This is a genomic window from Aliiglaciecola sp. CAU 1673 (assembly GCF_029223185.1).
Classification (GTDB): Bacteria; Pseudomonadota; Gammaproteobacteria; order Enterobacterales; family Alteromonadaceae; genus Bowmanella.
Genome location: NZ_JARHUG010000021.1, coordinates 1 through 57,671 on the forward strand (window position 1 = coordinate 1; position 57,671 = coordinate 57,671).

Sequence of the window (57,671 nt, forward strand, 5' to 3'; positions counted from 1 at the left end):
AGTACATTGAAGTTGATTACAACCGGCAAAGAAGGCACAGTGCTCTGGGCTACCTGAGCCCGGAAAACTATGAGAAAAAACTAGCAGCTTAACCGGTGTCCACTTTTACTGGTGCAGATCATTGCTGCTGATTGCAGCGTTATAGCGCGCAGGGTTAAGCAGCATCATTATTTTTCAGTGTTAGGTGACTGCCAGTTCGTTGCTTGGCCTGTGGCAACGGCGGCGGTCGGAATTTGAAGATTTTGCGTGTTGTCGGAAGCAATCCGTCCTCGCTTTGAAGTTGTCCTGGATTTCGGCATTCGCGAGCAACTCGGCTTCTGGTTCTCTGCAAGTTCCAAGCTTCCGAATCTGCCTTGGCACTAAATTTACCGGCGGTGCAGTACTGCCTGCCAAGCCAGCTAACTTGTTGATCCCCAAAAAGAAGCTCAATAAAGACGCAAAAAACTCGACAGACAAGTGTCAAAAAATTGACTAAATTGTTTGAAAATTGTTTCAAATTGTATCAGTGTGAATGCACTTAGCAGGGGTGTACGTTGTCCTGATAATGTTCCGCCGATGGCATCCCTCTTTGATAACAATGCAGGACTGACAAGGTATCGTTATTAGAATAAAAGGGATCGGACCGACTCTGATTGGCTTTTAATCGCGCTGTTAATAACGTTTTGTTACCCGCAACAAGTGTTTACACGAGTTAAAACCATAAAAATATCGGAGTCCGTTCATGAAAGATGAGACAGGTACCCCTCTCTATCTCCATACAGGTATGAAGAAGTCTTCTGTTGCTGTGCTTAGCGCCCTGTTTAGCTTTTCAAGCTTGGTTGCTGCCAATGTGCAAGCTGCCATGCCGACCGTCGAGCAACTCACCGAAGGTGTTAATGTTGTTAAGCAGGCCGAAGAAAGCCGCGTTTATCTGGTAAGGATGAAAGACAATCCTGTTGTTGCCTATGAAGGTGGCATCAAGGGGTTTAAAGCCACAAAGCCGGGTAAAAACAAAAAAATTGATCCCAACAGTCAGGCTGTTCTTAAGTACAGCGATTATCTGACTTCTAAACACGATGCAGCGTTAAAGTCAGTTGGCGCCTCTAAGAAGCTTTACAGCTACAAGTACACCTACAATGGCTTTGCCGCCGAATTGTCGCCTGCACAGGTTGCGCAGCTGCACGGCAATCCGGATGTGCTGACCATCGTTGAAGACGAGTTGTTGAAGCCTGACACCGTCTCCACAGCCAGTATGCTGGGACTCGATGCTACCGATGGCAGCGGTTTCTGGGAAGCGCTGGGCGGTAAGGAAAATGCCGGTGAAGGCGTTGTGGTTGGTATCATTGACTCTGGTATCTGGCCTGAAAACGAGAGCTTCTCTGATCGCACCGGCAGCAATAAAAATGGCAAGTCCGGTAAACTCGATTATCAACAAATTCCAGGATGGCACGGCAAGTGTGTGCCTGGTGAAGAATTCCCAGCTTCCAAATGTAATCAGAAGCTGATTGCCGCCCAGTGGTTTAACTCCGGCTTTGGTGGTGATGCCAATATCAAAGCGCTGTTCCCTTATGAATATATCTCGGCCCGGGATGCTGACGGTCACGGTTCGCATACCGCCAGCACAGCCGCCGGTAACAACGATGTTGAAGCCATCATAAATGGTACATCTGCTGGACTGGCTACCGGTATGGCACCGCGCGCAAGGGTTGCGGCTTATAAAGTCTGTTGGGGAACAGGCGGTGAGGGCGGCTGTTTTGGTGCAGACAGTGTGGCCGCGATTGACCAAGCGGTTGCTGACGGGGTTGATGTGATCAACTTCTCCATCAGTGGCTCTCGTACCAGTTTCCTGGATCAGGTTGAAGTGGCCTTCCTTTACGCGGCTGATGCCGGCGTGTTTGTGACGGCATCTGCCGGTAACAGTGGTCCAACCGTTAGCACCGTGGCTCATAACAGTCCTTGGTTAACCACCGTCGCTGCCGGTACCCACGATCGTGGCTGGCAGGCCAGTCTGACTACCGTTGGTGATGGCAATACCTATGATGGTGTATCTCTGGCAGGCGGCGTAGGCCCCGCGCCAATGGTCTATTCATTGGATGTTGCGGGTGTTGGTCAGGATTTGACAGAAGCCAGACTGTGCTATCCAGGTACCCTGGATCCCGCCATGGTGGCTGGCAAGATTGTACTTTGTGATCGTGGCGTGATCGCCAGGACTGACAAGAGCCAGGCAGTGGCGATGGCCGGTGGTGTGGGCATGGTGCTGGCCAATACCAGCCCCTCTTCGCTGAATGCTGACTTCCATGCAGTACCCAGTATCCACGTTGATCATATCGCTGGTAACGCCATTCGAGCCTACGTACAGGCCAATGGTGCCGACGGTGGTAGCATCAGTGCAGGTCAGAAAACCGTAGTGGAAGCACCGCTGGTAGCTAGCTTCTCTTCTCGTGGTCCGGCTCTGGCCGGTTCGGGCGACTTGCTCAAGCCAGACATTATGGCGCCGGGTGTGGATATTATCGCTGCTGTCTCACCTGACGGTAACGCTGGCGAAAACTTTGGTGCGCTTAGCGGTACCTCCATGTCCAGTCCACATATGGCTGGTTTAGGTGCCCTGATGAAGCAAGCCCATCCCAACTGGTCACCCGCGGCTATCAAGTCGGCCTTTATGACCAGTGCCACACAAAACACCAATATGGGTAACCCAATTCCTGGTAACGCCTTTGGTTATGGTGCTGGTTTCGTTCAGCCTAACAAAGCGCTGGATCCAGGCTTGGTGTATGACGCCGGTTGGAATGACTGGATTGCCTTCCTGTGTGCCACTGAACTCAACTGCGGTGGTTCCTCCATCGATCCGAGCGATTTGAACTATCCGTCCATTGCTGTGGGTTCGTTGGCGGGCTCACAGACGGTAACCAGAACCGTGACCAGTGTTGCGGCCACTCATGCGACCTATACGCCAGAGGTGGATGGCCTTGCTGGTATTAATGTGAGCTTCAGCCCTGCTGTGATTGAAATTGCACCTGGCGAAAGCAAGCAGTATCAGGTCACCTTCACTAATGTTAGTGCCCCGATCAATCAGTATGTTACCGGTGGTATCACTTGGGTTGACGGTGAGCAGCAGGTAAGAAGCGCCGTGGCCCTGAAACCTGTGCGTTTAGGTGCACCTGCTGAAGTATCAGGCAGCGGAGCATCTGGCTCGTTGCAGTTTGATCTAAGCTTTGGCTACAGCGGTGCCTACAGCGCCGGTACTCATGGTCTGGTGCCTGCCGCTACTGTAACCGGTACTGTCACTGATGATCCCAATAACAGCTACAATGCAGCGTTAAACACCTGTGACTTCTCCAGCTTCCCGTTTGCCTGTACCGGTATTACCTGGCACGCGGTGAGCGCCGATGCCGCCGCGCAACTGCTGAGAATTTCACTGTTCAACGACTATACCGACGGCACCGATGATTTGGATTTGTATGTGTACAACTCCAGCTTCGGGTTTGTTGGTAGTTCGGGTGGGGGCTCCAGCGCTGAACGTGTAGACATCGTTAATCCTAGCCATACAACGTACTTTGTTGCCGTACATGGTTGGCAAACTGATGGTGCCGATGCGAGCTATACCCTGTTTAGCTGGGATCCAGCCGCCGATGCAAGCAATATGAACATCACCGCTCCAGGTGCCGCCGCAATGGGTGCGACCAGTCCCGTTTCCATTAACTGGAGTGGCTTGGGTGCTCAGAAATACCTGGGTGTGATGAGTCACAACGATGGTAGCGGTGTGTTCCAGCGTACTGTAGTGAGCGTCGAAAACGACTAAGCTACCAAACGCAGTCATCTGCTAGAAATAGAGGCCGGGCTACTTTTGTAGACCGGCCTTTTTCTATTGGGTGTTTATTGAAGCGTCCCAATTATGCGTACCCAATCTTATTGCCTGCCCTGATTCTTGAAATTGCCCAAATAGTGGTTACTTTTCATATGTATCTTTTTGTTTTTTTTGTTTTTTCTTAGCTCCAGATAGAAATCGACTCTCTATAAGTGGCCAACGATTTGGTCTTTGCAGGGAGGGAGATACAACACCGGTATTCAAAAAACTTGAATGCGTTATTAATAAAATGAGGAATACACAATGGGTATGATGAATGAATTTAAGCAGTTCGCGGTCAAAGGCAATGTCGTCGATATGGCTGTGGGGATCATTATTGGTGCTGCCTTTGGCAAGATAGTTACTGCATTGGTGTCAGGGGTGATTATGCCGCCAATAGGTGTGTTGCTGGGTGGAGTGGATTTTTCGGACTTGGCCTTTGTGATTAAAGAAGCTGCAGGTGATGCTCCTGCGGTCGTCATCAGCTATGGTGCATTTATTCAAACCGTCGTTGATTTTACCATCATTGCGTTTGCCATCTTTATGCTGGTGAGGGGAATTAACTCTTTGAAAAAGAAAGAGGAACAAGCCCCCAAAGCGCCACCTGGGCCTTCTGCTGAACAAGTGTTACTCACAGAAATCCGTGACTTATTAAAGTCCAAATCATAAGCACTGTTTTTTACCAAGGTTTGTCCGTCAGTCCCCATGCCTCAGATAAGGGCATGGGGCACATTTTGTGCCTGGTTGCCATGAGGTTGATGCAGCGTTTTTAATTAGGCCAGATTTTTCTCCTTTGCCTACACCATTTAGTTTGTCACTGGCTGTTTGGATTGGCGTTTTTTGCTAGGGTACGGAATTGTTGGGGAGAACGCTTCTGCGCCAAGGAGTTAATATTGAAAAAAATCGTGATATTCGGCAATTCCGGCTCAGGCAAATCGACGCTGGCCAAAAGCATTGCCGAATCTGAAAATCTGGCGCATTTGGATTTAGACACCATCGCCTGGCAGCCCGGTTCGCCGCCACAGCGCGAGACGCCTGAAAAGTCGAAAGTACTGATCGACGCCTTTATCGAAGGCAACAGAGGGTGGGTAATTGAAGGCTGTTATGCCGACCTGCTGGCTATGTGCTTGCCATATGCAACGGAGATTATCTTTTTGAACCTGCCGGCGGACCTGTGTATTGAAAATGCCAGGAATCGCCCCTGGGAATCACACAAGTACCCCTCAAAAGAAGCGCAGGACGCCAATTTGAATATGTTAATTGACTGGATCGCCCAGTATCCGATTCGAGATGATGTGTTTTCGATGGCGGCCCATCAAAAGTTGTTTGACGGTTTTGCGGGAACCAAAACCATGTATACCAGCAATCGAAGAGATTATCTGTAGTCGGCCGGGTCTAGGCCGGCATATATTGTTTATGGTTGTTCGATCTGAGCCCGTTGCATACGCACCAATTTACGTTTCTTCCAGGCATTACTGACCGATATCCGCCACAACAGGTTCATGCCAAAATAACCAGCCAGACCAAATACCACAGCACAAATAGCACAGCCCACCAGAAAAGCTGGGCCGATGGTATTGACGCTTTGCATCAGCCACTCCCAACTTAACTGAAACTTGAACTCTTGGGCGGGATGACCCAACACCGCCACGCCTACCCGGTAAGCACCGTAGAAGATGGGCGGCATGGTGAAGGGATTGGTCAGCCATACGGTGGCGACCGAGAGAGGGAGATTGACCCTAAGGGGAATGGCCATGGCGGCGGCCAGCCACATTTGAAAGGGCACAGGCCAAAAGGCGAAGAACAAGCCAATACCAAAGGCGCCTGCAGCTGACTTGCGATTCAAATGCCAAAGGTTTGCGTCATGCAACAAGGTGCCGAAGATCGCCAAGATCTTTTGCTCTTTGATTTTTTGATGATCAGGCAAAAAGCGCTTTATGAATTTCTTTGGCATACAACTCTCAGCACGGTGCCTTTTATAGGAAAAGCACCTGGATGATTTTCAGGCCTCGGTCAATTTTTACTGAGGCCAGGGACTTCAGGCTTCGCCCAAAGGCACTATTATTAGACAACTGATCCTGGCGTTGGCTTCAGGTCTGCTTGCAATTGCCCATCCTGATGCCAACCATGCTGTCCAATAGGCGGCACTAATATGGATGTTTGGGTTTGCAGTTTTATTACAGCCTGCATTTCGGCGCTTTTTTGGCCCCACCTTCCACCTGGGTGGAGCTTGGGGTTAATCCTTTTTCTCAGTCTTACCTTACTGCGTTACCGCCGGTTTTTGCTAAGTGGATTGCTAGCCGGGATCCTTTGGATGGCGAGTGTAGGCTATTGGCAGTTTGCTTGGCAACTCCAACCGTCGCAGCAAGGCGTTGCTATGGCGATAGAGGGGCATGTTGACAGCCTGATTAGCAGCAATGACATTCAGCGATTTAATTTCCGCGTAAAGCGTCTGGGTGATGAGGCGTTTCATTGGCAACAACCTTTAGTGCGCTTGAGTTGGCGAGATCCCGATTTTGCCCTGAAGCAAGGTCAACGGTTGAAACTCAATGTCAAGCTACGCCCCGTTCATGCCAGCCTCAATGAGGGGGGATTCAATTATCAGCGTTGGGCTTTTTCGTCAGGCATTCGTGCCAGAGGTTATGTGCTGGGGGGGAGGGAGCAAGCGCTTTTGGAGAATGACGCCAGTCTTCGCCAACAGTGGCTGGACAGATTGCTGGCGCTGAACTTTACACATTCAGGCTGGTTAGCGGCCCTGAGTTTGGGTTATCGCGGATTGCTCAAACCCGAAGATTGGACACTGGTGCAACGCACTGGGGTGGCGCATCTCATCGCTATATCCGGTTTGCATTTAGGCATTGTGGGCGGGCTTGCTTATGCGACGAGTGCCTTTTTACTGGGGAGGCTTTTGGTTCATCGTCCACAGCACATTAATTTCCACCGTTTGGCGCTATTAGTGGCGTTGGTGCTGACTTTTGGTTATGCCGCTGTGGCCGGGTTTGGGCTGCCGACGCTAAGGGCCTGGTTGATGCTTGCGCTTGTCACCAGCCTGTTGCTTTTACACCAATCCTGGCCGCTTCGACGACTCTTTTTATATAGCTTCTTTGCTTTTATGTTGTTGTTTCCCTTAAGCCTGTTTGGGATCAGTTTGTGGCTGAGTTTTTCTGCCATTTTGATCATCTGGCTGGTGTTTTGGCGCTTTCCGGTGGTCAAAGCCAGGTTTTCATTGGCGACAGCCGGTTTGTCTATGCTGCGTGTGCAGATTGCCTTAAGTCTTTTGATGATGCCGCTGGTCGCCTGGCAGTTTGGGGTTATCAGCGTGATTTCACCGCTGGTTAATTTTATTGCCGTCCCCCTGGTTACCCTGTTGTTGGTACCACTGTGTTTGCTGGGACTGTTGTTTCTGATGCTTTGGCCAGCTGTGGCAAGGTGGATCCTTAGTTTGGCCGATATCATTGTGGATTTGGGGATTAGGGGGCTGGTCTGGTTTTCTTCGTTACCGGTTGCCGCCTTTCCTCTGAAGGCTGTACCCCTGGTGGTGTGGCTGCTGGCAGCTATTGCATTGATCATTTTTTTGTTACCGCCATTGCCTAAGGGGCGCTGGTGGGCAGCGTTATTATGCCTGCCGTTGCTAAGCTGGATGCTGCCATCCAAACCCTCTGGCTGGTTTTTACATGTATTGGATGTGGGGCAGGGCTTGTCGGTGGTTATCCAACGTCAGGATCGCGCCATTGTGTACGATACCGGACCGGCCTATGGCAACAGCGGTAGTGCTGCACAGTATCACCTGCTGCCCTTTTTGCAGGCAAAGGGCATCAATGCCTTGGATCATCTGATTATCAGTCACCATGATAATGATCATGATGGTGGTCTTGATAAGGTACAAGAGGTGATGCCGGTGCGGCGTTTGTGGGGAGTTGAAAAGCGCTGCCCCCAAGGCTGGCAAGGAGAGTGGATGGGGCTCTCGCTTAGCTTTCTGTGGCCGCCTTTGGGCCTACGTGGTGAAGAAAATAACCAGTCCTGCGTAGTGCTGATTGATGATGGTCAGGTAACCGCCTTATTGCCAGGGGATATAGAAGCTTCCGCTGAAAGCGCCTTGTTGGCGGAGTATGGTCAGCAACTTAATGCCTCCATTTTGATTGCGCCTCATCACGGCAGTAATACCTCCTCCTCGCAAGACTTTATTGAAAACGTTAAACCGGCACATGTGGTATTTAGTCAGGGTTATGCCAATCGCTGGGGCTTTCCTACTCAGCAGGTACTTGAACGCTACCAGTCTGTTGGTGCCAGCCCATATCAAACCAGTGAACTGGGGCAAGTGACTTTTGCGATTGATGGGGGCGCGATCCAAGTGCAGAGTTTTCGGCAAGATATCGTTCCCTACTGGTATATGAAGGCGCAGCAAAATTGCTTGTTTTGTGCACAAAGACATTGATAGTTGGGGATTTATAGGCGGGCGGTTACAATACCTCTATTGTGCCTGCCTGGCAGGTCCCGTCCTTTTGCATAACAAGATTGAATGACCAACGATAATATACAACAACCGGTATTTCGGCGTTTCTTGCGCTACCTGCGCGAATACAAGCTGGCCTTTGGTGCTGCCATTGTCGGCATGATCGGCTACTCCGCCCTGGATGCACTGGTGTTTTCCCAGTTAAAGCCGCTGATTGATGAGAGCCTGGTAAAGGGTGATTACGACTATCTAAGAATGGCCGCCTACTTTGTGGTGCCGCTGTTTGTCCTGCGCGGCTTTTTTAACTTCTTGGGCAGCTACACCCTTTCCTGGATAGCCGCGCAGGTGGTAATGAATTTCCGCCAGCAGCTGTTTAACCAATTTATGCATTTGCCGGTGTCTTACCATGATCGCGAATCGGCCGGGCGCATGATCTCCAAGGTTATCTATGACACCGAGCAGGTCACCAATGCCGCCGGCAAGGCGCTATTGACCCTGGTGCGCGAAGGCGCACTGGTGTTGGGCCTGTTGGCGGTGATGTTCTATTACTCCTGGGAGTTGTCGCTTATCTTCATTTTAATAGGTCCTGTGGTGGCGCTGATTGTGACCGTTGTCAGCCGCCGTTTTCGGATTGTCAGCAGAAGTATTCAACAATCCATGGGCACCCTGACCAGTACCGTTGAGCAGGTGATTAAAGGCCATAAAGTGGTGCTGATGTTTGGCGGTCAAAAATTGGAAGACGCGCGTTTTGCCGAGCGTAACAACTACAACCGCCAGCAGAACATGAAGCTGATTGTGTCGCGAATTTTGTCCGAATCTTCGATTCAGATCATCGCTTCCATAGCCCTGGCTGTGGTTTTGTATATCTCCAGTCTGGAAAACATGCTGGATCAGCTTACCGCCGGTATTTTTACCACCGTGGTGCTGTGCATGACCATGCTGCTTAAACCCCTGAAACAGCTGACTACCGTCAACAGTGAGTTTCAGCGGGGCATGGCTGCCTGCGCCAGCGTGTTTGAAGTGCTGGATGAACTGCCAGAGGTGGATACTGGTAACAAACAGTTGGATCGCGCCAAAGGCAATATCCGCTTTGAACATGTGACATTCGCTTACCCTGGTAAAACACGCGAAGCCTTAAAAGATATCAGTTTCGAAATTCCGGCCGGCAAGACGCTGGCGCTGGTGGGACGTTCAGGGAGCGGAAAATCGACCATTTCCAGTTTGCTAACCCGTTTTTATCAGGTTGAAAAAGGCGAGATCCTGCTCGATGGCATCAATCTCAACGATATTCGCTTAAAGGACCTGCGCCGCCAGTTTGCGTTGGTGTCCCAACATGTCACCTTGTTTAACGACAGTATTGCCAACAACATTGCCTACGGCATGGACGGTAAGGCCAGTCACGAGCAAATTATGGAGGCTGCGCGCATCGCCCACGTGTTGGAATTTGTGGAGCAATTGCCTGAAGGATTGGATACGGAAATTGGTGAAAATGGTCTGATGCTCTCCGGTGGTCAGCGCCAACGCATTGCCATTGCCCGGGCGATCTTACGCGATGCACCCATTCTGATCCTGGATGAAGCCACCTCAGCCTTGGACACGGAATCTGAACGCTTGATCCAGGATGCTCTTGAACAGTTGCAGCAGAACCGGACCAGCCTGGTGGTAGCACACCGGCTGTCGACCATTGAAAATGCCGATCATATTCTGGTCATCGACCAGGGCCGCATTGTGGAGCAGGGTAATCACCAAAGCTTGCTGGCGCAGGATGGCGCCTATGCCCAACTACATAAGCTGCAGTTTAAGGATGGACAGGGCCTTTCATGAGTTGGTTGGAAAAGCGCTGGTATGCACCGGATATCCTGATTTGGTTGCTACTGCCACTGACACTGCTGTTTTGGTTGGTTTCCGCCACGCGTCGGTTGCTGTTTCGCTTGGGGGTAAAGGCAACCGAAAAGGTCGCCGCGCCGGTGATTGTGGTGGGCAACATCAGTGTGGGTGGCAACGGCAAAACCCCGCTGGTGATCCGGTTGTGTCAGTGGCTGAAACAGCAGGGCTATCATCCAGGCGTGGTCAGTCGCGGCTATGGCGGTAAAAGTCCGCATTATCCGCTGACCGTTGAAGCCAACAGCGATCCCAAATTGGTCGGCGATGAGCCCGTTTTGATGCGCCAGCACTTAGGGTGTCCGCTGGTAGTGGACCCGGATCGCGTCAGAGGTGCCCAAGCCCTTATCGACCAGTATCAATGCGACATTATTGTTTGTGATGATGGCTTGCAGCACTATCGTCTGCACCGTGATATCGAAATTCTGGTGATGGATGGCGAACGGCGTCACGGCAATGGTTACTTGTTGCCTATGGGCCCATTGCGCGAAGGCCTGTGGCGTGCGCAAAACGTGGATTTTATTGTGGTCAACGGTGGCTTGGCCCGTCCCGGTGAACATTTGATGTCGCTGGAGCCGGGGCAGCTGGTCAATGTCAAATACCCCAGTCAGACCCAATCCATATCGGAGCTGAAAAGACCGGCCATTGCGGTTGCCGGTATCGGTAATCCGCAGCGTTTTTTTAAAACCCTGTCGGCGCGGCGGGTAAAGATCAAGGATACCCTGAGTTTTCCCGATCATCATCCGTTTCAAGAGGCGGATATTCCTGATGATCTGGTGCTGATGACGGAAAAAGACGCCGTAAAATGTCGTCCTTTTGCCAAGTCGCAATGGTGGTATTTACCGGTCAGTGCTAAGTTAACCGAACAATTCAAACAACAATTGCTCGCTAAGATCGAGCTTATTTCCAAGGAGCAACGCCGTGGCCTTTGACAAGAAATTGCTGGATATATTGGCCTGCCCAGTGTGTAAGGGAAAACTGGATTTGGACAATCAGGCACAAATGCTGATTTGCCGTTTCGATCGTCTGGCCTATCCGATTCGTGATGGCATTCCGGTGATGCTGGAAAATGAAGCCAAGTCGCTGAGTCTGGAGGAGTTGGAGGCGCATAAAGCCGGTAGCAAAGTAGAACACTTGGGCGCAGGCTCCTCCGGAGCCGGTGCATGAAATTTACGGTGATCATCCCCGCACGCTTCGCCTCTACCCGTTTCCCCGGCAAGCCGCTGGCGGATATAGGTGGCAAGCCCATGATCCAACACGTGGTTGAGCGCGCCAATGAATCTGGAGCCACACAGGTCGTGGTGGCCACCGATGATGTGCGTATCAAAGAGGTCGTTGAGGATTTTGGCGGTGTGGTCTGCATGACCGCGCCTACTCATGAGTCGGGCACCGAGCGTTTGGCCGAGGTGGTAGATAAGTTGGGCCTGGAAAGCGACGAGGTGGTGGTCAACGTGCAGGGCGACGAACCCTTTATTCCGCCTGCCAATATTCAGCAGGTCGCCGAGAATCTGCACCTGCATAGCGAGGCAGAGATGGCTACCTTGGCCGTGCGTTTGACCGATGTTGAGGAGCTATTCAATCCCAATGTGGTGAAGGTGGTGACCGACAAGTTAGGCTATGCGCTGTATTTTAGCCGTGCCACTGTACCCTATGACAGGGCGCGTTTTCTGGATGCCGATACGATTGATGAAATTGGTGATTATTACCTGCGTCATATCGGCATTTATGCCTACCGGGCCGGGTTTATTAAGCAATATGTCAACATGACCCCCTCGGGACTGGAACAAATTGAATCTTTGGAACAGTTGCGTGTGCTTTGGCACGGCGAAAAGATCCATGTGGATATCGCCCAGCAGCCACCGCCGGTGGGTATCGATACGCCACAGGATCTGGCCAGGGTAATTAAGCAACTGTCCATTCAGTAACCGTAAGTAGGAGTGAGCATGAGCAATGTGGTGATCACAGGCGCCTCCAGAGGTATCGGGCTGGCACTGACCAAACTCTATTTGGCACGTGGCGATAGCGTATATGCCCTGTGCCGGGAAGCGACCGATGAATTACGCGCGTTGGATGTGCAAATTGTGGAGGGCGTGGATGTGGCCGATACGGACAATCTGCGTCAGGCCCTCTCGCCACTGGATAAGGTACAAATCGACCTGTTAATTAATAACGCAGGCGTACTTTGCCGGGATGGTCTGGAAACCTGGGATCCACAAAGCGTAGAGTTGCAGTTCAAGGTTAATGCCTTGGGTCCGCTTCTCGTCACACAATGCCTGTCACCTCATCTGCATAAAGGCTCAAAGGTCGCCATGATCACCAGCCGTATGGGCTCTATGGCGGATAACGGCTCCGGCGGCTATTACGGTTATCGTATGTCCAAGGCAGCGCTTAATGCGCTGGGGGTTTCCATGGCCAGGGATATGGCAGAGCGTGGCATTGCGGTGGCGTTATTACATCCGGGTTATGTACAAACCCGGATGGTGGGCTTTGGTGGCGATGTCAGCGCTGAGGAGTCTGCCCGTGGTTTGATGGCGCGTATCGATGAGTTGAATATGCAAAACTCGGGGCAATTCTGGCACGCCAAAGGGGATGTGCTGCCCTGGTAAACCCGGCGTTGCGTTTTTACCAGCTTGCCGTAAAGTGTCCTAAATAGTTGTTTTTAAGTGAGTTATTAGCATGGGTCCATTGATGTTGGATCTCAAGGGCCAGGAGCTCTGCGCCGAAGATAAGGATATTCTCGATCACCCGCTGGTTGGCGGGGTGATTTTCTTTAGCCGCAACTACCACGATCCCAAACAAATGGCCGAATTGGTTGCTCAGGTCCGCCACTATAGCCGTAATGCGCTGTTGTTGGCGGTGGATCATGAAGGGGGGCGGGTACAGCGCTTTCGAAGCGACTTCAGCGCCATTCCTGCCATGGGCAGTTTGTACCCGAAAACCGGTGGCGACCTCGAGCGGGCCTGTGATTTTGCCGAGCAATTTGGTTGGCTGATGGCTGCCGAGGTGCAGGCATTGGATATTGATATCAGCTTTGCGCCGGTGTTGGATATCCAGGGGGTGAGTACGGTGATTGGCGATCGCGCCTTTCACAGTCAGACCCAGCCGATTATCGAGCTGGCCAGTCGCTTTATTCGTGGCATGCACAGCGCTGGCATGAAGGCCACCGGCAAGCATTTTCCCGGTCATGGTAATGTGCTGGAAGACTCTCATGTGGCGATGCCAGTGGATAAACGCAGTGAAGAGAGTATTCGCAAGCAGGATATCCGTGTTTTTGAAGAAATTCACAAACAAGGTTTATTGGATGCCGTGATGCCGGCCCATGTGCGTTATCCGGCGGTGGACAGCAAGCCGGCATGTTTTTCCCGTCGCTGGCTGCGAGAGATTCTGCGTAGAGAAATGGACTTTGATGGTGTGGTGTTCTCTGATGACTTGTCTATGCAGGGCGCCAGTATTATCGGTCATCACGGTGAGCGCGCTATTGCGGCGCTTGATGCAGGCTGTGATATGGTCTTGGTCTGTAATGACCGTCCGGGGGCGGTGAAGGTCATCGACAGTTTACCCTCTACCTATCAAGCCAGTGACCGTTTAAAAACCATGCAAAAAGGCCCTGCACCCGGATGGGAAAAGTTGCACGCCTCTGCAGCATGGTCAAAAGCAAGACGCAGTCTGGAGGAGTTTAGTGCTCTCTAAACCATTTTTGCTGGCGCTGGGACCGGCGCTGGCCGCTTTGGTTGCCGCAATGTTACTGGCTATCGACTTGCCCACGCCGATGGTGTGGACAGCGGCAATCACCACCCTGGTGGCCAGCTACTGGATAACCGAAGCGCTGCCGATCCCGGCGACCTCTTTGATCCCCTTTTTTGCCTTTCCACTGCTTGGCATACTCAACCATCAGCAAGCGGCCGCCTCCCTTGGTAATCATGTGATCATCTTGCTGATGGGAGCCTTTATGCTCTCTAAAGCCCTGGAGAAATCGACGGTGCACCGGCGTTTTGCCTTCTATATGGTGTCGCTCACAGGAGCCACCAGCGCCAGACGTTTGGTGCTGGGATTTATGCTGACAGCCGCATTTTTATCCATGTGGATCTCTAATACTGCCACCACCTTGATGTTACTGCCTATTGCCCTGGCGGTGATCCAATACGTTGAATGTAAAAAGTTGGCCGCCGCATTGTTACTGGGGATTGCCTATGCCGCGAGTTTAGGTGGGGTGGGGACACCCATTGGTACGCCGCCGAATATTATTTTCCTGAGTGTATACAGCCAGTTGGAAGGCCAGGATATCGGCTTTTTGGAATGGATGCAGTTTGGTCTGCCCATCGTTATTTTAGCGATTCCGCTAATGGCATTATGGCTGACCCGCGGGCTTGGTCAGTTAGAGGGCTTAAAGATGCCTGCGGTTGGTGCCTGGCAGACCCAGGAAAAACGTGTGTTATGGGTGTTTGGCACTGTTGCGATGGCGTGGATCTTCCGCCCTTATTGGAGCGAATTTTTGGGGGTTGATGGTATCGGGGACAGTACTATCGCCCTTGCCGGGGTGGTTGCCATGTTTATGGTGCCATCCGGTGATGGTCAGGGACGCCTACTGGATTGGCCCACCGCCAATGATATTCCCTGGGGGATGCTGTTGCTCTTTGCCGGAGGGATCTGTATTGCCAAAGCCTTTGAAACTTCAGGTTTAAGTGAAGTGATGGGGCAGGGGTTGGGTGCGCTGGCGGATTTGCCCCTGTTTGTGCTGATTTTATGTCTGTGTCTGTTTGTGAGCTTTTTGACAGAGATCACCTCCAATACCGCGACGGCCACCCTGCTGATGCCCATTCTGGCCACGGCTGGTGTCGCGGCGGGCGTCGATCCCAAGCTGTTGATGATCCCGGCAGCCATCAGCGCCAGCTGCGCCTTTATGCTGCCGGTGGCGACGGCCCCCAACGCCATTGTCTACAGCACCGACAAGTTGTCTATTCGGACCATGGCCAAAGAAGGGATGATACTTAACGTGATGGTGGCTCTTGTGGTCAGTGTGGTGATCTATGTTGTGCTGGGGGATGGCGCTTAACCACTACCTGGCGCAAATTGCTGTTTAGTTCAGCTGCAGAGACCGGTTTGGACATGATTTTCCAAAACAGCTGTTCCAAGGCTTCTGTGCCTCTTAAAGCATCAGCAGCCGCAGACACCAGGATCAAAGGAGGGCAGTTATTGCCAAGCACATTGTGCAAATGCTCGGCCAACTGTTGGCCGTCCATCCCCGGCATATGCATATCAATCAGAATCACATCGAAAGGTGGATGGTTCATACTATTTCGCAGAAAATCATCGGCCCCGCTGAATTGTCGGGCTTCAAAGCCTGCCCGCTCAAGCAACAACTGCAGGTAATCCCGACATAGATCCAAATCATCGACGATGGCCACCAGCAATTTTCTGTCACTGACAACAGGTGCTGGCGCAGGTGGTGCACTGACGATTTCAATTGGCAGGGTTAAAGTGAAACAGCTGCCTTGTTTGGGAATACTTTGTACTTCAATCTTGCCGTGCATCAGCTCGATGATGGACTTGCCCAAGGCCAGCCCCAATCCCGAACCACCGTATTCACGGGTGCTGGAATTATCCACCTGATGGAATTTGTCGAAGATATGCTGTTGTTGTTCTTTGGAAATGCCGATGCCGCTGTCTTCTACTTCTACAACAAGGTTATCTTGACCTGCTTGTTTCAGCAGTTTAACCCTGACTTCAATACCGCCGTCTGAAGTGAATTTGAGCGCATTACTCAATACAATATTGAGCAGCTGCTCCAGGCGCTGGCCATCGGTGACTACCATTTGCGGCAACGCTGATTCTGCCTTGTAGCGAAAATCTAATTCTTTTTGTTGGCACTTAACAGCAATGGGGGCCAGGCAACCGTCCAGGATTTTAGGAAGCATCACCGGTTGGGGATTGAGCTTCAGATTTTGTTGTTCCAGGCTGGAGAGATCGAAAATATCGGTGATAAGGCTGAGTAACTGTTTTCCTGCCTCTTTCGCATTATTTAAAAAGTTTTGTCTTTTTTCTTCATTTTGCACCTGTTGGGCCAGTTCCAACATACCCATGACGCCGTTCAGAGGGGTTCTGAGTTCATGGCTCATATTGGCCATAAATTGGGATTTAGCTGCATTGGCAAGCTCGGCTTCAAGTCTGAGTTTTTCGGCCCGCTCTTTTTCTGCCTGGGCTTTCTCAAACTCAAGTTGCAGGCGCTTTTCCATGGGATAGAACAGGTAGGCTCCGGTGAGGACAAGCACCAACAGTGTCAGCAGCCAGAGCCCGATAACCAAATGATAGATGTCAGTAATTCTCTGCTCTGCCTCGGTTTCAAATTGACTGACCACTTTATCCAGGTCGAGTAACAATGGACGGGTATATTCTTGCTCAAACAATGGCCAGTCAACAGTCTGAGGCTGGTGGTGATTAAGCAGGGTATATCCACCTTCTATGTAGGTCTGTACACGCTGGTCCAAGCTTGGCTCGCCTTCAAAATATAACTCGCGTAGTGTCAGCGAGAGCTCACGCTCGCGATTCACCTTTGCCTGGGTCAGCTCCCGATGGTTTAGCTCAAATCGTTCCAGAGCCTGGCGCAGGGCGTAATAGACATTGGCTTCCGCCTGCCGATTGATAATACGATTGGCGTGCAATGCAATCTTTTGTGACAGCATTCGCTGCATCCCGGCAATGTTGATGATGTTGGCGTCATCACTTTTATTGCTGAGTAATAATGCAGTCAGACCGGTGGTAAGAGTGACCAAGGCGGCAATTAGCACAAGCGCACCGATATAGTATCGGCGTATTCGGGTACGTAGGCTCAACGACTCTCGCTCCTTCGGATGTCTGTTACTTAGTCTAGAGAATCGTTGCAACTTATCTACTGAAATGAATAGTGTTTTTCAGACTGCACTGATTTTTAGCCAATAAAAAAGCCTGCAATCGCAGGCTTTTACCATTGTCAGGGGGTTACAGCACTGCGGCCAGCGCTTTGGCCACATAACCAACGTTTTCGGTATTGATGCCAGCAACATTCACCCGGCTGGAGTCCACAAAGTAGATGCCGAACTCGCTACGCATCTTCTGCACTTGCTCGGGACTGATGCAAAGGTAAGAGAACATGCCTTTTTGCTGGGTAATAAAGTCGAAATCACGGCTTACGCCTTGCTCTTTGACTTTAGTGGCAAGCAGACGGCGTAGGGTTTGCATACGCTCACGCATTTCAGTCACTTCCGCTTGCCATTGGGCATTCAGGTCACTGCTGTTAAGGATGATATCCACCAATGCGCCACCGTAGGAAGGCGGCATGGAGTAAATCCCCCGGGCTACGGATTGAATTTGGGTTTGCAGGGCATTTTTAACCTGACTATTGGCGCCGATAAGGGCCGCCAGACCCACTCGTTCACGATACAGACCGAAGTTTTTGGAGCAGGAAGCCGCGATGATCACTTCCGGTAAGTTATCTGCCAGCAGGCGCAGGCCATAAACATCTTCTTCCAGACCATCGCCAAAGCCCTGATAGGCAATATCCAAAAACGGCAGGAATTCTCTTTGCTGGGCCAATTCCAGTACCTTGTGCCACTGCTCTTTGGTGAGATCGGCACCGGTAGGGTTATGGCAGCAGCCATGCAGCAATACCACATCGCCTTTGTTCACTTTCTCAAGACAAGCGACCATGGCGTCGAAATTGATGCTGGCCTGCTCCTTGTTGAAATAGGGATAGGTTTCAATCTTCAGGCCGGCGCTACCGATAAGCGGAATATGGTTGGCCCAGGTAGGATCGCTGACCCACACGGTGGGATTGCCACCCGTGCGTTTTAATAACTCGGCAAGAATACGCAGGGCGCCGCAGCCGCCGGGAGCTTGCACTGCCGCAACCCGGTTTTCCAACAGGGTGCGATGGCTTTTACCCAATAACAGTTCCAACATGCCGGAGATAAAACCCGGTACACCTTGCGGGGCGATATAGACTTTTGAGTCTTCGTTGGCCAGCAGGATCTTCTGCGCCTTGGCCACGGAGCCCAAAATTGGCGTGCGTCCCAGCTCATCCTTATAGACGCCAACGCCCAGGTCTACTTTATTGGGGTTGGTGTCTTGCTTAAACGCGGCGGAGAGCCCCAAAATGGGGTCGGCAGGTAACTGTGGAAGCACTTCTAGCATGGGTATCCCTCAACTGTTTGGGCCTTGAAGTCAGGCAAGAGTTTGCGGACCTCATTATGCCAGTCACGGCGGGAATTTCGAGTAGTTGTGGGAAATATCTTATGGCAGTTTGTCTGTTGCTATATCAAGGCGAACTCAGTGCGAAATTCCCGGGTTAATTGCGCTTCCTGATTAAAGCTGCGTTCATGCCACAGACAGTGGCCTGCTTTATCCACTAACAACAAGGTGGATGAGCGTGTGCCATAGGTTTGTCCACGGATAAAGATGGACGAAAGACGCCTTTCCCAATCCAATTCCACCCCGGTATTGGGAAGCTGGTGATCTTCAGCCTGACGTTCCTGTCTGAGCAATTCGAACAGATGCTCTGTGTTTAGATTCGATTTCTCACAGTACTGGCCAAGGGCCCTTACACCCCATCCGGTTTTGGGCCAGGGACTATGAATATCAGCATTGGAAAGACCATAAATACCGGGTCCCAGGGGCTGAAAATCATCCAGATGGTTGTTATACACGCCAAGATTACGCCAGCTGCCAAAGAGCAGGTTGTAGCCGTTAAAATCCTGTCTGTGCTGGCGTAATGTTGCCAGATAGCCCGGCATATCTGCTCTGTTTTTAAGATAATCGGCGACCAGATCCCCCCGACTTTGACGATCGGCCATCACAGAGGCCGGATGGCGGATATTGGTCAGTGCCGCAATCCGCCCATCCATGGTCATGCCCATCCAAGTGCCGCCGGCCTGTAAATCCCGTCCGGCCAGCAGGGTGGGGTGACTTTTCCAGAAGCCCGAGGCCGCCGTGGGGCGGGCAAAGAACTCATCGCGGTTGGCTGCCAAAATCAGCGCATAACGCGGATGCTGATCAATGGCGATAAACAATATGCACATCAGGGCTTGTCCCGCTGTGCTTTGGTGCGTTGATACAATGCATCGGTCTGTTCGATAAAGTCATCCACTTGCATGCCCTCTCCCAGCGAATAGCCGGGCTGCATAATGCTAAAGCGATATTGCGGCGACGGTGAAAAGCTTGCTTGGTTGAGTTGTTTCCAGCCGAGTAACAATGACAGCATGATAAGGGTGGCGCCCAGAGCGATACGATTGCGCCTGGCCAGCGACTGATGGAAGGCAATTAGCAGACTCGTCCATAGCAATACAAAGAACAAACCGCCCGCGACCAGCGTTTCTACCCAGTACCATAAAGGCAGTTGCGGAAAGTTGAATTGCAGCCAGCGATTTAACCAGGACAATGCCAGCCCACAAAGGGCCACTGACCATAACAGCGCAAATTGGTTGGTCAAACGCGCATCCTGTTTATATAACCTGGCCAGCAAACCAAATAGAAGTGGCCATACCGACAGCACCACAAATTCGCCCAGTAGGCGGGGGACCAGGCTACTGAACTCAAACTCTTTAAAGGTATGGGTGTAGGTTTGATAGCTAAGGCTCGCCGCGTACAGCAGAGCAATCAGCAGGGCAAAACGCCAATCAGACAAAAAGGCGAGCTTTGCCTCGACCACACTTAATCTTAGGGTGGGTGCTACTTTTGCGTGACTGTCAAACAAGCGTAACCGCGTTTTGCCTAAGGTCAGCACATCTTCAGGCATAACCTTGGCCTCTACACAAGGCTTGCCATTGACTAACATGCCATTCATTGAACCCAAATCCCGGACCAGAATGGTGCCGTCCTCTGGCTGCGTTTCAATCAGTATGTGTTCGGCGCAGACATAAGGGTCCTGCAGGCGGATGTCATTGCCATAGCCGCGGCCCACCGAAACGCTGGGCTTATCGAAACGGTAATGGGTCATTTGCCGATTATCGCCCGACAGGCGCTCAATCACTATTGCCATGCCAGCGCCTCCAAAAATCGTTGACTGAAGGCCTGACTCAGCTCGCGGGTGACACCCGCTAAGGTAAAGTGGCTGATAAGGCCTTGATTTTCTCGATCGTAACTGGCCCCTAATATCAGTACGTCGTACAGTTCCGGAAAGGCCTGATAGCTGCGGGTACAGAACAGCAGACGCACTTGCATCTGTTGCTGATTCTGAATGCGCTGCTGTTCACAGGCAAAGTTAGTCACATCCTCTTTACCCGCATTGTTGCCGGGATGTACCGATTGCAGACTTTGTTCAAACAGATTGTAAAAGGCGGCGCTGCTGAGCTTTTCTGAACTTAACCATTCATATTCCATCTCCATACTGCCGGTACGCAGACTGTTATGCAGGTAAATTTCTTCGTCTAAACGACAGCGTTTTTGCACGGTCAGGAAAAAAGCATTTTGATCATTACTGTTGGAATCGCCCCAACAAGGCAGAAAATCCACTACCTCTCCGGCGACTTTGGCTTGACCTAATGAGGCCAGCGGCCAGGACTGGGCAGTAAATGGCGCTAATAAGCGCTGTTGGTTTTCAAGTAACTGGCTTTGAATATCGACCATAAAATCTTGGGGCGTAGGCTCTTGTGCTCTTTCTACCAATGCAGTGAGGGGCATTAAGGGGACTAAAAATCCAATTTGGTTACCGGCCGTGGCCACATTGACGCCAATCACTTCGCCATCTTTGTTTACTGTAGGTCCACCGCTCATCCCGGGGTTGATTGAGCCGGTGAAGTGGATCTTGGCATTGAAGCTGTTTTTCTTCAGACCGTTATAAGTCCCGGGCACCACGATCATGCCCAGATCGTGGGGGTTACCCAGAGAGTAGATATTGTCGCCCTGAGAAGGCAAGCCAAGTGCCAGATTAAAGAATTCGGTGCCTGGATTGGCAATTCTGACTAGCGCTAAGTCATTAACCACATCCACATGGACTAAATTGAGTTCGCCCGTTTCACCGTTTTGTGCCTGGTACTCCATCCGATATTTTTGCGGGTAAAAGACGGCATCAGAGACTACGTGATAATTAGTGACCACTAATCCATCGGCACTAACCTGAAAGCCCGAACCAATAGAGGACTTGTTGCCGGATTCAAGCTCAATCATGCGAATTTGATAGAGGGCGGGTTGATGGTGGCCAAAAAGTTGTTTGGCATTGTCCTGAGCACTGGTGAGCGTAGAGCCTAGCACCATCAGAACAGCGACCAGACGCAGTAAAAAGTGTTTCAAAAAACATTCCTTATTATTTACTTAACCTCATTGTGCCCCACTAGAAGCCGATGAGAAAGACAAAGGTCGACAGATTGCGCGCTAAGGGCTCGACATCGATGACGGGCTCAGACAAACTGCAAAACATAGTAAAAATGCCGTTATCATCATGGAAAATCCACTGAATATTCCCGTAATTGGTGACAAACCACCCAGACAAGGTAATGCCTTCACTTTTTGGTTGGGTTGTACTGTGCTCAGACTATTGGGCTGGCGAATGGAAGGCCAATGGCCCAACGAGGCAAAGCTGGTGGCGTGCGTGGCGCCCCATACCTCTAACTGGGACTTTATTGTGGCGCTGGCTACGGCATTTGCCCTTAGAATGAAAATCTCGTTTTTAGGCAAACATAGTTTGTTTGTCGGACCTCTGGGTTGGTGGATGCGCCGTATTGGCGGTATCGCGGTGGACAGGCGTTCAACCCATGGCGTGGTGCAGCAAGTTGCGGAGGTGATCAGACAGGCAGACGGTTTGGTCCTTGGCGTTGCGCCGGAAGGAACCCGTAAAAAAGTGGAACATTGGAAAACCGGCTTTTTGCATATTGCTCGTGAATCGGGTGTACCCGTTATGCTTATATATTTGGATTATAAGAAAAAAGTGATTGGATTTGGTCCTTTACTAAAAATAGGGGATGATTTAGCCGTAGAGATGGCTAAAATCAGAGGCTTCTATGCCAAGGTGCATGCGAAGCATCCGCACCTGGCTTAATAATCGAGGGGATATCCGTGGAATTCAAAGGCTTTACCACTAAATTGGTGCATGCAGATCGGTTGCTGAATCAACCGCAAGACGGCGCCGTGCACCAGCCAAGCTGCAACTCGGTGTTGTTTGAGTACAAGCGCGTGGAAGAGCTGGTGGATATATTCCAGGGACGACAGGCAGGACATGCGTATTCGCGCCAATCGAGCGGCTCCATCGATGCCCTGCAGAACATGTTAAGTCACATGGAAGGCGGCATCGGCGCGCTGACCTTTGCTTCGGGTATGGCCGCGATTACCACCAGTTTATTGTCTTTGCTAAAGCAAGGTGATCACCTGATCCTAAGCCAGTTCCTGTTTGGCAATACTAACAGCTTCGCCCATACCTTGAGGGGCTTTGGTATTGAGGTGTCATTGGTGGATGTGACCGATGTCACTCTGGTGGAAGCCGCCATTAAACCCAATACCCGCGCGGTGTATTTGGAAACCATCGCTAATCCGGTGACCCAGGTTGCGGATTTGGCTGCCATTGGCGCACTTTGTGCCCAAAAAGGCATTCTCTATATGGTGGATAACACCATGACCCCGGCCTATTTGTTTGACGCCAAAGAAGTTCAGGCCTCATTGCTGGTCGGTTCGCTGACCAAGTATATTGCCGGTCACGGCCATGTGCTGGGCGGTGCGGTGATTGATACCGGCTTATATGACTGGACGCGTTTCCCCAATATCAATCCGGCTTATCAGTCGCAACCTGCTCATCTTTGGGGACTGATTCAAATTAAAAAGAAGGGGTTGCGCGATATGGGCGGCTGTCTCACGCCACAATCGGCCCATGCCATTTCCGTGGGCATGGAAACCCTGGCGCTACGCTTGGCGCGAAGCTGCGAGAATGCCATAAAGCTGGCCAACTTTTTGAGTAACCATGAGAAGGTGGCAAAAGTCTATTATCCGGGGCTGTGTGATCATCCCCAGCACCAATTGGCCCGTCAGCACTTTAAGCATTATGGCGGCATTATGAGTTTTGACCTCAAACCCGGTTATGATTGCTTCGCGTTTTTAAATAGTTTGAAACTGGTGCTCAATGCTACTCATTTAGGCGATACCCGCACGCTGGCGATCCCCGTGGCCCATACTATTTATTACGAGATGGGCGCCGAGCAGCGGTCGAAAATGGGGATCAGTGACAATATGATCCGCTTGTCTCTGGGCATTGAAGATATTGATGATATTGTTGATGACTTTGCTAAAGGTCTGGATGCCTTGTAATAGATGAAAAAGCGGGCCCGCAATGGAGCCCGCCAAGATTTCCCGCATTAGGCGCTTAGAGGATTAGTCGAAACCCAGGGTGATCTGACCCCGGATCTCCCCGTTGGGATAAGCATCTGAGTGGAAATTCACGTACAAGCCGGATGATTGCATCAGACTTTGCTGAGCATCATCGAGGGTGGCGGACAGGGTCCATGTTGCTGCCTCTGGATTTGAGAACGGCAATACCACCGGGCCATTCTCACCCACCGCCCCTGCGTGAATGTGCGCCATGGTAGGGGTCATATCCGCCACTTGCATGTTGGCGATGATTTCCCCGGTCAGGGTGTTTAGAGTAATGGCGCCCACAGCGCTGGCGTCGGTGGTAACGGCCGGCACCTCTTCAGCGCCAGACGCGACAACCCCATACACTTGAATATTACCAGCGGTGATCTGGCCACGTAATTCGCCACCGGGGTTTGCCGGTGTATGCACATTTACATAATGGCCACCTGCTACCAGCCTCGCCGCATTCTCGGCATCCACAGTGGCGCCTGCTGGGGTATGCCAGCGATTTGCATCAGCCGCGTCTTGTTCAAGTGTTACATAGACAGGCCCGTTTTCACCCGCATAACCGGTGTGAATATGGGCCATAGTGGCATCAGAAACCCCTTCGGTTATCACAGAGAGATTAACCGCCAGTGTCTGCGTATTCAGCGTAGCGTAGCCAAAGCCTGAAGCAGGGGTGGTTACACGGGGAATTTCCTGGTTGCCACTTAACTCAAATGTGACCACGGCGGTATTCTGGTCGACGATTTGTCCACGCACTTCACCGCTGGGGTTGGCTTCGGTATGCACATTGAGATACCACTGCCCACTTTGCAGTGCAGAGATTTGTTCGCCAGTAATTGCGGTGGCTTCGAGGCTAAAAGTACCGTCGCCATCATTGGTCAGGGGAAAGGCAACGGGGCCATTGGTACCAATGCTACCGTCATGTACGTGGGCGGCGGCGACGCCGGACACATTGCTGGCATCCAGGTCAACACGAAACAGATGGTTGGTAATATCCAGCTCGACAATGGCAGTAGCCGTCGCCTCTGTCATAACGGCAGGTACTTCCTGGGCGCCACTAAGGCTTACATTGAAGGTTTGTTCGGCACTAAAGACCACTGGCTCTGGCTGTGCATCATCAAACAACGCCACTTGTGGCGGTAAGCCGCCGTCAGTAGCATCCAATGCAATCGCCGTGGCCACTTGTCCGGCGCTAAAATCCAGCATCAGAGGACCGATGGCCGCTTCTTTACTGCCGGTACCGGTGACAGTGACATAGTAGCTACCTTCCGCCAACTCCACATAGCCGGTGGTGGCCAGTACCGGCGAGCTGAAGGGCACGGCGGTAAATGCGGGGGTATCATCGGAAATATCATCATCGGCCGTGACATAAATATCCACCTCACCGGCTGAAGGCGATGCATGCACAATGCGCACTTTGGCGGCAGTTGCCAAAGGTCTCGCATCGTCATCAAGTACGGCCAGGGCGATATCGGACAACGCATTGTGGGCAATCACTGTGGCTATCTGACCTTGATTGAGGGTGAGCTCTGCATCGTCAATAACGACCAGGCTGTTATCGGCATCGGCCACTACGTCCACTAAATAGGTACCGGCTGGCACAGGTAAAAAGCCGCTATCGTCTGGAAAGGCCAGGCCGTCCAGTTGTGGAGCAGTGGGAGTGGCAGCATTATTGATCAGCACATCAACTGCAGGGGCATCGGCCACGCCATGCACCACACGTAAATGGGCACCGCCATCGGCATCCCAGACTTTGCCTGCACCGCTACTGTCGATGGCCAGCAGGGTCACAGGGGAATCGCCGGCACCTACATTATCGGTGGCAGCAACCAACAGATCGGCGCCATCAGGTAAGGTCAATGTGTCAGAGTCAAACACTACATCCAGGGTGCCTGCCGGGGTAATTCTGACCCGGTAGTCGCCTGCGGGGACTTCAGTCTGGGCACTAAACTCTTTAAAGGAAAGGGTGGCAAGGGCAGCAGATGCCTGGAGTTCGGCATCTGGCGCAGTCACATAGATGTCGACCATAGGTGCATTGGCGGCGCCATGCAGGACCTGCACCCTGGCATTACCTGCCGTAACCGCTGTCTCGTCATTTTCAATAATAAGGGGTTCGATAGTCGCCACGTTGCCGACGGCCAATACATCATAGGTCTTGCCCCCCATAAAACTTAAGTCAGCCGGGCCAATCACCGGCGTAGTCATTTGCCCCGGCAATCTGGCATCTACCTGAATGCTATAGCTGCCTTCGTCAATAGTCAGCCAGCCAGATGAAACCTGGTAGTCGACGTTTTCAAGACCAGCCAGCAAGGCGCCATTGGCCAGTATATTCACCGCAGGTGCATCGGCCACTGCGTGGGTAATTCTTACGTTAGTTTGGGGGGTTGGGTCCGGAGTCGGTGTTGTTGGTGGCTCCGGTACCGGCGCGGTGGTGTTATTGTCATCATCGTCAAGCCAACAGCCGCTTAACAGCACGGGGATGGCGCACACAGTCAGTATCTTGCTGATTCCTCTCATGGAGTTTTCCTCACAGTGGTTGAGCACCAAGCTGTACGCCGGGGAAAAAATCGGGGATCAGAAATTTTTTTTGGTGATATTTTTAGTTTTCGAATAATTCGAAAAATTGTGGCGAAAATATGCGATTTTATTTCTTTTTTAGTTGCCTAAAATCTCCTTCATCAACTTCGCAGGAGAAACGCCATGAAAAAATTGCTACTCGTTAACACCAGCATCAATGGTGACCAAGGTAACTCGGCTAAATTGGCCCATCAATTTGTAAAACAACTTGCTGACAACCTGACGCTGTCAGTCACAGAGCGCGACCTGATGGCCGATGATCTGCCACATTTGAGTACCGGTGAAATGCAGGCATGGATGACACCCGTCGCTGAGCGCTCTGAGGCACAGCAGAAACTTTCCGCTTTATCAGATCGCTTGATTGAAGAGGTCAAAAGCGCAGATGTCATCGTTATTGGTATGCCAATGTACAATTTTGGGGTGCCTTCTGTGTTTAAAGCCTGGATTGACCGCATCGCCCGTGCCGGTGTGACCTTCAAATACACAGAGCAAGGCCCTGTGGGCTTGATTGAGGGCAAAAAAGTCTATGTGATTGCCGCTCGCGGTGGCTTGTATGCCGGTACACCGAAGGACAGCCAGACCCAATATATCAAGGATGTAATGGCGTTCTTAGGCCTGGCAGACGTGGAATTTGTGTATGCAGAAGGTCTGGCCATGGGGCCGGAAGCAGCGAACAAAGGATTTAATGCAGCAAATGAAAAAATTTTGGAACTAATTGAAAAAGAGGTTGCCTAAATTTTTGCAGTGAGTGAAGGCTTTCAGCCTTTGCAAAAGTGTGTTCCTAGTTGAGTGTGCTCTTATGCCCCACCTCCCGGTGGGGCTTTTTTTATTCTAAGAACCGTTACACCATGCCTCTAGCCAGGTTATACCAGTTATCAGCCTTTGACTTCGCTGTCCTGGTTAAGGGTTTTCTCCAGAGTTTCAATAAAGTCCTTGTCCTGTGGCTTGGTAAAGGAACTGTAGGACTCCACCACCTCGCCATTGGCGTTTACCAGATATTTATAAAAGTTCCACTTCACTGAGGTGCCGGATTTGGCTTCGAGCATGCGGTAAAGGGGATCGGCATCATCGCCGCGCACCGCCATGGGTTCAAACATGGGGAACTTGACCCCATAGGTCAGTTCACACAGCTCAGCCGTTTTGCTTTCACTGTCTGCTTCCTGATTAAAGTCATGGGAAGGGAAGCCTAAAACCACTAAGCCTTTGTCCTGGTAATCAGCATAGAGTTTTTCCAGCCCTTCAAATTGTGGGGTGAAGCCGCAGTAACTGGCAGTATTAACGAAAAGTAAGGTTTTGCCTTGGTATTCGTCACACAGGTTGACGGTATCCTGCGAGTTCAGCTTGCGTTTGACAAACTTCAGCAGGTCGGGGCATTGGTTGGCCGATACACCAGCTGTCGCCAAACTCAAAATCAATGCCAATAAACGTATTTTCATGGTGTTCCCTCTGTTGTTCGGGTAATTAAGGGCGATTTTCGCGAAGACTGACGCTGATGTTACGCTGATTTGTCAAAGAAGATCATCAGGTTTGCGCTGGTTATCGGCTTTGCGGTTTAATAGGGTTTTAGTCTGTATGTTTCGCCCCCGCTTACTAGGGAATAATAACAAGATGCAAAAATTCACCAAGACGCTGCTGATCACTCTGATCAGTGCCGGCCTTAGCGCTTGCGCTGCTACCTCTCAACCTCCGGTCACCAGCAGTGCTCCCCAAGTGGAGGCCGAACCTGTTGCTATTGTCCAATCGAGCCCGGCCTTAGGCCAAAACGGAGAGATAGTGCTTGAGCAGATCATGGCCGACCCTGATTGGATTGGCCGCGAGCCTCAAAATGCCTATTGGGCATTGGATAGTCAGCATATTCGCTACCAGCGTAAAATGGCCGGCAGCCCGGTCCTGGAGTTGTACCAGACCGCACTAGGCACTCCTGGCAATGGCAACGCCATAGACTTGTCTGACTTGCACAAAGCAGACAATGCTACCCGCGTTTTCAATCAAGATGCCACCAAAGCCGCGTGGGTGTTTGAAGGCAATCTGTTTGTAAAAGATTTGGCAACGGGCATGGTCACCCAACTGACCCAACAAGATGCTCAGGTACAAGCACCTCAGTTTTTACTGGATGGGCGCCTTGCGTACCGTTTGGGCAATGCCTTCTTGGCCATCGATCTCAGTACTGGCATCAGCCGCCAGGTTGTCAGTTGGAAATTCGCCGACAAGCCTAAGGCGGTGCAGGAACCCAAGGACTATCTTGCCAAAGAGCAGTTGCAGTTGATTGAAACTGTGGTCAAGGAGCGTGCCGAGAGACAGGCCCATTTTGAGCGCAGGCAGGCAATAAAGGCCGCGAACAGCAGCCTGGTGCCTGAGCCATTCTACTTTGATAGTAAGTTTGTCACCGCTGAGGCCAGTCTTTCCCCAGATGGCAAGCGTTTGGTACTAGCCATCGAGGAAGACAAACCCTCCCGCTCTGAAAAAGACATCATGCCTAACTACATTGGCGAAGATGGTCGCATTAAATCCGAAGCAGTGCGTCGCATGGTGGCCGAGGCAGAGCCGAATAAACAAGCGTTGTGGTTGCTGGATCTGGAAAAAGGCACACAATCTGAGTTGAGCTTTGCCAGCCTGCCTGGCTATAACGAGGATGTGCTGGCAGCGGTTAAAAAAGAAAACGCCGCAGCCGAGGGCGAGACTTATCAAAGCAATCGTCTGCCAAGAGATATCGGCCTGATTACCGATTGGTACTGGACCCAAAGCGCCATTCGCTGGCACAACAATGGTCGTCAGGTGGCGGTGATGCTAAAGGCCTGGGATAACAAGGATCGCTGGATTGCTACCGTCGATTTTCGTAAGAACAGCCTGGTCAGTCAGCATCGACTGCATGACGATGCCTGGATCAACTACAAGTTCAACAGTTTTGGCTGGCTTAACAATAGCGAAACCCTGTACTTCTTATCTGAGCAATCTGGATATGCCCACTTATATAAGAAAACCTTAAATACCAAAGAGCAGGCGCTGACCTTTGGTCGCTATGAGGTGGATGATTTAACCCTGACCCGTGATGATCAGTACATTTATTTCAGGGCCAATATTAAGCATCCGGGGATTTATGAGGTATACCGGGTCAGCCTGACAAATGGTGACATTCAAGCAATGACCGATATGGGTGGTAACAACCTGTATGTGCTCAGTCCTGATGAACAGAAACTGCTTGTTAATCATAGCACTGTCACCATGCCTCCAGAGTTGTATGTGCAACAGGCGGATGTGGGCGCCAAGCCGGTTAAATATACCGATACGGTCAGCGACGCCTTTAAAGCGATGCCCTGGAGTGCGCCGCAGATAGTGCCAGTGCCCTCCAGCCACAGCCAGCAACCGATTTATGCCAAGCTGTATTTACCCGAAGGCTATCAAGAGGGTGAAAAGCGCAAGGCAGTGATTTTTAATCACGGTGCCGGTTACCTACAAAACTCTCATTTGGGATGGTCCGTTTATTTTCGTGAGTTTATGTTCCACAGCATGCTGGTACAGCAGGGCTATGTGGTGATGGACATGGATTACCGTGCATCACAGGGCTATGGGCGTGATTGGCGAACCGCTATCTATCGTCAAATGGGCACCCCGGAAATCCAGGACTTGCGTGATGGGGTAAGCTATATGGTGACGAATGCCAATGTGGATGAGCAGGGTGTTTGTACCTATGGCGGCTCCTACGGCGGCTTTATGACCTTTATGGCACTTTTCACCGCTCCGGATCTGTTCCAGTGTGGTGCTGCGCTACGCCCCGTGACCGATTGGGCTTATTACAATATTCCTTACACTTCCAACATCCTCAATACGCCCGATGTGGATCCTATTGCCTATCAGCGTAGCTCGCCCATCTACTTCGCCGAAGGTTTGCAGAAGCCGCTTTTGATCAATGCCCCGATGGTGGACAACAACGTATTCTTTGTGGATGTGGTGCGATTGGTGCAGCGTTTAATCGAACTGGAAAAGCAGGACTTTGAGACCGCCATCTACCCGGTAGAATCTCACGGTTTCCGTCAGCCCAGCTCCTGGCTGGATGAATACCGACGCATTTATAAACTCTTCCAAGAGAACTTACACTAACAAGAAAGGCCCCAAAGTTCGGGGCCTTTTAGTTTCTGGTGGAGAATTTACTGGTTGGCGTTAAAAGCCGCGAGAACCTCTTCACCAGTCATCATCTTGGTGTGATTAGCGAAGTGGTAGTAGGGCGGTTTCTCATCGACGAAAATCTGATGGTCAAACACAAATTCGTTGTTATCGCCAAACAGACCGGCAGAAAGAATGTACTGCCCGTTAGCCTTTAAAAAATAATAAAGCGCGCTGCCGCAAGATTTACAAAAGCCACGGCTGGCCCATTCAGAAGATTCATATTCACCAATGTTGCTGAGATCTTCAAAGGTTACGTCTTTGCCCGCATCCACCGCAAAAAATGGACCGCCTACCCAAGCCCGGCACATACTGCAATGACACACGCCGAGTTTAGTATCCACATTGGCTGATATCTTGACTGCGCCGCAAAGGCACTGACCCTTAAGCTGCTTCTTTTCCATGTCTTTCTCCTTTTTCAAAACACCAGCGCAGGATCCACATCAGACCCAACACTGTGCCGGTCAGGGCCCCAAACAGGTGTGCGTCGGTGGCCACCGTAGCACCAATTAAGCTCTCTACGTCCTGGCTGGGGCCGACCCAAGTTTCATAGCCTATTTTCAGCCAGATACCGAGGATTAATATGTAACCGCTTTTGAGACCATGGCGAATATCCATCAACGCCCCCCAGGCAAACAAGCCGTGCAATGCACCCGATAGCCCCACATACCAGCTCATTTGCGGCGTCCACCAGTAAAGACCGATCGTTGCCCCCAAAGCACAAGCCATTAGCAGCAATATGAAAGGAAGGGGACGGTAGTAGTCTCCGTGTAGACCCCAAAGTAACAACAGGCCAGCTGCATTCAGGAGCAGGTGATAGCCATTGGTATGCAGAAAATTTCCAGTCAGCAACCGCCACCACTCACCTGTTTGCATGGCAATACGGTCATAAGCCAACCATTGGCTGCTGGCAGGCTCAAACCCGTACAACAACGCAGAAATAGTGAGAATGATAAGTGGCCCAAGCCAGAAGCGGGGAGCCAACGGGAGATTTAGCATGGTTCATCTTCTTTGTTTTGATTCACTGAGTTTAACCTGACTGCGAAGCAGGAGGCAAAACGCCAAGCCGCTGTTTGTGCAACAAAAAGTGACTGCTTTATGAGAGCAAGATAAACCTAACTTAGGCCTCTGTCCGGCATTCTTGAAAGATAGCCATGTTTGAGCACGCCTGTTAAAGTGCTCTGCAAGGCGAAAGCCAATCAGAATATGAGGATACCCATGTCATACATCCAGCATCATATCGAAAATCACGTATTGCATATCCAAATGAATCGGCCACAAAAGAAGAACGCATTGTCTTTTCAGATGTATGGTCAGATGGCTGATCTTATCTTAAGCGTCACCGAGACGCCTGAAGTGCGGGCGGTCTTGCTCAAAGGCGATGGGCGGGATTTCACTGCGGGTAATGATTTGGCCGATTTCGCCGGTGCGCCTGGCCATGAACAGCTTGGTGAGACGGTACGTTTTATGAATGCGTTAATGGAATGTCATTTACCGGTGGTGGCGCAGGTGCAGGGATTGGCCGTGGGAATTGGCACCACCATGTTGCTGCACTGCGATTTGGTCTATTGCGCTGAAGATAGCCGTTTTTGTCTGCCATTTATTAATCTGGCATTAGTGCCGGAGTATGCATCGAGCTATTTGTTGCCGCGATTAGTGGGACATAGAAAGGCTGCTGAATGGTTAATGCTGGGCGAGCCTTTCGATGCTACGGAAGCGCTGCATTTCGGTATCGTAAATAAAGTCCTGCCAGTGGCCACTTTGCAACAAGAAGTTGATAGCGTGCTTGGCAAACTGGTCAGCAAGCCTCATCAAGCCATGGCATTTACCAAATCATTGCTCAAAGCCAATCAAGATGAGGTGGCTGTACATATTAATGATGAACTTGACCTCTTTATTGAACAGTTGGGAACACCGGCTGCTCGAGAAGCCTTTGCTGCGTTTATCGAAAAACGTCGTCCCGATCCCAAGATTTACAACTGAGTTGGAGGGAATGTTGAGAGTTCTATTGTTACTCCTTCTGCTGGCCACACAGCAGGTTGTTTGGGCACAGCAAAGCAAGCCTAAGGAAGATCGCGAGCCCGAAGCCGCCACCGGGTTTAAGCAGAAAAAAGCCGTTGAGGCGCACGAGTTTATGGTCAGCGCCGCCAACCCTTATGCGGCATGGGCTGGAAAAAAAGTATTGATGCAGGGCGGTAGCGCTATTGATGCTGCTATCGCCGTTCAGGCCATGCTGACATTGGTGGAACCCCAATCTTCGGGCATTGGCGGTGGGGCTTTTATCCTGTATTGGGATAACAGCACGAAAACCTTAACCACCTTTGATGGTCGCGAAACCGCGCCGCAGAACATCGATGCCAATCATTTTGTGCAAAGTGGCAAACCCATTCCCTGGCGTGAGGCTATTGTTGGTGGTAAGGCTGTGGGTGTGCCCGGGGTATTGAGAGCACTTGAGTCGGCCCATAAAAAATACGGCAAGTTACCCTGGAAGACCCTGTTTCGTGATGCAGAATTGGCTGCAACGGAGGGGTTTAAGGTGTCTCCGCGCCTGTCCATGCTGGTCTCCCTGGATTTACATCCTGGCTTGAAACAGTTCAGTCCCAGTAATGCGTATTTTTATCCGGATGGGAAACCCCTGCAGCCCGATCATATTCTGAAAAATCCAGCGTTAGCCAACACCCTTTCCCTGATTGCCGAAAAAGGAGCCGATGCCTTCTACAAAGGAGATCTGGCAAAACGTATTGTAGATACCATTCAGGGCGCACCCATCAATCCCGGTACCCTAAGTCTTGAGGATTTGGCTAATTATAAGGCCGTTGAGCGTAAGCCTTTGTGCGGGCCCTATAAGCTTTATTTGGTCTGCGGTATGGCCCCTCCAGGCTCGGGTGGGGTGGCGACGCTGCAAATAATGAAGATGCTCGAAGCCTATGATTTGCAAAACATGCAGCCCAATAGTGTGCAGGCAGTACACCTGTTCACTCAGGCCTCCAAACTGGCCTTTGCCGACAGAGAATATTATGTGGCAGACAGCGATTTTAACGATCTGCCGATCATGGCGCTGCTAGATAAAGACTATCTGAAAAGTCGCGCTGCGCTGATTTCTCCCGAGCGGGATATGGGCTTGGCACACCCCGGGGAACCTTACGAACAGCTGACTACTGCAGAGGATGTCGCCTACGAAATTCCCAATACCAGTCATTTTTCCATTATCGACAAGCAGGGTAATGCGGTGTCTATGACCACCAGTATTGAGATGGCGTTTGGCTCTGCCTTAATGGTGGATGGCTTCATGCTAAATAACCAGATTACGGACTTCTCCTTCGTGCCTGAGGTGAATGGCAAGCCAGTACTTAATCGCATCGAGCCAGGAAAGCGCCCTCGCAGTTCAATGACACCAACCATGGTGTTTGATAAGGACGGAAAGTTGTATTTGGCCATCGGTTCACCGGGCGGCAGTCGCATCATCAACTATGTTGCGCAAACCCTGATCGGCGTGTTGGATTGGAAACTGGATATCCAACAGGCTATTAATCTGCCTCGAGTGACCGACCGAAATGACTATACGGCTTTGGAGAGGGGTACAGAGATTGAGAGTTTGGCACCGGCCCTCGAATCCATGGGACACAAAGTACAGATCATCGACCTCAATTCAGGCCTCCATGGCATCATGATCAAAGATGGCACGTTGGTCGGAGGCGCTGATCCAAGAAGAGAAGGTCTGGCCGTCGGCCTCTGAGAATATCAGGTGGGGTCAGGACTTGAATTTTGCAGAAGCTCTGCAAAATTCAAGTCCTGACCCCAAGTGCAATTCACAAAAGGGGAAATGATGACAAAGCTGATTACATTACTGACCGTAGTTCTGGCAATGACCATAGGTGTTGCCAATGCAGGTGATGGAAAAGGTAAGGGCAAAGATAAAGAGAAAGCCTTACCGCCAGGTTTGCAGAAGAAAGTCGCTGAGGGAAAACCACTTCCGCCAGGTTGGCAAAAGAAGCTGGAAGTAGGGCATACCCTGGATAAGGACATTTATCAGCGTGGTAAAGTGCTGGACAGAACTGATGATGGCACAGTGGCTATTCAGGTGGAGGATAAGGTTATCCGTGTGATTGAGGATACCCGGGAGATTGTGGGGATATTGGAGCGGTTTTAGGCTCTGGTTGCATATCCTGATTTTTTGGCTGATTCATTAATTGGTTGCAGAAATAACAAAAGCCCTTAAGCGGGCTTTTGTTGGGGTTAGTATTTGAGCTGTCACCCTTCCTTGGGAGATCGCCCAGGTCGGCCGTCCGGGCCCTCTAAAGTGACTGTTGGGACGTCATGTACACGTCCATGATGAAACTCACCCAGGTCGCACTTTCTATGCTCCCGTGGTAGCACTTTCAGAGTGACGTTACCAATTCATCAGGAATGAATTACACACCGCATCCCACGATATCGGGCTTGATGATTGCTCCAGGCAATCATGCTGGGACCGCTTTAGCTCGCCTGCGAAGCAGGTGAGCCACATGGAAGTGGCTTTCAACTCACTCGGCATTCGCGAAGCGAAAGCATTTTTTACACTGGAAAAAAACAAAAGCCCGATTCGGGCTTTTGTTGAGATTGGTTTTTGAGCTGTCACCCTTCCTTGGGGATCGCCCAGGTCGGCCGTCCGGTCCCTCTAAAGTGACTGTTGGGACGTCATGTACACGTCCATGATGAAACTCACCCAGGTCGCACTTCCTATGCTCCCGTGGCAGCACTTTCAGAGTGACGTTAAGTCACTCTGAATTCGCGAAGCGAACCGTGCTACCACCCACACTGGCGGCCCTGGTTTTGTTCATCCAGGTAGGCTTTTAGCGGGGCGAAGTAGTCCAGAATGGCAGTTGCATCCATCTGCGGCGAACCGGTCAGACTGGCCAGCGCCTCTTGCCAAGGTTGGCTCATACCCATTTCCAGCATCTTGTTAAGCGCTGCACCGGCTTCCTTGCTGCCGTAAATAGAGCAGCGGTGCACTGGCCCCTGATCGCCGGCGATTTCGCACAGTGCCTTATGGAACTGGAACTGCAGAATATGGGCCAGGAAGTAGCGGGTGTAAGGTGTGTTGCCTGGTACATGGTACTTGGCACCTGGATCGAAAGCATCGGCTGGTCTTTCAACCGGGGCCATCACGCCCTGATACTTTTCGCGCAGTTCCCACCAGGCCTTGTTGTAGTTCTCTGGCGTTACTTCACCGGAGAATACTTTCCAGCGCCACTGATCCACCATCAAACCAAAAGGTACGAAGGCAATCTTATCCAACGCCACCTGCATCAGCATACCGATATCGTTGGACTCATCCGGGATTTCGTCAATCAGACCGATTTCTTTCAGATACTTAGGTGTAATCGACAGTGCGATGGTATCACCGATGGCTTCATGGAAGCCGTCGTTGGCAGAGCCACGATACAGAAGCGGTTGGTCCTTGTAGGCGCGCTGATAGAAGTTATGCCCCAGTTCGTGGTGAATCACATTGAATTCCTCACCGGTTTTCTGGATACACATCTTGATACGCAGGTCGTCTTTATCGTCGATATCCCATGCCGAGGCATGGCAAATAACATCACGGTCCCTGGGTTTTTGGAACTGTGAACGCTCCCAGAAAGATTCAGGCAGTGGTTCAAAACCCAGACCGGTAAAGAAGGCCTCGGCCTGCTTAACCATCTTGATTTCATCGTAGCCTTGCTCATTCAGGGCCTTGGTCACATCCGGCACTTTCATTTCCTGCTCAGGCTTGACCAAGTCATAGATATTGCCCCAGGTTTGTGCCCACATATTGCCTAACAGGTGCGCCGGAATAGGCTTATCTTGCGGTACCACGTCAGTGCCATAGTGCTCGCCCAATTTGGCGCGTACATGGCAGTGCAGGGCATCATAAAACGGCTTCACCTGATTCCAGGTTCTGTCCAGTTCAGGGCCAAACTCATTGGCAGGCATATCATATTTGCCACGCCACAGCGCGCTGGTGTCTTCAAAGCCCAGCTCTTTGGCACCCTCGTTGGCCAGCGTTACCATTTCTTCATAAAGGGGCTTCATTGGTGGCGAAACCTGACGCCAGCCTTTCCAGATTTCCAGCAACAGATCATTGTCACGCTCTGTAGCCATTTTGGCGGTCATCTCACCCAGGCTCCAGCATTCGCCATTTTCACGGCAGTACTGACCTTTGCCGTACATACCGTCCAGCTCGGAAGACAATTGCGCCAAACGCTCTGACTTGGCAGCATCCGCAGGCGGTGCCAGTACCAGAGAGTTACGCAACAAGTCGAGCTTACGGCGAGTGTCGGCATCCACCTCTACGTTATTAAACTTCGCCGCTTCTTTGGCCAGTTCGGAAGCGCGGCTGGACCACTTCTCATTCAGATAGGCCGAAACGGCGGCAGAATCATCATTGATATAGGTGGCATAGACCCAGGCCGCTTGGGCGGCAGGTACCTGCAGCTTAAACAGCTCTTCCTGGGCATTGTCAAGGAAGGCTTTAGCATCGGCGGCTGTTAGTGCTTTGGCTTGTACGGCTTGTTCAGTCGCGGCTTGTTTAGGTTGGCAGCCGGTAACACCCAGAGCCAGGCCGACCATCATGGCCGACAGGGTCAGTTTCTGCTTGAGCATGGATTCCCCTTGTTGTTGTAAGTCCATGAATAGGGTTCATTGGACGACCGGGTGGATCCCGGTACTAATTGAGTTTTATGGCCGGCCTGCTGACCGGGTGGCAGCAGTATATCAAGGCATCGGAATGATGGGGAGACAATGGGACGAATTGGTTGATTATTACCAGGGGCGGATAAAAAATCGCAAAAAAAAGACCCAATTTCGAAGCGCTAGTGAAATCGGGCCCAGGGAGAGTTGGAAAACATGCAAACTATTGCTGCTATTTCTATGACATGTTCAGTTGGCGTTCAGTTCCCGATAAAACCTTTTTTTTGCATATATATTTAAATCTATGTAAATCATTGTGTTAAGCAAGTTTTACTGGTCTGATCTGTGTTGTTAATAAGTTCTACTTGAAATCCAAGCGATTTAAACATAAATTTCAAACTGTTGTTTGAATCAGGTGTTTAGTATGAGTGCGGAAACCAAGACTCAGATCCTCGATGCAGCGGAAGTTCTCTTTTCCGAGCATGGTTTTGGAGATACCTCCCTACGGGCCATAACCAGCCAAGCCAAGGTGAATCTGGCCTCGGTCAATTACCATTTCGGCTCAAAGAAACAGCTTATTCAGGAAGTGTTGCAGCGCTACTTGCGAGTGCTGATGCCCAGTGTCGATCAGCAGGTGAAGCAACTGCTGGCGAAACACCCACAGCCTTCGGTTGAACAAGTATTTGCCAGCCTGATCCAGCCTTTGTTGCTGCTTAATCAGGTGCGTCCTCAGGGCACGGCAATATTTGTGCGATTGCTGGGGCGTGGCTATTCAGAATCACAAGGACACTTACGCAAATATATCACCGTGCATTACGGCGATATGCTTAAGCGTTTTGTCAGCGCCGTGCATCTGGCCGTGCCACAACTAAGTGATGCAGAGATCTTTTGGCGTTTGCACTTTGCCATCGGTACCTTTGTGTTCACCATGGCCTCCAGTAAAGCGCTGAGTGAAATCGCCGAAGCGGACTACCAGGAGCCGGTAGCCGTTGCCGATATTATTCAGAAACTAATCCCTTACATATCTGCGGGAGTAGGGGCGCCAGCCGCTCAGTACTCCTTTGGTCTCAATCCTGTCAAAGATATAGCCTAAGAAGGTGTCGCCATGTCTATATTGCTGATCCTCGTTGTCGTCCTGGCCATTGTGCTCGGCGTCACGGATATCCGTCGTAACCTGATCACCAAACCGGTGTTTCAGATTTTCAAAAAGATTCTACCGCCCATGTCCAGCACCGAGCGTGAAGCCATGGAGGCGGGCTCCATTTGGTGGGAAGGCGAGCTGTTTCGCGGTAATCCCGACTGGAGCAAATTGCATGGATACGCCAAACCCCAGCTGAATGAAGAAGAGCAGGCTTTCCTGGACAACCAGGTAGAAACCCTGCTGGCCATGCTGGATGATTACAAAATTGTGCATGAGCAAAAAGATCTGCCTAAGGAAGTGTGGGATTACCTGCGTCAGGAAGGCTTCTTTGCCATGATTATTCCTAAGGCTTATGGCGGCAAAGAGTTCTCTGCCATTGCCAACTCTACTATCGTATCGCGCATCTCCACGCGCTCGTTGAGCGTGGCGGTTACCGTGATGGTGCCTAACTCATTAGGCCCCGGCGAATTACTGCTGCACTACGGTACTGAAGAGCAGAAAAACTACTGGTTACCGCGTCTGTCCAGTGGCAAAGACATTCCTTGCTTTGCCCTGACCGGTCCTGAAGCAGGCTCTGACGCCGGCGCTATTCCCGATACCGGCATCGTCTGTAAAGGCATGCATGAGGGTAAAGAAGTGTTGGGCCTGAAGCTCAATTGGGACAAGCGTTATATCACTCTGGCGCCTGTAGCCTCTGTATTGGGCCTGGCCTTTAAGATGTATGACCCTGAAGGCCTGCTCGGTGACAAAGAAGAGCTGGGTATTACCTGTGCTCTGATCCCCACCAGCCACCCAGGCGTGCAGGTAGGCGATCGCCATTATCCAGTGGGTCAAGCCTTTATGAACGGGACTACTAAGGGCGAAGATGTGTTTGTTCCCCTGGATTGGATTATCGGTGGCGTAGACTACGCAGGTCGTGGCTGGCGTATGCTGGTGGAATGTCTGTCTGCGGGCCGTGGTATCAGCCTGCCGGCCCTGGCCACTGCGACTGCACATCTGTCTTCCCGTACTACCGGCGCCTATGCCGCAGTGCGTAAACAGTTTGGTATGTCTATTGGTAAATTCGAGGGGATCCAGGAAGCCATGGGCCGCATCGGAGGCCTGACCTATACCCTGGAAGCCATGCGTACCATGACTGCTGGTGCTATTGATTTAGGTGAAAGCCCGTCTGTCGTTACCGCCATTGCCAAATACCATATGACCGAAATGTCCCGTGAAGTCATTAATGACGCCATGGACGTGCACGCTGGTAAAGGCGTGCAGCTAGGACCTAAGAACTACTTGGCCCACCAGTACTTCGGTACGCCAGTGGCGATCACGGTGGAAGGGGCCAATATTCTTACCCGTAACCTGATGATTTTCGGTCAGGGTGCAACGCGCTGCCATCCTTATGTGTTTGCAGAGATGGAAGCCGCGGCCAATGCCGACGTAGAAAAGGGTCTGAAGGATTTTGATTCACTGCTGGTCAAGCATGTGGGCTTTGCTACCGGCAACTTCTTCGGCGCTTTGTTCCAGGGCCTGACTGTGGGTGCCTTTAACAGCTCGCCTGTGGCCGGTGAAACCCAGGATTACTACAAGCAGATGGCGCGTATGTCCAAAGGCCTGGCTCTGTGTGCCGACTTCTCCATGCTGATTCTGGGTGGTGATCTCAAGCGTAAGGAAATGATCTCCGCACGTTTGGGCGATGTGTTAAGCCAGTTATATATCGGTTCTGCGGTGTTGCGTCGCTATGAAAGTGACGGCCGTCAGGTTGCTGATCTGCCCTTTGTTCACTATGCCCTGAAGCGTTGCTTGTTCAAGATCGGTGTGGCCTTCGACGGCTTCTTCCAGAACTTCCCCAACCGCTTGGTGGCCAACGTGCTCAAGCGCACCGTTTTCCCTTGGGGTATTCACTTTCAGATGCCTGCCGATGATATCACTCAGCAGGTTAGCGATTCGCTGATGGTGCCTGGTGTGATGCGCGATCGTCTGACGCACCTGTGCTATATCGGTAAGGAAGCAGATGATCCAGTCGGGATCGTAGAAAACGCCTTTATCGCGATGCACGATGTGGTGCCGGTTGAGAAGAAAATTCTCAAGGCGCAAAAAGAAGGTGTTCTGCCGCGCAAACTGCCATTGGCTAAAACCCTGGAGCTGGCGCTGGAAAAAGCCGTTATCTCCGAGCATGAAGCAGAACAGCTCAAGCGTACCAACAGCATGCGTCTGCTGGCCCTGAGTGTGGATGATTTCACGCCGGGTAGCCTGGAAAAACTTGCGGTGAAGGCTGAGAAGAAAAAATCCGTCGCTTAAAAGCAACTGATTTGATTTAAATATAGAAGCCGGTCATCGACCGGCTTTTTTTATGGGAGCAAATTTCAACGTGCACTCCTGGCATTTCTTGTGAAGACGGACGCAAGAGTTCACAAGCTTTCTGTCTTTGTATCAATAGATGCAAATATTTGATGAGCTGAGGCTTTGCCAAGGCAAAAAAAAACGCCCTAGGTAGGGCGTTTCGATTGTTCAGGAAGAACTGCGATTAATAGAAATTCATCTTGAATTCGACACCGACAATACGGGGATCGTTAACAAAGACAGTGTTGTTGTTAAAGTCGATACCGCCTTTGATATTGTGACGATCGGTGATGTTACGGCCAAACAGAGCCACGGTGTAATCGTGGTCGAAGTTCTCGTAACCGATCTTCACGCCGCCCTCGTAGTTGTCGTCGGTAAAGAATTCCTTGGACTCATAGAGGAACAGATTGGTATCACCCTGGAAGGCCCAGTCGGTGAACATAAAGAATTCACCGTCATCTCCCATCGGCACGCTGAAACGGGCAGTAAAGTTAAAGGTTTCTTTAGGCGATTGCGGGAAAGGGTTACCGTCAATCAGGGCTGCGCCGTTTACGATAGGATCGGTCACAGTACACTGGCCTGAACCACAAGGCGCCACGCGCAGGTTTTCGTCTTTCAGCTCGGTGTCGTTATAGCCATAACCTGCTGTTAGTGTCAGGTTGTCGCTAACCAGATACTCCAAGTCGATTTCCACACCCTGACCTGTGCCTTTATCGGCATTGATCAGACGGTTGCCCTGGCTTTCACCACCGATGGCAGACAGTTGGATATCGTCAATTTCGTACCAGAACAAGGCGGCGTTAAGACGCAGGGTGTCATCTAACAAATCAGACTTAAAGCCCACTTCGAAGGACTCGATGGTTTCTGCATCGGCCACTGAGGGGGCACCTTCAAAGGCCACATCGCGGCCCTGAATGGTCTGGGCGCGGAAGCCGCTGGCCACGCGGGTAAACAGGCTGGTGTCGTCTGTCAGATTGTAGTTCAGTGCCAGTTCCCAGCTGATTTGGCCATCATCCACATTGATGTCTTCATAGTCCTGAACCTGGGCAGCGCCAATAACCAGGGCAAAGCCGTTAACGTTCTGATCGCCTACGCGGAAATCTTTTTCGTCATAGGTATAACGAATACCACCGGTGGCCGTCAGCTTATCGGTGATATCGTACGAACTTTGACCAAATACAGCCCAGGTGTAGTTCTCATGGAATACCGTGGTAGCACCGAAGAAACCATCGATACTGGTGACGCCAAATGAGGAATCAAAGTAGTAAGCACCGAATTGCCAGTCATAGCCTTCGGTACCGGAGCTGGCAAGACGAATTTCCTGGCTGAATTGCTTCAGATCGTCAAGCTGGTCTTCGGTAACCGCATCAAAGGGGACAAAGCCAGGCAATTGGCCGGCAACACCGCCGTCGATATCGCCTTTTCCTTTACCATCGGCAGACTCAAAAGCGGTAATAGAGGTCAATGTGGAGCCGCTTAATTCAATATCCAGCTTTAATGAGACCCCATCGGCATCATACTTCTGGAAGTTGTTATCGCCCTGGTTGTAATACACAGTTTCACGATCATAGTTGTCGTTCAGCTGGTTGCTGCCTTTGCTCACTGCGTTGGCGCGGAACAGGGTAGAGGTACCGTCCAGTTCACGGGTGTGCAGGTTTAACAACGCGCTGAAATCGCCGGTGTCATATAAAAACTGCATACGACCAGCGATTTCATGGAATCCACCCATGGCGTCTTTTTCGCCGGTATAGCCGTTGGTGACCCAGTCTTCACGGTTTTGCGACATAAAGGAGAAACGGAAAGACAAATCGTCGGTGATACCGTTGCCTACCGCACCTTCGATATTTTTGGTGCCGAAGCTGGCCAACTGCGCTTCAACGAAAGCGTCGAAGTCCTGGCGTGGTTTGGCGGTATCAAATTTTACAATACCGGCCGTGGTGTTACGTCCAAACAGAGTACCCTGCGGACCACGGATCACTTCTACGCGTTCAACGTCAAACAGGGGGGTACTCTTGAGGATCACGTTCTCCATGACCACATCATCCATCACGATGGAAACGGGCTGAGAAGCGGCCAAGTCGAAATCTGAGTTACCCAGACCACGAATATAGAAACGCGGTGCTACACGGCCGTTAGAGGATTCGGCGTAAAGGCCTGGAACACGACTGGATAAGGCCAGAATATCTTCTCCGCCGGAGAACATAGCTTCGAAACGCTCACCGCTTAAGGCGGCGACGGAGATTGGCACTTCCTGAATGCTTTGAGTACGCTTTTGAGCGGTAACGGTGATTTGTTCCAATTTACCGTCGTTTGCTGCTTCTGTTTCTGCGGCGTCTTGGGCAAAGCTCATGGAGCTAAACAGGGCGGCTTGCACGCAAAGTGCAATCGAGGCTTTCTTCAATGTTTTCATTATCTGTACCAGTTGATGTGCCTAAGTTTTTATTGATGCGTCTTTGTTCGGTATCCTGTTCATTTTTAGATGAAAAAATAAACAGTGCAACCCTTGCTTAAGCTTTTGTTGAGAAAGGGCCGGATTGGGTCACTCAGACCGAGTTCTATTGTATCAAGACAATGCCAAAATATAACCTTAGTGACGGATTTATCTCAGTTTTATGACAAAAAGTGGGGAGGGAGCATAATCTGTTGCCGATTCGGTTACTCGCCTGTTCTAAGTTAACGACGAATTTTCTGCTCCAGCCAGGCTTTCAATGCACCGGGCTTGATGGGTTTGGCCAGAAAATCTACTCCGATGCTTCTGGCGCGAGCTTTAAGGCCTTCCTCTTTTACCGCCGTCACCAATAAAGCGGGGATTTTTTTATTCCATTGTTGACGTAATTGTTGGATAAGCGCCAGGCCATCAGCCTCATCACCATTTAGCTGGTAATCCACAATCATGGCTTGCGGAGGCTTGATGCTCTTCGCCTTATCTGATGCCTGTGGACCGTTTGAAAACAGACGTGGCTGACATTGCCACTTTTGTAGCAGACTTTTAAGCGCATCCAGATTGGTTGGGTCATCATCTACACACCAGATCTCGCTGGTATCGAGTTGGCTGCTCTGCGGGGCGGACACCAGCGCCTGGGGTTTGGCAGTGCTTTGTCCCAAGGGTACCCAGACGCTAAAACAGCTGCCTTTGCCAAGTTCAGAGCGAAGGGTGAGAGGATGGCCCAGTTGTTCACTCATTTTCTTGACCACACTCAGTCCCAGTCCCAGGCCCTGAATGTCACCGCGGTGGGCGCGATAAAAATCACTGAAAATTCTGCTCTGATCAGCCGTGGCAATCCCCATGCCCTGATCCCAGACCTGGATCAACACTTTATCCCCACGCGCCCGACAACATACCAGAACCCGCTTGCCGGGACTGTATTTGACTGCATTACTGATGAGGTTTTGCAGGATACGGCGCAGATACGTGGCGTCGCTGTGGACCATCAGGTCTTTACTTTTAACTTCAAAACGGACCTGGTTTCTATCAGCCAGCACCCGCGCTTCCTGCATCAAAGGTTGCAGAATATCGGTCAGAGGGAAGTCCTGTGCTGAAGGCGTCATCGCGCCTTGTTCTAGCTTGGCAATTTCGAGCAGGGTAGATATCAGCTGTTCACTGGAGGTCAGCGAACTCCCTAATTTGTGTAGAATTTCTTTATTGTGTGATGACAGTTCCTCTTCATCCAGAGATGACAGGTAAAGGCGGGCGGCATTGAGCGGCTGCAAAATATCGTGACTGGCGAGCGCCAGGAAACGGCTCTTCGATTGGTTTGCCTGCTCGGCAGTTTGCTTGGCCAGTTTCAACTCTTCATTAATTTCACGGATCTGTTGGGTGCGGTGATCAATACGTCGCTCCAAGTTGATATTGGCCTCTTCCAGGGCCTTCTGGATCTCCACATGTTCGGTAATGTCGGTAAAGCTGGTCACAAAGCCGCCATCGGGCAATGGATTACCAATCATCTCAATAACCCGGCCATCGGAGCGGCGACGGATAAATCGATGGGCTGAGCCTTGCTGCATATATTGCAAACGCTTTTGCACCAACTCTTCCACCTTGCCAGGTCCGCACTCACCGCGCTCGGCATTGAAACGCACCAGTTTTTCGACTGGTTGACCCACTTTGACAAGGCCTGTGGGATAATCAAAGAGCTGCAGATAGGAGCGATTCCAAGCCACCAGCTCTAAATCTTTGTTGATTACACTGATCCCCTGCGGCAGGTTCTCGATGCTACTGAAAAGGATGGCCTGATGGGTTTTCAGGGCTTCGGTAGTATCTTCAAAGAAACTAAAGACCTCCTCCACATCCAGTTGTTTTCCTTGCACCAGGACACTGATCAAGCTTCTAGCAGAACTGCCGCCGACTACACCGGCCAGGCTGCGCTCGCAAAACTGGATAAAGGCATCGCTGGGCAATGCGTGGGAGGCGAGAGGCGTGCCGTGTTCCTGGATAAAGTCGGCTAATAGCTGTTCGGTGCGTCGCTGACCAACAAAGGTGCTGAGTAATGCTTGTAAATCGCCGACCTTTAACTGGCTGTCTGGCGTCAACGAGCTGGCAGGTTGCACCGAAGCCTGAGGGCGCACAAAGGAGGTGGCCTGAATGCGATCCAGCAAGCTATGTCCTGCGCTGATGGAGAACAGAACATAGGCTCCGAAATTGGCCAGGACACTGATTACGACACCTTGGGTGATGATGGAAGTGTTGTCTCCGCTGTTTGGCAGTTGGATAAGCGGAAACAGAATAAACAGCACCCAGCAGCCAAACCCCACGGCCAGGCCAGCTAAAACACCACTGGCATGCCCTTGTCGCCAATACAGACCGCCTAAAATGGCGGGCACCAATTGCACTACCAGAGAAAACGCCAATAAGCCCATGCTAGCCAAGGCACTTTGGTTGGCCCAGCCGGTGTAATAGCCATAGGCCAGAATAAGGATAAGGAAAATCACCAGGCGACGCAGGCGTAACAATTTGTCCTGATGCCCTGGCTCTGTAAGCCAGGCGCGCGGTTGGCGGCGAATCAGCAGTGGTACCAGTACATCATTGGTCAGCATGGTGCCCAAAGCCAGACTGGAGACCACGATCATGGCCGTGGCGGCGGAAATCCCACCTAAGAATACGAGCAGGCTTAGCCAGGGCTTAAGACCTGCCAACTGCATTAGGAAAGTATCCTGATCGGTCCCCATTTGCCCAAATAAGGCGTTGCCGCCAACGGCGACTGGCACAATGGCCAGAGAAATAAGCAACAAATACAAAGGAAACAGCCAGCGGGCAGTGGCGAGATGTGATGGGTGGTGGTTGTCCACAATCATCACATGAAACTGTCTGGGTAGGCAGAAAATGGCCCCCGCCGCCATCAACGATACCACTGCAAAGTCAAAGCCAGATCCTGACCAGTTCTGCCAGGGCTCCAACATTACTTTGGCTGGAACGGTTACGTCATTGCTTAACAGGGTATAGGCAAAAAGGGCGGCACAGCATAGACCCAGCAATTTCACCAGCGATTCGACGGCAATAGCCAGCATCAGACCCGAGCGATACTGGGTGATATCTGCATGGCGAGTACCAAAAATAACCGCAAATAGGGCCATCAGCAGAGTGGCAAAGAGCGCTTTGAAACCACCGCCACCCTCTAATTGGGCAAACACTTGAAGGCTGGTGTCCACCGCTTTTAACTGCAAGGCAATATAGGGAATGATAGCCAAGGTCATCAGCAGGGTGACCAACATGGCAATACTGCGTCTTTTACCGTAGCGCGAAGCAATAAAGTCGGAAATGGAAGTAATGTTCTGGCGCTTACTGACCTCCAACATTTTGCGCAGCAGTCCAAACCCAAACACAAAAAGCAGGGCGGGACCTAGTAAAATGGGCAGGTATTGCCATTGAGATTTTGCTGCCTGACCCACCGCGCCGTAATAGGTCCAGGAGGTACAATAAATAGCCAACGCCATACTGTAGATAGCAGGATGCCGCGCCAGCGCATTGGCTCTGCTGCCTTGCTTGTCACCACGTTGGGCAATATAAAATAACAGGGCAATATAGGCTAATGCCGCCAACACCCAAAAAATAGTCACATTCATGGTATTCAGTATTAACGCTCCGGCAAGACTATCCACTGCAGCACAATTGCCAATTAGACCATGGTCTTAAACGCCGGGGATGGCGAAACCGCCCTTGAACCGCTTTTTGCGGCCTCTTAGACCAAGGTCGCATTTCTCCTATGCGCCAGACTGTTAGATTTGTTAGCGTAATGTCAACAATAGGTTAACGGAGGCGCTTATGGCGTTTGAAACCCCTGAAAAAGCCAAGGCTTACTGGCGGGAGAATATCTCGCTGGTGTTAAAGCTATTGGCGATCTGGTTTGTGGTGTCTTTTGGGTGCGGTATTTTACTGGCAGAACTCTTGAATGAAATCCGCTTTTTCGGCTTTAAGCTTGGTTTCTGGTTTGCCCAGCAGGGCTCCATTTATGTATTTGTGGTACTGATTTTTGTCTATGCCAGGCTCACCGCCAAGCTGGATGAAAAGTACCGTGTTCACGAAGACTAGGAGCCGACCATGGATATTCAAACTCTCACTTTATTGATCGTCGGCGCTTCCTTTGTACTTTATATCGGCATCGCCATCTGGAGTCGCGCCGGCTCGACCAACGAATTTTATGTGGCTGGTGGTGGCGTACATCCTGTTGCCAACGGTATGGCCACTGCCGCTGACTGGATGTCTGCAGCCTCCTTTATTTCCATGGCCGGCCTGATTTCCTTTATGGGTTACGACGGCGGTGTCTACCTGATGGGTTGGACCGGCGGTTACGTGTTGCTGGCTCTCTGTCTGGCTCCGTACTTGCGTAAATTCGGTAAGTTTACGGTGCCGGATTTTGTTGGTGATCGTTATTACTCCCAGTTGGCGCGTACTGTGGCTGTAGTCTGTGCCATTTTCGTCTGCTTTACCTATGTGGCCGGACAGATGCGTGGCGTCGGTGTGGTGTTTAGTCGCTTTCTGGAAGTGGATATCACCACCGGCGTGGTCATCGGTATGTGCATCGTGTTTTTCTATACCGTATTGGGCGGCATGAAAGGCATTACCTACACCCAGGTTGCCCAATATTGTGTCCTGATATTCGCCTACCTGGTGCCTGCTGTTTTTATCTCCATGATGATGACTGGCAATGTGCTGCCCCAGGTAGGTTTTGGTAGCAGCTTGGTAGGTACTGACACCTTCTTACTCGATAAGCTGGATGGTTTGTCGACTGAGCTCGGCTTTACGGAATACACATCGGGGACCAAATCGGTAATCGACGTGTTTTGTATCACCGCTGCGCTGATGGTCGGTACCGCCGGTTTACCTCACGTAATTGTGCGCTTTTTCACTGTGCCAAAGGTGCGCGATGCCCGTAAGTCTGCCGGTTGGGCGCTGCTGTTTATCGCCATTTTGTACACCACTGCGCCTGCTATCGCGTCTTTCGCCCGGGTCAATATGATCAACACCATCAACGGTGAACAGATGCAGGGCAATGACTATGCGCAGGCCCCCGATTGGATCAAAAACTGGGAGCGCACGGGTCTGATCAAGTGGGAAGATAAGAATGAAGACGGCAAGATGTTCTATTCGGGCGATGAGCGCAACGAAATGACCATTGACCGTGACATTATGGTGTTGGCCAACCCTGAGATCGCACAACTGCCAAACTGGGTGATTGCCCTGGTGGCAGCTGGCGGGATCGCGGCGGCACTATCGACCTCTGCTGGCTTACTATTGGTGATCTCTACATCGGTCTCCCATGACTTGCTCAAACGTAACCTGATGCCAGATATCACCGACAAGAAAGAGCTGTTCTATGCTCGTCTTGCCGCCGGTGTGGCCATTGTGATCGCCGGATATTTCGGGGTGAATCCACCCGGATTTGTGGCGCAGGTGGTGGCCTTTGCCTTCGGTCTTGCGGCATCGAGTTTCTTCCCTGCGATTATCATGGGCATCTTCTATAAGCGTATGAATAAAGAAGGCGCTATCGCCGGGATGTTAAGCGGCATCACCTTTACCGCAGCGTATATTATCTACTTCAAGTTCATTGATCCTGCAGCCAATACACCAGCCAACTGGTGGTTTGGGATCTCTCCTGAAGGGATCGGTACTCTGGGTATGATGCTGAACTTTGCTGTGGCCTTGGTGGTGAATCGCTTTACTGCTGAAGTGCCTGCCGATGTGCAGGAGATGGTGGAAAGCATCCGCTATCCTAAAGGCTCTGGCAGCGCACAAGCTCACTAAAATAAGCCGGGACAAAAGTCCCGGCCTGTTTATTATTGCCTTCGACTACCTTCATATGAAGTGTGCTCGGGGGCAAGTTCGTTTCTGGGATGAGATTATGATTGAGTCAACCCGCGCATTTCTTAATGCCTGCGCGCCTTTTGATCAGCTCTCAGATGAGCTCAAAAGTTATGCCGAAGCGCAGATGATACTTAGCTACCTGTGTCAGGATAATGTCCTGGAGGTGGTGCCGCGTGAGGTGCCCCGCCTGTATTTGGTAAAGCAAGGCGTGTTCGATCTGATCTCTACCGAAAATCGACTGATTGAACGCTTGGAGCCTGGTGACCTTTTTGGCTATCCATCGTTAATGACTGGGCGTCCCATTACCAATCGTGTAGAAGTGGTGCAGGATGGCTTGCTCTATGCGATGCCCCAAGCGGCTTTTGATGCGCTTTGTAATGCGCATAAGGGCTTTGCCGATTACTTTACCAAGGCCTTGCAAAAACGGTTACTGACGGAAACTAAACCCAGTGAACAGTCCGATTGGACAGAATTGAGTATTGCCGATGTGCTGCACCGTGAGCCTGTCCGGGTCAGTGCAGACAGCTCCTTGCAGCAAGCCGCGCGCTTGATGCAGGCAGAATCGGTTTCCTGTTTATTGGTCACCGAAGGCGATAGTTTGTGCGGGATCCTGACCGATAAGGATATCCGCAATCGGGTCGTGGCCGAGGGGCAGTCTTACGACTTGCCGGTACGTCAGTTTATGACCAGCCCGGTACATAGTCTGGATAGCCATGCCTTGCTTTTTGAAGCCATGCAAACCATGTCGCTGCATAATGTGCATCATCTGGCGGTGACCCAACAAGGATTGCCCAAAGGGGTGATCACCGTAACCGATTTAATCAGCCAGCAGCGCAGCGAGCCACTCTATCTTATCAATGCCATTCGCAAGGCCGGCTCGGTGACTGAGCTTGAACAGGTTGCCCGCCAGGTACCGGATCATTTAAGTCAATTTGCCAACCGCGTGGTGGATGTCAAAAGGGTGGGGGACATACTGGCCAGTTTCACCGATGCTTTTAACCATCAGTTAATTCGATTGTATATTCGTCAACATGGCGTTGCGCCCTATCCTTTTGTCTGGCTGACCTTTGGTTCGCAGGCACGAAAAGATCAATCCCTAAGCTCTGATCAGGATAATGGCATGCTGCTCGACGATGCAGTGGGGGAAAAGGCGATGGGGTGGTATCGGGGCCTGGCCGAGTTTGTTTGCGATGGCTTGGCGCGCTGTGGTTTGAAACTTTGCGGCGGTAATATTATGGCCACCAATCCGAAGCTTTGTTTACCCCTTGGCCAGTGGCTCAATAAATTCCGGCGCTGGATTGAAGAGCCGGATAAAAAGGCTTTGTTGCACAGCAATATCTTTTTTGATCGCCGGGCCTTGTATGGGGACCAGGCTCTGTTTGAGCACTTCGACAGCCAGATTGCTGCTATGGCCGGTAATCAGATTTTCCTGGCCAATCTGGCTGCCAATAGCGCCAATCTGGCGGTGCCCATTGGTCTCTTTAACCGCTTTGTAACAGTCAAAAGTAAGTATGAGGATGAGGTGCTGGATATTAAAACCAGTGGCATCGCCATTATTAATGATATTGTCAGAATTCACGCGCTAGCCAATAAACTGCGTGTATGCGCGACACCACAGCGCTTGCAGGCGTTGGGGGAGAAAAAGGTTCTGCAGGCCAGCGAATGCCGGGATTTGAAGGCGGCCTGGCAATTTTTGGTGCAATTAAGGTTGCAGCACCAGTTAAAAGAAAAACGTGATGACAACCTGATCTCTCCCGATACCCTGGATTCACTGACCCGTCGCCAGTTAAAAACCGCATTTCGGGTGATTAAGGAAGCGCAGGAGGGTCTTGCCATGCGCTATGCCAGAGGCGGCTTTTAGTGCTGGACTGGCTGTTCAAAAGGTGGCGTGACGACAGTCTTGACTGGCGAGACTACCAGTATCTGGCTATCGATTTAGAGCTTACCGGCCTGGAAGCGGATAAGTGCGACATCCTTTCCATTGCCTGGGTAGCGCTAAAACCGCCCAATATTGAATTGGCGTCTGCCCGTGAATTTATTGTCAACACTCAGGCTCCGTTGGGACAAAGTCCCACTATACATGGACTGACCCAAAGAGAATTGGGCCAGGGCAGTTCATTGACAAAAGCCGTCGAGGCCTTGTTTGAACAAACCGCTGCCATGCGCAATTGTGTATGGCTGTTTCACCATGCCAGCTTGGACATGGCGTTTTTGCAGCTAGCGTGTAAAAAGCTGGACAAGCCTTGGGCCCCACCGCCGGTGGTAGACACTTTGGTATTAGAAGGACGCAGCTTACGTCAGGCGGGTCGTGAGCCTAAAGCAGAAGGCTTAAGTTTGGCGCAATGCCGCGAACGTTACGGTTTACCGGCATATCCCGCGCACAGTGCGATGGAGGATGCGTTAGCCACCGCCGAATTGTTTCTGAGTTTTGCCTACCAGCATCATGGGCAATCTGGATTACGTCTAAGTCGCTTGACCTATCGCCCCCTTATCTGACTAAGATAATCAATAAGCACCACTAAAAAGGGAATAGCATGCGCATCGCCCAACATCAGGCCGAGCTTATCGGTCAGACCGATCTGCTACGAATCGACTCATTGTCTGAGCTCACCGGCTGTAATATTTACCTGAAGTGCGAATTTCAGAATCCAGGAGGCTCCATCAAGGACCGAGCAGCCTTGCAAATGGTCAAAGATGCCGTGGAGCGGGGGGAACTGAAGCCCGGTATGACCATTGTCGAAGGGACAGCCGGTAATACCGGCATTGGCCTGGCGCTGGTGGCGAAGTCTTTCGGTATGCAGATGTTGGCAGTAATGCCTAACGATCAGGCCAAGGAAAAGGAGAGGATGATCGAACTGCACGGTGCCAAACTGATGACGGTGGATCCTTGTCCCTTTGCCAATCCCAACCATTTTTATCACCGGGCCAAAAAGGTCGCCGAGCAACACAAAGATCACTGGTGGGCTAACCAATTTGAAAACACCAGTAATGCTAAAGCCCATTACCTGAACACCGGTCCGGAAATCTGGCAGCAGCTCAGCGGCAAGGTAGATATTCTTGTCTCGGCGGCCGGCACCGGCGGCACCATTGCCGGCAACTCACAATATCTTAAGGAACAAAATCCCAATGTGCAGGTATGGCTGGTGGACCCTGACGGCTCTGGGATCTATCAGTATCTGAAAACAGGTGAGTATAAGAACCACGGCAGCTCTATTACCGAGGGCATTGGCATTATGCGTTTAGTGGAGAATTTCCGCGGTGCAAAAGTTGATCGCGCAATTAACTTACCAGACCTGGATCTGATTGCGATTTCCCGCTTTGTGAAACACAAAGACGGGATTGTGCTGGGCAGCAGCTCAGCCTTGAATGTAGCTGGCGCTGTGTTTGCTGCACTGCAGGCCGGGCCCGGTAAGAATGTGGTGACCTTCGCTTGCGACCTGGGCGAACGTTCGGCCTCTAAGTTGTACAACCCTGAATATTTGCAGCACAAAGGTCTCCTCGATTACCCCAAGCGCATCGATGAACTTATGGCCCGTTATCAAAGTGATGCCATGCGACAACGTATCGTGCACTGTAGTGGTCAGTAAAAGCATGGGTCAGGTTTATCTTAACGGTCGCTTTATGCCGATGGAGGAAGCCCGGATTTCGCCTATGGATCGTGGTTTCCTATTTGGTGAGGGCATCTACGAGGTGATCCCCTGTCATCAGAGCAAGCTGGTGGGTTTTAGCGCCCATTTGGCTCGCCTGAAAAACGGCCTGACAGAGCTTGAGATTGAGGTAACGCTTACCGACCAGGAGTGGCGGGATATCGCGCTAACGCTCGCCAAAGGGCACAGCAGTGACTATCTGGGCATTTACCTTCATGTAAGCCGCGGCGCTGATAATCGGCGAAGCCATGGCTACCCGGACAATCTTACCCCGACCATTTTCGCCTTTGCTTTTGACATTGCGCCGCCGAATAGCGATGGCAAGCATCCTGGATTTAAGGTAGTGACCGAGTTGGATAAGCGCTGGCGGCGCTGCCATATCAAAAGTACAGCGCTGCTTGGTAACGTCATGCATTTTCGTCAGGCTCAGCGCCAGCAGCTTAATGAAGTGATCTTATACAATGATCGTCAGGAGCTGACGGAAGCGTCTTCCAGCAATGTTTTTGTGATTATCGATTCTCTGGTGGTGACACCGCCTTTGGATAGCCAGTTGTTGCCGGGGGTTACCCGCCAATTATTGCTTAGGATCTTACAAGAGCATTCAGATATCAGGGTAGAAGAGCGGGTTGTGCGTCTGGATGAGCTGTGTCTTGCCGATGAAGTCTGGCTAACCAGTTCCACCAAGGAACTGACACCGGTGATTGAGATAGATGGCAATGCAGTAGGGAACGGACGGCCGGGGCCACTTTGGCGACAGGCCCAACGCCTGTTTAACCAGTATAAATACGATTACTGAACCATAAAAAAGCTGCCCAAGGGCAGCTTTGTCATATTCAAAAGGCGATTGGTCCGCTAATCGTTATCTTCACAGCTCGGCTGGCAAACCCCATACAGATACAAGCTGTGGTGGGTGAGCTTCATATTATTTTTCTGTGCTACCTCTGTTTGACGACGCTCAATAAGCTCATCTTCAAACTCCACTACCTTACCGCATTTAAGGCAAACCAAGTGGTCATGGTGTTTCTTCTGGCCGATTTCAAATACCGATTTGCCACCTTCGAAGTGGTGACGGTCGAGTAAGCCTGCGTCATCGAATTGGTTTAGTACCCGATAGACAGTGGCAAGGCCGATTTCTTCCCCTTGCTCCAACAGGACCTTATAAACCTCTTCGGCGCTGATGTGCTGATGCTTGGGATCTTGCAAAATTTCCAAGATTTTAATGCGTGGCAAGGTCACTTTCAGGCCGGCTTTTTTGAGTTCTTGATTTTGATCCATTGAATAACGTCAGTCAGGTGAGAAACAGGCTTCATTATAGGGAACTGACAGGGGAAGAAAAGCCAAAAGGTTTTGTTTTAGAATTTTACGAATATTGTTATATTGATGTGAATAGAAAGTCTGGTTTGACCAGAGTGTGCGATGGACAGCCTGTAGTGGTCCGAAAAGGGGACTTCGGATTTTGGTTGTAATAAGAAGAAAGGGTTTCACAGAAAACCCAAAAAAAATGTAAGGCATATACGCGATGCGCATAACAGTTGTCGGTAAAATCATCTTCGGCTTTGTACTATTTGGATTATTACTGCTACTCACCAATGTTATTTCCTACTTCGGCCTGGCCGATATTCGTGATTCCGCCAAATTGGTGGTGGAAGAAAAAATGCCGGTGCAGGCTCAGATGCTGCAAGTGCAGACCGAACTCCTCACCCTGGCCAATATTTCCCAGGAAGGCTATTTCAGCCAGAAACTATCCAAGTTGCAGGAAAATCAGCAAGCGTTTGAGCAGCGCTCCGAACGCTTCAATGTCTTGCTGTCCGATCTTGCAGAAATGGATATCGATAGCGATGACAAGGCCCAATTGGCGGAGGCTGCCACCTCGGCAGCCACCTATCTCGATGCGACTAATAAGATGTACGCCAGTCGCATACAGGTGCTGAATTTGCGTGACGCTATTTTTGCCTTGGTGAAAGATATCCAGTTCACCGGTGGTGACGCCGGGGCCAATCTGCTGGATATGTCTTACATGGATGGTGCTGAAGATGATCCTAAGCTGGCCCCTGTGGTGGGAGCCGGTGGGCGTATCGACAACATCATCATCACCCTGATAAATGCCACTAAGGAATACAGTGCAAACAACGAGGCTGAACTAAGCGCCACCATTGAGGAAAACCTCAATCTGACCATGGGCGACCTTAGTAATAATGTTGAGTTTATCAATCGCATCGCCACCGGGGTAGATACCGATGGGCTGATGGATGCCTTTAACGAGCAATACAAAAAATTTGTTGAATTGTATCTCGGTGAACAAGGGCTTTTAGCCAAACAGGCCAGTCGCCTTGCCCAGTTGGCTGAAGCCGATCAGCAAATGGAGCGCGCCAACCAGAATTTGACCAAGGCCAAAAAATTACTGGCTGAGGTGTTTGCCAAAGTAAATTCCGACACGCTGGATGGGCAAAATGCCATTCTGGAAACCGTACAGAGTAATATCCTGAAGAGTTTGTTGATCATGTTGGTTGCCTTGGGCATGGTGGTCACTATCGGTACCTTGGCAGCCAGAAGTATTGCCAAGCCTTTGGAGCGCATTCGTAGCAGTTTGAAGCAAATTAGTAGTGGTAATTTGACCCACAAAGCCGATGAATCCGGACAGGATGAGTTTTCCCATTTGGCCCGGGATGTGAACCAACTAACCAGCAGTTTGCATCAGGTAGTAAGCCAGATCACTAACCAGGAGAAACAACTGGAGAAGGCAATTCGCAGCAGCGAAGAGCTTGGGGAAATGACCTTGTCGCAGGTGGATGAGCAGACCAAAATGCTCAGACAAACGGCGCAAAATACCGAACAGGTACGCCATACCAGTAAGAGTAACCTGGACCAAGTAGAACAAAGTATGGCCCAGTTGAGCGAAGTGAAAAACCAAACGCTCAGTGCCGGCAGGCTGGTTGAGACTACTCGCGGCCAAATTCAGACCCAAGCCCAACAGGCTCAGCACTCCGCTGAAGTGATCAATCGTTTGGAGAGCAACAGCAAGAAAATCGGTGGTATCTTGGATGTGATCAAAACCATTGCCGAACAAACCAACTTGCTGGCGCTAAACGCCGCTATCGAAGCTGCCAGGGCGGGAGAGCAGGGGCGGGGCTTTGCGGTGGTGGCCGATGAAGTGCGTACCCTGGCCAACCGTACACAAAATTCCACCGAGGAAATTGAGCAGATGATTGCCAGTCTGCAGTCCGATGCGCAAAAGGCGGTCAGTGCCATGGGTGTTGGCGAGAAGCAGGCGCAGCAAAGTGTCAGCCAGATTGAAAAACTTAACAGCGAAATCCAGGCTATCGGAGATATCGTCGCTAAGTTAGTCGCTATCAATGAGCGCATTGTCGGCGATACTACCCAGCAAGACGGGGTGCTCGAAAATGTGGCAGGCAATATCAATTCAGTGGTGGATCTGGCTGAGTTAAGCGCCGATACCACACAGAAATCCAGTGGCGCTATAGCGCAGGTGGGTGAACTGATGAAGCAATTGCATAACGCAGTGTCACGCTTCCGCTTGTAATCCATTGACAGGCCGGCAGTTTCTGCCGGCGCTGCTTAACAATAAGTCTTATATTAATTAGTATTGTTGAATAAGTTCTGTACAAGGCTGTTGATTCTGTTATAGTGCACTTGGCCTGTTAGTAAGACCTGAAATATCGACAACCTGAGCTTTACCAATTGCCTTCGCTACATCTGCTTTACCCGTTTTTGTCCTGAAGTCTTTGCGTCATCGTTGCTTGAATCATTCTTCCTGTTTGGCAGGCCAATCGTCACTCAAACACTATTGTTTGACTTTTTAATATAGTTATCCCAGGAGAAATTCATGGCTAAGACAACTGGTACCGTTAAGTGGTTTAACGAAGAGAAAGGTTTCGGTTTTATCGCTCAGGAAGGCACAGGTAAAGATGTATTCGTACATTTCCGTGCTATTTCCGGTGACGGATTCAAGACATTGGCTGAAGGCCAACAAGTCGCTTTCGAAATCGAACAAGGCAACAAGGGCCCACAAGCGGCCAACGTTACTCTTCTGTAACACTTGCGCTTAAGCGATTAAAAAGGGAACGTAATGTTCCCTTTTTTGTGTCTACATGAAAAGCAAACGGATCAAGATTCCAGTTCTGCCAGGCACATTTCCTCATATACCTGCTTACACCACTGCTTGACTCGCTTTTCAGTCAGTTCGGGTTGGCGATCCTCGTCGATACCTAAACCGACGAAATGTTTGTCATCAGCCATGCCTTTGCTGGCTTCAAAGTTATAGCCCTCGGTAGGCCAGTGACCGATGATGATGGCGCCACGGGCTTCGACGATATCACGGATCATGCCCATGGCATCGAGGAAGTATTCGGCATAGTCTTCTTGATCACCGCAGCCGAAAATAGCTACCAGCTTGTCAGTGAAATCGATTTGTTCCAATTCAGGGAAGAAATCATCCCAATCGCACTGCGCTTCGCCGTAATACCAGGTGGGAATGCCGAACATCAGCAGATCAAAATTAGCGATATCTTCTTTGCTGCTCTTGGCGATGTCATGCACGTCAATCAGGTGCTTGCCCAGTTCCTTTTGGATCATCTTGGCGACATGCTCAGTATTGCCGGTGTCGCTGCCAAAAAATAGTCCCACGCTTGCCATATGCTTTGATACCTCTAGTCTGTAGGGCTAGCCGCCCACGCCTGAAGATTGCCAGAATAATTGAATGATGCCTTTGGCCAGGAAGCCGGCCGCACCCAGAAACAACACAAGGTAGGCGACGGCGCGTCCAATCGCAGGCACGTTGTTCTTCTTCAACACATCATGAACGGCGAAACCCATCAACAAAAAAAGTGCTAGTAAAGATAGGTTTAGCACTATCGTTTCGATCTGTTCGTAATATTGGCTCAACATGCCGTCGGTTACCTCATTAAAAACGGCGCGCACTATAGCATAAGGACTAACCCTATGTTAATGCGTCAGATCAAACGAAATACGCCCAAATCGCCTTTCAGTTTGCCTCATCTGCCAGAAAATCCTGCACAATCTTGTTAAAAGCCGTAGGTTTTTCCGCATGCAGCCAATGCCCGGCCCCTTGCAGTATTTTCCCCTGGCTATTGGGGAACTGTTGCAGGATCGCGGGGCGATGGTCAGCCTGAATATAGTCTGATTGCCCACCTTTGATAAATAAGGTTGGGCCGCTGTACGGTTTCTCTGACGCTTGCCAGTCAATTATGTCAGGGTATTCGGCTGCAAGAAGGGGCAGATTAAAGCGCCACTGCCAGCCACCTTCATCCTGGTACAGGCTTTTCAGCAGAAACTGTCTAACCCCAGGTTCCTGAATATGCGAAGCCATGCGGACATCGGCTTCTTTTCGATCTGATAAGGTGGCCAAGTCAACGGCACTG

The 57,671-nt window shown here is 51.0% G+C and carries 46 protein-coding genes (1 of these 46 running past the window's edge); 29 read left to right on the plus strand and 17 right to left on the minus strand.

Annotated elements, in window-relative coordinates; translation table 11 throughout:
* From P2G88_RS19455 to P2G88_RS17130, 4 genes are all read left to right on the plus strand, one after another.
* The coding region (locus P2G88_RS19455; RefSeq protein ID WP_345798877.1) for an IS3 family transposase at positions 1-92 on the plus strand (92 nt) is incomplete at its 5' end.
* Between the two features lie 629 nt (positions 93-721).
* Complete coding sequence (locus P2G88_RS17120; RefSeq protein WP_275798202.1) at positions 722-3,778, plus strand: S8 family peptidase; 3,057 nt, start codon at positions 722-724, stop codon at positions 3,776-3,778.
* Between the two features lie 309 nt (positions 3,779-4,087).
* Positions 4,088-4,492, plus strand: a complete 405-nt coding sequence (mscL, locus tag P2G88_RS17125; RefSeq protein ID WP_275798204.1) for a large-conductance mechanosensitive channel protein MscL — start codon at positions 4,088-4,090, stop codon at positions 4,490-4,492.
* 224 nt (positions 4,493-4,716) lie between these two features.
* Positions 4,717-5,208: an AAA family ATPase gene (locus P2G88_RS17130; RefSeq protein WP_275798206.1), complete on the plus strand. Its 492-nt coding sequence runs from the start codon at positions 4,717-4,719 to the stop codon at positions 5,206-5,208.
* Positions 5,209-5,237: 29 nt separating this feature from the next.
* On the opposite strand, the gene P2G88_RS17135 is transcribed toward P2G88_RS17130, so the two are convergent.
* Positions 5,238-5,777: a DUF2062 domain-containing protein gene (locus P2G88_RS17135; RefSeq protein ID WP_275798208.1), complete on the minus strand. Its 540-nt coding sequence runs from the start codon at positions 5,775-5,777 to the stop codon at positions 5,238-5,240.
* A gap of 198 nt (positions 5,778-5,975) precedes the next feature.
* On the opposite strand from P2G88_RS17135, the gene P2G88_RS17140 reads away from it, so the two are divergent.
* The 8 genes from P2G88_RS17140 (at position 5,976) to P2G88_RS17175 (ending at position 15,210) form a co-directional block, all read left to right on the plus strand.
* Positions 5,976-8,258 (plus strand): DNA internalization-related competence protein ComEC/Rec2, encoded by a 2,283-nt coding sequence (locus tag P2G88_RS17140; protein WP_275798210.1) that lies wholly within the window; start codon positions 5,976-5,978, stop codon positions 8,256-8,258.
* 84 nt (positions 8,259-8,342) lie between these two features.
* The gene (msbA, locus tag P2G88_RS17145; RefSeq protein ID WP_275798212.1) at positions 8,343-10,100 is read left to right on the plus strand and encodes a lipid A export permease/ATP-binding protein MsbA; all 1,758 of its coding nucleotides are present in this window, start codon (positions 8,343-8,345) and stop codon (positions 10,098-10,100) included.
* A complete protein-coding gene (lpxK, locus tag P2G88_RS17150; RefSeq protein ID WP_275798213.1) occupies positions 10,097-11,089 on the plus strand; it encodes a tetraacyldisaccharide 4'-kinase in 993 nt (330 codons plus the stop codon). Before msbA ends, lpxK begins: the two co-directional genes overlap by 4 nt.
* Complete coding sequence (locus P2G88_RS17155) at positions 11,079-11,324, plus strand: Trm112 family protein (protein ID WP_275798214.1); 246 nt, start codon at positions 11,079-11,081, stop codon at positions 11,322-11,324. The genes lpxK and P2G88_RS17155 overlap by 11 nt, the downstream gene beginning before the upstream one ends.
* Positions 11,321-12,082, plus strand: coding sequence for a 3-deoxy-manno-octulosonate cytidylyltransferase (gene kdsB / locus P2G88_RS17160; RefSeq protein WP_275798216.1), 762 nt, complete (start codon positions 11,321-11,323; stop codon positions 12,080-12,082). Before P2G88_RS17155 ends, kdsB begins: the two co-directional genes overlap by 4 nt.
* Before the next feature lie 18 nt (positions 12,083-12,100).
* Positions 12,101-12,763, plus strand: a complete 663-nt coding sequence (locus P2G88_RS17165; protein ID WP_275798219.1) for an SDR family oxidoreductase — start codon at positions 12,101-12,103, stop codon at positions 12,761-12,763.
* Between the two features lie 70 nt (positions 12,764-12,833).
* Positions 12,834-13,847 (plus strand): beta-N-acetylhexosaminidase, encoded by a 1,014-nt coding sequence (nagZ, locus tag P2G88_RS17170; RefSeq protein ID WP_275798221.1) that lies wholly within the window; start codon positions 12,834-12,836, stop codon positions 13,845-13,847.
* Positions 13,848-13,896: 49 nt separating this feature from the next.
* Complete coding sequence (locus P2G88_RS17175) at positions 13,897-15,210, plus strand: SLC13 family permease (RefSeq protein WP_275798310.1); 1,314 nt, start codon at positions 13,897-13,899, stop codon at positions 15,208-15,210.
* Here the strand turns inward: P2G88_RS17175 and P2G88_RS17180 are convergent.
* The 5 genes from P2G88_RS17180 to P2G88_RS17200 form a co-directional block, all read right to left on the minus strand.
* On the minus strand, positions 15,170-16,987 hold the full coding sequence (locus tag P2G88_RS17180) for an ATP-binding protein (protein ID WP_275798223.1): 1,818 nt from the start codon (positions 16,985-16,987) through the stop codon (positions 15,170-15,172). The genes P2G88_RS17175 and P2G88_RS17180 overlap by 41 nt on opposite strands.
* 145 nt (positions 16,988-17,132) lie before the next feature.
* Positions 17,133-18,323 (minus strand): amino acid aminotransferase, encoded by a 1,191-nt coding sequence (locus tag P2G88_RS17185; protein WP_275798225.1) that lies wholly within the window; start codon positions 18,321-18,323, stop codon positions 17,133-17,135.
* 119 nt (positions 18,324-18,442) lie between these two features.
* Positions 18,443-19,207: an NRDE family protein gene (locus P2G88_RS17190; protein WP_275798227.1), complete on the minus strand. Its 765-nt coding sequence runs from the start codon at positions 19,205-19,207 to the stop codon at positions 18,443-18,445.
* Complete coding sequence (locus tag P2G88_RS17195; RefSeq protein WP_275798229.1) at positions 19,207-20,166, minus strand: FHA domain-containing protein; 960 nt, start codon at positions 20,164-20,166, stop codon at positions 19,207-19,209. Before P2G88_RS17195 ends, P2G88_RS17190 begins: the two co-directional genes overlap by 1 nt.
* Positions 20,157-21,416 carry a serine protease gene (locus P2G88_RS17200; protein ID WP_275798246.1) on the minus strand — a complete coding sequence of 420 codons (1,260 nt, stop codon included), beginning with the start codon at positions 21,414-21,416 and terminating at the stop codon, positions 20,157-20,159. Before P2G88_RS17200 ends, P2G88_RS17195 begins: the two co-directional genes overlap by 10 nt.
* Positions 21,417-21,564: 148 nt before the next feature.
* On the opposite strand from P2G88_RS17200, the gene P2G88_RS17205 reads away from it, so the two are divergent.
* Positions 21,565-22,161, plus strand: a complete 597-nt coding sequence (locus tag P2G88_RS17205) for a lysophospholipid acyltransferase family protein (RefSeq protein WP_275798248.1) — start codon at positions 21,565-21,567, stop codon at positions 22,159-22,161.
* 17 nt (positions 22,162-22,178) lie between these two features.
* The gene (locus tag P2G88_RS17210) at positions 22,179-23,417 is read left to right on the plus strand and encodes a cystathionine gamma-synthase family protein (RefSeq protein ID WP_275798250.1); all 1,239 of its coding nucleotides are present in this window, start codon (positions 22,179-22,181) and stop codon (positions 23,415-23,417) included.
* A 63-nt stretch (positions 23,418-23,480) separates the two neighbouring features.
* Here the strand turns inward: P2G88_RS17210 and P2G88_RS17215 are convergent, their stop codons facing one another.
* Entirely contained in the window at positions 23,481-25,985 is a 2,505-nt protein-coding gene (locus P2G88_RS17215) for a CHRD domain-containing protein (RefSeq protein ID WP_275798252.1), read from the minus strand.
* Between the two features lie 183 nt (positions 25,986-26,168).
* Here P2G88_RS17215 and P2G88_RS17220 point away from each other — a divergent pair, with 183 nt between their 5' ends.
* Positions 26,169-26,780, plus strand: a complete 612-nt coding sequence (locus P2G88_RS17220) for an NAD(P)H-dependent oxidoreductase (RefSeq protein ID WP_275798254.1) — start codon at positions 26,169-26,171, stop codon at positions 26,778-26,780.
* Between the two features lie 140 nt (positions 26,781-26,920).
* On the opposite strand, the gene P2G88_RS17225 is transcribed toward P2G88_RS17220, so the two are convergent.
* On the minus strand, positions 26,921-27,481 hold the full coding sequence (locus P2G88_RS17225) for a glutathione peroxidase (RefSeq protein ID WP_275798257.1): 561 nt from the start codon (positions 27,479-27,481) through the stop codon (positions 26,921-26,923).
* A 172-nt stretch (positions 27,482-27,653) separates the two neighbouring features.
* On the opposite strand from P2G88_RS17225, the gene P2G88_RS17230 reads away from it, so the two are divergent.
* Positions 27,654-30,143, plus strand: a complete 2,490-nt coding sequence (locus tag P2G88_RS17230; RefSeq protein ID WP_275798259.1) for a prolyl oligopeptidase family serine peptidase — start codon at positions 27,654-27,656, stop codon at positions 30,141-30,143.
* A gap of 47 nt (positions 30,144-30,190) precedes the next feature.
* On the opposite strand, the gene P2G88_RS17235 is transcribed toward P2G88_RS17230, so the two are convergent.
* Together P2G88_RS17235 and rrtA are read right to left on the minus strand one after the other, a co-directional pair.
* Complete coding sequence (locus P2G88_RS17235; RefSeq protein WP_275798261.1) at positions 30,191-30,610, minus strand: GFA family protein; 420 nt, start codon at positions 30,608-30,610, stop codon at positions 30,191-30,193.
* A complete protein-coding gene (gene rrtA / locus P2G88_RS17240) occupies positions 30,591-31,205 on the minus strand; it encodes a rhombosortase (protein ID WP_275798263.1) in 615 nt (204 codons plus the stop codon). The genes P2G88_RS17235 and rrtA overlap by 20 nt, the downstream gene beginning before the upstream one ends.
* A gap of 219 nt (positions 31,206-31,424) precedes the next feature.
* Here rrtA and P2G88_RS17245 point away from each other — a divergent pair, with 219 nt between their 5' ends.
* From P2G88_RS17245 to P2G88_RS17255, 3 genes are all read left to right on the plus strand, one after another.
* Positions 31,425-32,189, plus strand: coding sequence for an enoyl-CoA hydratase (locus P2G88_RS17245; protein ID WP_275798266.1), 765 nt, complete (start codon positions 31,425-31,427; stop codon positions 32,187-32,189).
* A 10-nt stretch (positions 32,190-32,199) separates the two neighbouring features.
* Entirely contained in the window at positions 32,200-33,942 is a 1,743-nt protein-coding gene (gene ggt, locus P2G88_RS17250; RefSeq protein WP_275798268.1) for a gamma-glutamyltransferase, read from the plus strand.
* A gap of 90 nt (positions 33,943-34,032) precedes the next feature.
* Entirely contained in the window at positions 34,033-34,356 is a 324-nt protein-coding gene (locus P2G88_RS17255) for a hypothetical protein (RefSeq protein ID WP_275798270.1), read from the plus strand.
* Positions 34,357-34,991: 635 nt separating this feature from the next.
* On the opposite strand, the gene P2G88_RS17260 is transcribed toward P2G88_RS17255, so the two are convergent.
* Positions 34,992-36,827 (minus strand): M2 family metallopeptidase, encoded by a 1,836-nt coding sequence (locus P2G88_RS17260; protein ID WP_275798312.1) that lies wholly within the window; start codon positions 36,825-36,827, stop codon positions 34,992-34,994.
* Between the two features lie 451 nt (positions 36,828-37,278).
* Here P2G88_RS17260 and P2G88_RS17265 point away from each other — a divergent pair, with 451 nt between their 5' ends.
* On the plus strand, positions 37,279-37,947 hold the full coding sequence (locus P2G88_RS17265) for a TetR/AcrR family transcriptional regulator (protein WP_275798271.1): 669 nt from the start codon (positions 37,279-37,281) through the stop codon (positions 37,945-37,947).
* Positions 37,948-37,959: 12 nt separating this feature from the next.
* Positions 37,960-40,284: an acyl-CoA dehydrogenase gene (locus P2G88_RS17270; protein ID WP_275798273.1), complete on the plus strand. Its 2,325-nt coding sequence runs from the start codon at positions 37,960-37,962 to the stop codon at positions 40,282-40,284.
* A gap of 226 nt (positions 40,285-40,510) precedes the next feature.
* Here the strand turns inward: P2G88_RS17270 and P2G88_RS17275 are convergent, their stop codons facing one another.
* Positions 40,511-42,736, minus strand: a complete 2,226-nt coding sequence (locus P2G88_RS17275) for a TonB-dependent receptor (protein ID WP_275798276.1) — start codon at positions 42,734-42,736, stop codon at positions 40,511-40,513.
* A gap of 263 nt (positions 42,737-42,999) precedes the next feature.
* Positions 43,000-46,380 (minus strand): PAS domain-containing hybrid sensor histidine kinase/response regulator, encoded by a 3,381-nt coding sequence (locus tag P2G88_RS17280; RefSeq protein WP_275798314.1) that lies wholly within the window; start codon positions 46,378-46,380, stop codon positions 43,000-43,002.
* Between the two features lie 205 nt (positions 46,381-46,585).
* On the opposite strand from P2G88_RS17280, the gene P2G88_RS17285 reads away from it, so the two are divergent.
* The 6 genes from P2G88_RS17285 (at position 46,586) to P2G88_RS17310 (ending at position 53,068) form a co-directional block, all read left to right on the plus strand.
* The gene (locus P2G88_RS17285) at positions 46,586-46,852 is read left to right on the plus strand and encodes a DUF4212 domain-containing protein (RefSeq protein ID WP_275798278.1); all 267 of its coding nucleotides are present in this window, start codon (positions 46,586-46,588) and stop codon (positions 46,850-46,852) included.
* Positions 46,853-46,861: 9 nt separating this feature from the next.
* Positions 46,862-48,565 (plus strand): sodium:solute symporter family protein, encoded by a 1,704-nt coding sequence (locus tag P2G88_RS17290; protein WP_275798280.1) that lies wholly within the window; start codon positions 46,862-46,864, stop codon positions 48,563-48,565.
* Positions 48,566-48,662: 97 nt separating this feature from the next.
* The gene (locus P2G88_RS17295; RefSeq protein ID WP_275798282.1) at positions 48,663-50,486 is read left to right on the plus strand and encodes a DUF294 nucleotidyltransferase-like domain-containing protein; all 1,824 of its coding nucleotides are present in this window, start codon (positions 48,663-48,665) and stop codon (positions 50,484-50,486) included.
* Positions 50,486-51,121 (plus strand): 3'-5' exonuclease, encoded by a 636-nt coding sequence (locus P2G88_RS17300; RefSeq protein WP_275798284.1) that lies wholly within the window; start codon positions 50,486-50,488, stop codon positions 51,119-51,121. Before P2G88_RS17295 ends, P2G88_RS17300 begins: the two co-directional genes overlap by 1 nt.
* A gap of 38 nt (positions 51,122-51,159) precedes the next feature.
* Entirely contained in the window at positions 51,160-52,212 is a 1,053-nt protein-coding gene (locus P2G88_RS17305) for a cysteine synthase A (RefSeq protein ID WP_275798286.1), read from the plus strand.
* Between the two features lie 4 nt (positions 52,213-52,216).
* Complete coding sequence (locus P2G88_RS17310; RefSeq protein ID WP_275798288.1) at positions 52,217-53,068, plus strand: aminotransferase class IV; 852 nt, start codon at positions 52,217-52,219, stop codon at positions 53,066-53,068.
* A gap of 56 nt (positions 53,069-53,124) precedes the next feature.
* On the opposite strand, the gene fur is transcribed toward P2G88_RS17310, so the two are convergent.
* Positions 53,125-53,547, minus strand: coding sequence for a ferric iron uptake transcriptional regulator (gene fur / locus P2G88_RS17315; RefSeq protein ID WP_275798290.1), 423 nt, complete (start codon positions 53,545-53,547; stop codon positions 53,125-53,127).
* Between the two features lie 244 nt (positions 53,548-53,791).
* Here fur and P2G88_RS17320 point away from each other — a divergent pair, with 244 nt between their 5' ends.
* The gene (locus tag P2G88_RS17320; protein ID WP_275798292.1) at positions 53,792-55,813 is read left to right on the plus strand and encodes a methyl-accepting chemotaxis protein; all 2,022 of its coding nucleotides are present in this window, start codon (positions 53,792-53,794) and stop codon (positions 55,811-55,813) included.
* Between the two features lie 303 nt (positions 55,814-56,116).
* A complete protein-coding gene (locus P2G88_RS17325) occupies positions 56,117-56,326 on the plus strand; it encodes a cold-shock protein (protein WP_275798294.1) in 210 nt (69 codons plus the stop codon).
* Between the two features lie 71 nt (positions 56,327-56,397).
* Here P2G88_RS17325 and fldA read toward each other — a convergent pair whose 3' ends face one another.
* The 3 genes from fldA to P2G88_RS17340 all read right to left on the minus strand — a co-directional run.
* Positions 56,398-56,925, minus strand: coding sequence for a flavodoxin FldA (gene fldA, locus P2G88_RS17330; RefSeq protein WP_275798296.1), 528 nt, complete (start codon positions 56,923-56,925; stop codon positions 56,398-56,400).
* A gap of 27 nt (positions 56,926-56,952) precedes the next feature.
* Positions 56,953-57,177: a DUF2788 domain-containing protein gene (locus P2G88_RS17335; protein WP_275798298.1), complete on the minus strand. Its 225-nt coding sequence runs from the start codon at positions 57,175-57,177 to the stop codon at positions 56,953-56,955.
* Positions 57,178-57,274: 97 nt separating this feature from the next.
* On the minus strand, positions 57,275-57,671 hold the 3' portion of the coding sequence (locus P2G88_RS17340; RefSeq protein ID WP_275798300.1) for an alpha/beta fold hydrolase. It continues 377 nt past the right edge of the window; only the last 397 of its 774 coding nucleotides appear in the window; the start codon falls outside the window, past its right edge; its stop codon occupies positions 57,275-57,277.

What these genes read in the sequence shown, in the direction of transcription:
- P2G88_RS17295 (WP_275798282.1), top strand. Translation starts at nt 48,663, where the DNA reads ATGATTGAGTCAACCCGCGCATTTCTTAATGCCTGCGCGCCTTTTGAT.
- P2G88_RS17260 (WP_275798312.1), bottom strand. Translation starts at nt 36,827, where the DNA reads ATGCTCAAGCAGAAACTGACCCTGTCGGCCATGATGGTCGGCCTGGCT.
- P2G88_RS17270 (WP_275798273.1), top strand. Translation starts at nt 37,960, where the DNA reads ATGTCTATATTGCTGATCCTCGTTGTCGTCCTGGCCATTGTGCTCGGC.
- P2G88_RS17320 (WP_275798292.1), top strand. Translation starts at nt 53,792, where the DNA reads ATGCGCATAACAGTTGTCGGTAAAATCATCTTCGGCTTTGTACTATTT.
- P2G88_RS17165 (WP_275798219.1), top strand. Translation starts at nt 12,101, where the DNA reads ATGAGCAATGTGGTGATCACAGGCGCCTCCAGAGGTATCGGGCTGGCA.
- P2G88_RS17255 (WP_275798270.1), top strand. Translation starts at nt 34,033, where the DNA reads ATGACAAAGCTGATTACATTACTGACCGTAGTTCTGGCAATGACCATA.
- P2G88_RS17335 (WP_275798298.1), bottom strand. Translation starts at nt 57,177, where the DNA reads ATGTTGAGCCAATATTACGAACAGATCGAAACGATAGTGCTAAACCTA.
- lpxK (WP_275798213.1), top strand. Translation starts at nt 10,097, where the DNA reads ATGAGTTGGTTGGAAAAGCGCTGGTATGCACCGGATATCCTGATTTGG.
- P2G88_RS17265 (WP_275798271.1), top strand. Translation starts at nt 37,279, where the DNA reads ATGAGTGCGGAAACCAAGACTCAGATCCTCGATGCAGCGGAAGTTCTC.
- P2G88_RS17305 (WP_275798286.1), top strand. Translation starts at nt 51,160, where the DNA reads ATGCGCATCGCCCAACATCAGGCCGAGCTTATCGGTCAGACCGATCTG.
- P2G88_RS17225 (WP_275798257.1), bottom strand. Translation starts at nt 27,481, where the DNA reads ATGAAAATACGTTTATTGGCATTGATTTTGAGTTTGGCGACAGCTGGT.
- fur (WP_275798290.1), bottom strand. Translation starts at nt 53,547, where the DNA reads ATGGATCAAAATCAAGAACTCAAAAAAGCCGGCCTGAAAGTGACCTTG.
- P2G88_RS17190 (WP_275798227.1), bottom strand. Translation starts at nt 19,207, where the DNA reads ATGTGCATATTGTTTATCGCCATTGATCAGCATCCGCGTTATGCGCTG.
- P2G88_RS17185 (WP_275798225.1), bottom strand. Translation starts at nt 18,323, where the DNA reads ATGCTAGAAGTGCTTCCACAGTTACCTGCCGACCCCATTTTGGGGCTC.
- P2G88_RS17205 (WP_275798248.1), top strand. Translation starts at nt 21,565, where the DNA reads ATGGAAAATCCACTGAATATTCCCGTAATTGGTGACAAACCACCCAGA.
- P2G88_RS17220 (WP_275798254.1), top strand. Translation starts at nt 26,169, where the DNA reads ATGAAAAAATTGCTACTCGTTAACACCAGCATCAATGGTGACCAAGGT.
- fldA (WP_275798296.1), bottom strand. Translation starts at nt 56,925, where the DNA reads ATGGCAAGCGTGGGACTATTTTTTGGCAGCGACACCGGCAATACTGAG.
- msbA (WP_275798212.1), top strand. Translation starts at nt 8,343, where the DNA reads ATGACCAACGATAATATACAACAACCGGTATTTCGGCGTTTCTTGCGC.
- P2G88_RS17290 (WP_275798280.1), top strand. Translation starts at nt 46,862, where the DNA reads ATGGATATTCAAACTCTCACTTTATTGATCGTCGGCGCTTCCTTTGTA.
- kdsB (WP_275798216.1), top strand. Translation starts at nt 11,321, where the DNA reads ATGAAATTTACGGTGATCATCCCCGCACGCTTCGCCTCTACCCGTTTC.
- P2G88_RS17310 (WP_275798288.1), top strand. Translation starts at nt 52,217, where the DNA reads ATGGGTCAGGTTTATCTTAACGGTCGCTTTATGCCGATGGAGGAAGCC.
- P2G88_RS17285 (WP_275798278.1), top strand. Translation starts at nt 46,586, where the DNA reads ATGGCGTTTGAAACCCCTGAAAAAGCCAAGGCTTACTGGCGGGAGAAT.
- P2G88_RS17140 (WP_275798210.1), top strand. Translation starts at nt 5,976, where the DNA reads ATGGATGTTTGGGTTTGCAGTTTTATTACAGCCTGCATTTCGGCGCTT.
- P2G88_RS17230 (WP_275798259.1), top strand. Translation starts at nt 27,654, where the DNA reads ATGCAAAAATTCACCAAGACGCTGCTGATCACTCTGATCAGTGCCGGC.
- P2G88_RS17235 (WP_275798261.1), bottom strand. Translation starts at nt 30,610, where the DNA reads ATGGAAAAGAAGCAGCTTAAGGGTCAGTGCCTTTGCGGCGCAGTCAAG.
- P2G88_RS17215 (WP_275798252.1), bottom strand. Translation starts at nt 25,985, where the DNA reads ATGAGAGGAATCAGCAAGATACTGACTGTGTGCGCCATCCCCGTGCTG.
- P2G88_RS17175 (WP_275798310.1), top strand. Translation starts at nt 13,897, where the DNA reads ATGTTACTGGCTATCGACTTGCCCACGCCGATGGTGTGGACAGCGGCA.
- ggt (WP_275798268.1), top strand. Translation starts at nt 32,200, where the DNA reads ATGTTGAGAGTTCTATTGTTACTCCTTCTGCTGGCCACACAGCAGGTT.
- P2G88_RS17120 (WP_275798202.1), top strand. Translation starts at nt 722, where the DNA reads ATGAAAGATGAGACAGGTACCCCTCTCTATCTCCATACAGGTATGAAG.
- P2G88_RS17135 (WP_275798208.1), bottom strand. Translation starts at nt 5,777, where the DNA reads ATGCCAAAGAAATTCATAAAGCGCTTTTTGCCTGATCATCAAAAAATC.
- P2G88_RS17325 (WP_275798294.1), top strand. Translation starts at nt 56,117, where the DNA reads ATGGCTAAGACAACTGGTACCGTTAAGTGGTTTAACGAAGAGAAAGGT.
- P2G88_RS17245 (WP_275798266.1), top strand. Translation starts at nt 31,425, where the DNA reads ATGTCATACATCCAGCATCATATCGAAAATCACGTATTGCATATCCAA.
- P2G88_RS17275 (WP_275798276.1), bottom strand. Translation starts at nt 42,736, where the DNA reads ATGAAAACATTGAAGAAAGCCTCGATTGCACTTTGCGTGCAAGCCGCC.
- P2G88_RS17195 (WP_275798229.1), bottom strand. Translation starts at nt 20,166, where the DNA reads ATGGCAATAGTGATTGAGCGCCTGTCGGGCGATAATCGGCAAATGACC.
- rrtA (WP_275798263.1), bottom strand. Translation starts at nt 31,205, where the DNA reads ATGCTAAATCTCCCGTTGGCTCCCCGCTTCTGGCTTGGGCCACTTATC.
- nagZ (WP_275798221.1), top strand. Translation starts at nt 12,834, where the DNA reads ATGGGTCCATTGATGTTGGATCTCAAGGGCCAGGAGCTCTGCGCCGAA.
- mscL (WP_275798204.1), top strand. Translation starts at nt 4,088, where the DNA reads ATGGGTATGATGAATGAATTTAAGCAGTTCGCGGTCAAAGGCAATGTC.